General features: G+C 73.1%; 48 protein-coding genes and 1 pseudogene (2 of these 49 running past the window's edge). 27 read left to right on the top strand and 22 right to left on the bottom strand.

Annotated features, from left to right (window positions below; all coding sequences use genetic code 11):
* From ACZ6C6_RS12210 to ACZ6C6_RS12200, 3 genes are all read right to left on the bottom strand, one after another.
* Positions 1-1,399 carry the 5' portion of a SpoIIE family protein phosphatase gene (locus ACZ6C6_RS12210; RefSeq protein WP_469201740.1) on the bottom strand. The gene continues 494 nt to the left of window position 1, outside the view, so the window shows 1,399 of its 1,893 coding nt (coding positions 1-1,399); it begins with the start codon at positions 1,397-1,399; its stop codon lies off the left edge, out of view.
* Between the two features lie 385 nt (positions 1,400-1,784).
* Positions 1,785-2,492, bottom strand: coding sequence for a cytidylyl-2-hydroxypropylphosphonate hydrolase (gene fomD / locus ACZ6C6_RS12205; RefSeq protein WP_469201738.1), 708 nt, complete (start codon positions 2,490-2,492; stop codon positions 1,785-1,787).
* Between the two features lie 44 nt (positions 2,493-2,536).
* A complete protein-coding gene (locus ACZ6C6_RS12200; protein ID WP_469201736.1) occupies positions 2,537-3,940 on the bottom strand; it encodes a class II fumarate hydratase in 1,404 nt (467 codons plus the stop codon).
* Positions 3,941-4,054: 114 nt separating this feature from the next.
* Here ACZ6C6_RS12200 and ACZ6C6_RS12195 point away from each other — a divergent pair, with 114 nt between their 5' ends.
* The gene (locus tag ACZ6C6_RS12195; RefSeq protein WP_469201734.1) at positions 4,055-5,575 is read left to right on the top strand and encodes a ricin-type beta-trefoil lectin domain protein; all 1,521 of its coding nucleotides are present in this window, start codon (positions 4,055-4,057) and stop codon (positions 5,573-5,575) included.
* A gap of 71 nt (positions 5,576-5,646) precedes the next feature.
* On the opposite strand, the gene ACZ6C6_RS12190 is transcribed toward ACZ6C6_RS12195, so the two are convergent.
* On the bottom strand, positions 5,647-6,948 hold the full coding sequence (locus tag ACZ6C6_RS12190; RefSeq protein WP_469201732.1) for a M18 family aminopeptidase: 1,302 nt from the start codon (positions 6,946-6,948) through the stop codon (positions 5,647-5,649).
* A 399-nt stretch (positions 6,949-7,347) separates the two neighbouring features.
* Entirely contained in the window at positions 7,348-8,547 is a 1,200-nt protein-coding gene (locus tag ACZ6C6_RS12185) for an MFS transporter (protein ID WP_469201867.1), read from the bottom strand.
* A gap of 146 nt (positions 8,548-8,693) precedes the next feature.
* Between ACZ6C6_RS12185 and ACZ6C6_RS12180 the strand changes: the two genes are divergently transcribed.
* Positions 8,694-9,710 carry a LuxR C-terminal-related transcriptional regulator gene (locus ACZ6C6_RS12180; protein ID WP_469201730.1) on the top strand — a complete coding sequence of 339 codons (1,017 nt, stop codon included), beginning with the start codon at positions 8,694-8,696 and terminating at the stop codon, positions 9,708-9,710.
* A 45-nt stretch (positions 9,711-9,755) separates the two neighbouring features.
* Here the strand turns inward: ACZ6C6_RS12180 and ACZ6C6_RS12175 are convergent, their stop codons facing one another.
* Positions 9,756-11,432, bottom strand: a complete 1,677-nt coding sequence (locus ACZ6C6_RS12175) for a fumarate hydratase (RefSeq protein ID WP_469201728.1) — start codon at positions 11,430-11,432, stop codon at positions 9,756-9,758.
* A gap of 206 nt (positions 11,433-11,638) precedes the next feature.
* Here ACZ6C6_RS12175 and ACZ6C6_RS12170 point away from each other — a divergent pair, with 206 nt between their 5' ends.
* Positions 11,639-12,307, top strand: a complete 669-nt coding sequence (locus tag ACZ6C6_RS12170) for a DUF1707 SHOCT-like domain-containing protein (protein ID WP_469201726.1) — start codon at positions 11,639-11,641, stop codon at positions 12,305-12,307.
* Positions 12,308-12,449: 142 nt separating this feature from the next.
* Entirely contained in the window at positions 12,450-12,794 is a 345-nt protein-coding gene (locus ACZ6C6_RS12165) for a WhiB family transcriptional regulator (protein WP_018519019.1), read from the top strand.
* Between the two features lie 84 nt (positions 12,795-12,878).
* On the opposite strand, the gene glpX is transcribed toward ACZ6C6_RS12165, so the two are convergent.
* Entirely contained in the window at positions 12,879-13,910 is a 1,032-nt protein-coding gene (gene glpX / locus ACZ6C6_RS12160) for a class II fructose-bisphosphatase (RefSeq protein WP_469201724.1), read from the bottom strand.
* Positions 13,911-14,053: 143 nt separating this feature from the next.
* Here glpX and ACZ6C6_RS12155 point away from each other — a divergent pair, with 143 nt between their 5' ends.
* Positions 14,054-14,572 (top strand): DUF4245 domain-containing protein, encoded by a 519-nt coding sequence (locus ACZ6C6_RS12155; protein ID WP_469201722.1) that lies wholly within the window; start codon positions 14,054-14,056, stop codon positions 14,570-14,572.
* A 93-nt stretch (positions 14,573-14,665) separates the two neighbouring features.
* On the opposite strand, the gene ACZ6C6_RS12150 is transcribed toward ACZ6C6_RS12155, so the two are convergent.
* The 4 genes from ACZ6C6_RS12150 to ACZ6C6_RS12135 all read right to left on the bottom strand — a co-directional run bounded on the left by ACZ6C6_RS12150 (position 14,666) and on the right by ACZ6C6_RS12135 (position 18,324).
* The gene (locus ACZ6C6_RS12150) at positions 14,666-15,256 is read right to left on the bottom strand and encodes a malonic semialdehyde reductase (RefSeq protein WP_365678058.1); all 591 of its coding nucleotides are present in this window, start codon (positions 15,254-15,256) and stop codon (positions 14,666-14,668) included.
* 148 nt (positions 15,257-15,404) lie between these two features.
* A complete protein-coding gene (locus ACZ6C6_RS12145) occupies positions 15,405-15,641 on the bottom strand; it encodes an exodeoxyribonuclease VII small subunit (RefSeq protein ID WP_469201720.1) in 237 nt (78 codons plus the stop codon).
* Between the two features lie 51 nt (positions 15,642-15,692).
* A complete protein-coding gene (gene xseA / locus ACZ6C6_RS12140; protein ID WP_469201718.1) occupies positions 15,693-16,904 on the bottom strand; it encodes an exodeoxyribonuclease VII large subunit in 1,212 nt (403 codons plus the stop codon).
* 46 nt (positions 16,905-16,950) lie between these two features.
* Positions 16,951-18,324 carry an APC family permease gene (locus ACZ6C6_RS12135; RefSeq protein ID WP_469201716.1) on the bottom strand — a complete coding sequence of 458 codons (1,374 nt, stop codon included), beginning with the start codon at positions 18,322-18,324 and terminating at the stop codon, positions 16,951-16,953.
* Between the two features lie 74 nt (positions 18,325-18,398).
* Between ACZ6C6_RS12135 and ACZ6C6_RS12130 the strand changes: the two genes are divergently transcribed.
* Positions 18,399-19,388: a 4-hydroxy-3-methylbut-2-enyl diphosphate reductase gene (locus ACZ6C6_RS12130; RefSeq protein WP_469201714.1), complete on the top strand. Its 990-nt coding sequence runs from the start codon at positions 18,399-18,401 to the stop codon at positions 19,386-19,388.
* Between the two features lie 61 nt (positions 19,389-19,449).
* A complete protein-coding gene (gene ppgK / locus ACZ6C6_RS12125; RefSeq protein WP_469201712.1) occupies positions 19,450-20,196 on the top strand; it encodes a polyphosphate--glucose phosphotransferase in 747 nt (248 codons plus the stop codon).
* Between the two features lie 35 nt (positions 20,197-20,231).
* Here the strand turns inward: ppgK and ACZ6C6_RS12120 are convergent, their stop codons facing one another.
* Positions 20,232-20,756, bottom strand: a complete 525-nt coding sequence (locus ACZ6C6_RS12120) for a DUF6542 domain-containing protein (RefSeq protein ID WP_469201865.1) — start codon at positions 20,754-20,756, stop codon at positions 20,232-20,234.
* A gap of 453 nt (positions 20,757-21,209) precedes the next feature.
* On the opposite strand from ACZ6C6_RS12120, the gene ACZ6C6_RS12115 reads away from it, so the two are divergent.
* From ACZ6C6_RS12115 to ychF, 7 genes are all read left to right on the top strand, one after another.
* Positions 21,210-22,097 carry a helix-turn-helix domain-containing protein gene (locus ACZ6C6_RS12115; RefSeq protein WP_469201711.1) on the top strand — a complete coding sequence of 296 codons (888 nt, stop codon included), beginning with the start codon at positions 21,210-21,212 and terminating at the stop codon, positions 22,095-22,097.
* A gap of 152 nt (positions 22,098-22,249) precedes the next feature.
* Positions 22,250-23,113: an ABC transporter ATP-binding protein gene (locus tag ACZ6C6_RS12110; protein WP_469201708.1), complete on the top strand. Its 864-nt coding sequence runs from the start codon at positions 22,250-22,252 to the stop codon at positions 23,111-23,113.
* 78 nt (positions 23,114-23,191) lie between these two features.
* Positions 23,192-24,256, top strand: a complete 1,065-nt coding sequence (locus ACZ6C6_RS12105; protein WP_469201706.1) for an ABC transporter substrate-binding protein — start codon at positions 23,192-23,194, stop codon at positions 24,254-24,256.
* Entirely contained in the window at positions 24,253-26,349 is a 2,097-nt protein-coding gene (locus tag ACZ6C6_RS12100; protein WP_469201704.1) for an iron ABC transporter permease, read from the top strand. The genes ACZ6C6_RS12105 and ACZ6C6_RS12100 overlap by 4 nt, the downstream gene beginning before the upstream one ends.
* A 19-nt stretch (positions 26,350-26,368) precedes the next feature.
* Positions 26,369-27,445, top strand: coding sequence for a peptidase C39 family protein (locus ACZ6C6_RS12095; protein WP_469201702.1), 1,077 nt, complete (start codon positions 26,369-26,371; stop codon positions 27,443-27,445).
* Positions 27,446-27,513: 68 nt separating this feature from the next.
* On the top strand, positions 27,514-28,725 hold the full coding sequence (locus ACZ6C6_RS12090) for a GNAT family N-acetyltransferase (protein ID WP_469201700.1): 1,212 nt from the start codon (positions 27,514-27,516) through the stop codon (positions 28,723-28,725).
* A 119-nt stretch (positions 28,726-28,844) separates the two neighbouring features.
* Positions 28,845-29,933, top strand: a complete 1,089-nt coding sequence (gene ychF / locus ACZ6C6_RS12085) for a redox-regulated ATPase YchF (protein ID WP_469201698.1) — start codon at positions 28,845-28,847, stop codon at positions 29,931-29,933.
* A 93-nt stretch (positions 29,934-30,026) separates the two neighbouring features.
* Here ychF and ACZ6C6_RS12080 read toward each other — a convergent pair whose 3' ends face one another.
* The 3 genes from ACZ6C6_RS12080 to ACZ6C6_RS12070 all read right to left on the bottom strand — a co-directional run bounded on the left by ACZ6C6_RS12080 (position 30,027) and on the right by ACZ6C6_RS12070 (position 31,954).
* Entirely contained in the window at positions 30,027-30,536 is a 510-nt protein-coding gene (locus ACZ6C6_RS12080) for a nuclear transport factor 2 family protein (protein ID WP_469201696.1), read from the bottom strand.
* Positions 30,537-30,613: 77 nt separating this feature from the next.
* Entirely contained in the window at positions 30,614-31,312 is a 699-nt protein-coding gene (locus ACZ6C6_RS12075) for an ArsR/SmtB family transcription factor (protein ID WP_469201694.1), read from the bottom strand.
* Between the two features lie 57 nt (positions 31,313-31,369).
* Positions 31,370-31,954, bottom strand: coding sequence for a TetR/AcrR family transcriptional regulator (locus ACZ6C6_RS12070; RefSeq protein ID WP_469201692.1), 585 nt, complete (start codon positions 31,952-31,954; stop codon positions 31,370-31,372).
* 159 nt (positions 31,955-32,113) lie between these two features.
* On the opposite strand from ACZ6C6_RS12070, the gene ACZ6C6_RS12065 reads away from it, so the two are divergent.
* Positions 32,114-32,929, top strand: a complete 816-nt coding sequence (locus ACZ6C6_RS12065) for an SDR family NAD(P)-dependent oxidoreductase (protein WP_469201690.1) — start codon at positions 32,114-32,116, stop codon at positions 32,927-32,929.
* A gap of 55 nt (positions 32,930-32,984) precedes the next feature.
* Here ACZ6C6_RS12065 and ACZ6C6_RS12060 read toward each other — a convergent pair whose 3' ends face one another.
* The 3 genes from ACZ6C6_RS12060 to ACZ6C6_RS12050 form a co-directional block, all read right to left on the bottom strand.
* Positions 32,985-33,698, bottom strand: a complete 714-nt coding sequence (locus tag ACZ6C6_RS12060; protein ID WP_469201688.1) for a lytic polysaccharide monooxygenase — start codon at positions 33,696-33,698, stop codon at positions 32,985-32,987.
* Positions 33,699-33,948: 250 nt separating this feature from the next.
* Positions 33,949-36,792 carry an AAA family ATPase gene (locus tag ACZ6C6_RS12055; protein WP_469201686.1) on the bottom strand — a complete coding sequence of 948 codons (2,844 nt, stop codon included), beginning with the start codon at positions 36,790-36,792 and terminating at the stop codon, positions 33,949-33,951.
* A 183-nt stretch (positions 36,793-36,975) separates the two neighbouring features.
* Positions 36,976-39,156: a M4 family metallopeptidase gene (locus tag ACZ6C6_RS12050; RefSeq protein WP_469201684.1), complete on the bottom strand. Its 2,181-nt coding sequence runs from the start codon at positions 39,154-39,156 to the stop codon at positions 36,976-36,978.
* A gap of 329 nt (positions 39,157-39,485) precedes the next feature.
* Between ACZ6C6_RS12050 and ACZ6C6_RS12045 the strand changes: the two genes are divergently transcribed.
* Complete coding sequence (locus ACZ6C6_RS12045) at positions 39,486-39,812, top strand: hypothetical protein (RefSeq protein ID WP_469201682.1); 327 nt, start codon at positions 39,486-39,488, stop codon at positions 39,810-39,812.
* 56 nt (positions 39,813-39,868) lie between these two features.
* Here the strand turns inward: ACZ6C6_RS12045 and ACZ6C6_RS12040 are convergent, their stop codons facing one another.
* A complete protein-coding gene (locus ACZ6C6_RS12040; protein ID WP_469201680.1) occupies positions 39,869-41,239 on the bottom strand; it encodes a glycoside hydrolase family 18 protein in 1,371 nt (456 codons plus the stop codon).
* A gap of 202 nt (positions 41,240-41,441) precedes the next feature.
* On the opposite strand from ACZ6C6_RS12040, the gene ACZ6C6_RS12035 reads away from it, so the two are divergent.
* Positions 41,442-42,194: a GntR family transcriptional regulator gene (locus ACZ6C6_RS12035; protein ID WP_469201679.1), complete on the top strand. Its 753-nt coding sequence runs from the start codon at positions 41,442-41,444 to the stop codon at positions 42,192-42,194.
* 234 nt (positions 42,195-42,428) lie between these two features.
* Entirely contained in the window at positions 42,429-42,629 is a 201-nt protein-coding gene (locus ACZ6C6_RS12030; RefSeq protein WP_073964871.1) for an SPOR domain-containing protein, read from the top strand.
* 21 nt (positions 42,630-42,650) lie between these two features.
* On the opposite strand, the gene ACZ6C6_RS12025 is transcribed toward ACZ6C6_RS12030, so the two are convergent.
* A complete protein-coding gene (locus ACZ6C6_RS12025) occupies positions 42,651-43,961 on the bottom strand; it encodes an MATE family efflux transporter (RefSeq protein WP_469201677.1) in 1,311 nt (436 codons plus the stop codon).
* Positions 43,962-44,069: 108 nt separating this feature from the next.
* Between ACZ6C6_RS12025 and ACZ6C6_RS12020 the strand changes: the two are divergent.
* The 4 genes and pseudogenes from ACZ6C6_RS12020 to ACZ6C6_RS12005 all read left to right on the top strand — a co-directional run.
* Positions 44,070-44,588 (top strand): annotated as a pseudogene (locus ACZ6C6_RS12020) (PadR family transcriptional regulator); the annotation flags it as partial.
* Positions 44,589-44,603: 15 nt separating this feature from the next.
* Positions 44,604-44,999: an NUDIX hydrolase gene (locus tag ACZ6C6_RS12015; protein WP_469201863.1), complete on the top strand. Its 396-nt coding sequence runs from the start codon at positions 44,604-44,606 to the stop codon at positions 44,997-44,999.
* A 192-nt stretch (positions 45,000-45,191) separates the two neighbouring features.
* Positions 45,192-45,620, top strand: a complete 429-nt coding sequence (locus ACZ6C6_RS12010) for an ATP-binding protein (RefSeq protein WP_469201861.1) — start codon at positions 45,192-45,194, stop codon at positions 45,618-45,620.
* Between the two features lie 194 nt (positions 45,621-45,814).
* Positions 45,815-48,376, top strand: coding sequence for a SpoIIE family protein phosphatase (locus tag ACZ6C6_RS12005; RefSeq protein WP_469201860.1), 2,562 nt, complete (start codon positions 45,815-45,817; stop codon positions 48,374-48,376).
* Positions 48,377-48,395: 19 nt separating this feature from the next.
* Here the strand turns inward: ACZ6C6_RS12005 and ACZ6C6_RS12000 are convergent, their stop codons facing one another.
* Together ACZ6C6_RS12000 and ACZ6C6_RS11995 are read right to left on the bottom strand one after the other, a co-directional pair.
* Positions 48,396-49,109, bottom strand: a complete 714-nt coding sequence (locus tag ACZ6C6_RS12000) for a PspA/IM30 family protein (protein ID WP_469201675.1) — start codon at positions 49,107-49,109, stop codon at positions 48,396-48,398.
* A 133-nt stretch (positions 49,110-49,242) separates the two neighbouring features.
* A complete protein-coding gene (locus ACZ6C6_RS11995) occupies positions 49,243-51,384 on the bottom strand; it encodes a TPM domain-containing protein (RefSeq protein ID WP_469201857.1) in 2,142 nt (713 codons plus the stop codon).
* Positions 51,385-51,486: 102 nt separating this feature from the next.
* Between ACZ6C6_RS11995 and ACZ6C6_RS11990 the strand changes: the two genes are divergently transcribed.
* The 5 genes from ACZ6C6_RS11990 to ACZ6C6_RS11970 all read left to right on the top strand — a co-directional run.
* Positions 51,487-51,939 (top strand): MarR family winged helix-turn-helix transcriptional regulator, encoded by a 453-nt coding sequence (locus tag ACZ6C6_RS11990; RefSeq protein WP_469201673.1) that lies wholly within the window; start codon positions 51,487-51,489, stop codon positions 51,937-51,939.
* Positions 51,940-51,950: 11 nt separating this feature from the next.
* Positions 51,951-53,357 carry an MFS transporter gene (locus ACZ6C6_RS11985; protein WP_469201855.1) on the top strand — a complete coding sequence of 469 codons (1,407 nt, stop codon included), beginning with the start codon at positions 51,951-51,953 and terminating at the stop codon, positions 53,355-53,357.
* Between the two features lie 35 nt (positions 53,358-53,392).
* Entirely contained in the window at positions 53,393-53,944 is a 552-nt protein-coding gene (locus ACZ6C6_RS11980; protein ID WP_469201671.1) for an isochorismatase family protein, read from the top strand.
* 216 nt (positions 53,945-54,160) lie between these two features.
* A complete protein-coding gene (locus ACZ6C6_RS11975; RefSeq protein WP_469201669.1) occupies positions 54,161-56,509 on the top strand; it encodes an ABC transporter family substrate-binding protein in 2,349 nt (782 codons plus the stop codon).
* Positions 56,510-56,625: 116 nt separating this feature from the next.
* Positions 56,626-57,006, top strand: the 5' portion of a protein-coding gene (locus ACZ6C6_RS11970; protein WP_469201667.1) for a hypothetical protein. 294 nt of this gene lie beyond the right edge of the window; 381 of the gene's 675 nt are visible here — the first part of the coding sequence; it begins with the start codon at positions 56,626-56,628; its stop codon lies off the right edge, out of view.

Raw genomic sequence — 57,006 nt, 5'->3', positions numbered from 1 at the left:
CGGTCAGCCGGGCGGTCGCGGCGAGCCGTTCCCGCAGCATCTCGATGCCCGTCCACACGTCCCTCAGCCGCGACTCGACAAGGCCGTCGGTGTACAACAGCAGGGTCGCGCCGGCCGGTGCGTCCAGTTCGACGGCCTCGAAGTCCACTCCGCCCACGCCGATCGGCGCCCCCGGGGGCACCCGCAGGACCTCGGCGCGCCCGCCCAGGTGGAGCAGGACGGGCGGCGGGTGGCCCGCGTTGGCGACGGTGATGCGGTGCGCGACGGGGTCGTAGACCGCGTACAGGCAGGTCGCCATGCGGTCGCTGCCGAGGCGCTGCGCCTGCTCGTCCAGATGGTGCAGGACCTCCTGCGGGGGCAGGTCGAGCCCGGCCAGGGTCTGCGCGGTGGTCCGGAGCTGGCCCATGATCGCGGCGGACGTCATGGAGTGGCCCATGACGTCCCCGACGACCAGGGCGACCCGGCTGCCGGGCAGCGGGATCGCGTCGTACCAGTCGCCGCCGACCCGGGCCGTCTCGGCGGCCGGGAGGTAGCGCGAGGCGAGTTTCACGCCGGTCGGCTGGGGGAGCGAGTCGGGCAGCATGGTGCGCTGGAGCTCGTCGGCGATGTACGCCTCGCGCCCGTAGAGCACGGCCTTGTCGATGCCGAGGGCGGTGTGCGTGGCCAGCTGGGCGGCGACCAGGAGGTCGTTGGCCTCGAAGGCCGGGCGCTCGGCACCGCGCAGGAAGACCGCCGCCCCGATCACCCGCCGCCGGCCGCGCAGCGGGGCCAGGATCACCCGGTGGCCGGACGGGACCGAGCGGTCGGCGCCCAGCAGTTCGGGCAGCGCGACGCGGGCCGCCGCGGAGTCACCGAAGACCGGCCGCACCCCGCGCAGCACCTCGGCGAGAGCGCTCCCGGGACGGACCTCGCACAGCTCGGCGGCGGGCATCAGGTCGGCCTGCGGGTCGAGGGCGGGCAGCCGCAGCCGCTCCGTCTCCGACAGGCTCTCGGTCTCCTCGTCGGTCAGCCGCAGCCGGTCCGAACGGCGCAGCCGCAGCACGAACGGGTTGACCGGCCGCTCGTCGCCGACGGGCAGTGGGTCGCGGAGGTAGACGAGTATGGCGTCGGAGAACGTCGGCACGCTGGCCCGGCACAGCCCGAGCACGATCTCGTCCAGGTCGATGCCCCGGGCGATCCGCCGGGTCGCGGCCCCCACGAAGCGCAGCCGGTCGCCTTCGCGCCGTGTCGCCGCCTGGGGATCGGGGGCCGCGCCGGCGGGGCCCTTGGCGGGTGCCGGGATCGCCGTGGCGGCAGCGGCGGCCGCCACGGCGGCGTCCCGCTGCCGCGGCCGGGTGCGTTCCTGCGGCCGGGCGGCGAGAGGCTGCCGGCCTTCGTGGGAGGTGGGATGCTCCGTCACGCGTGGGATTCCGTCCGTCCGGGCCGGTTGTATGAGGCAATCACCTTGTGGGGCGCTACTGTGCCCCGGCAGGAGCGGCGATAACAACGGCTGACATCGCCTTCCCCGTCGTACGGGGCCGAAACGCGATGTCCGATCAGGATGCCGGTGACAACGTTTCCATGGGGGCGGCAGCGGCCGGCGGACACCTCTCCACCCCCTCGTAGTGGCTCATGCGATGCGGGCAACTCGTGCGACTCGTGACGCCGATGCGGCCCCTGAGGGCGCGGTCCGCGCGACGAGCCGATGACTCGCGGTCAGGTCCTGCACCCCGCCTGCCGGTTGGGGTCGGGCCACGCTCCTCGGGACGATCCTACGTTTGCCCCCCTGGGGTGCATCAAGGGTCTCACGACGGCATGGCGGAAGCCGTACGGTCCGAACCGTCCGGCCGGCGGTCCCAGTCGTCCGGGAGTTCGGGCACCCGCCACGCCGGATCGGGCCGCCAGTCCTCCCAGCCGTCCCGGAACGGCGCCCCCCAGGAGCGGATCAGCCCGACCGCCGCGCGCCCCGCCTCGCGCACCCGGCGCGCCGTGTCCGGCGTGATCAGGCCCACCCGCTGAGCCTGCTCGAACTCGTCCTCGTCGCGCCAGAGCCAGCTGCGGTCCGGGTAGACGGAGATGTCCAGGAAGTGGTCCTCGGAGTCGATGCCGCCGGCCCATCTGGTGCGCGGCTCCTCCAGGTTCACGTACCAGCTGCGGAACTGCCAGCCGCGCTCCCAGAACAGCCAGACGGACCAGGGGTCGCCGGGCCTTGCCAGCTTCAGGACGCCGTTGCCCAGCCAGAGCGAACGGGCCGTCGTGCGCGGGGCGGTGTACCGGGTGGCGAGCGGTTCGGCGTGCACGTCGGTGCCGTCGGCCAGGACCGGCTTGACGCACTCGGTGCCGGGCGCCACCCACACCGCGAGCAGGTCCTCGGTGTCCTGGACGACCGTGACCGGGCGGCAGATGTGGAACGCGTGAGCGGCGGAATCCGGCCGTTCGGGGCCGTTGCCGCGGTAGCGCCACAGAATCTGGTCACCCGGCGCCCAGCGCTCGGTCTCTCCGGTACCCGTCATGGAGAGATCCTACGGAGCGCGCCGCCCCGGGACGGCGGCGCCCGTCACGGGCGGGTCATGCGCAGCACGTCCAGGGCCTCGTCGAGCTGCTGTTCGGTCAGGTCTCCGCGCTCCACGTAGCCCGATTCGAGGACGACCTCACGGATCGTCCGGCGTTCCGCGAGCGATTTCTTGGCGACCTTGGCCGCTTCCTCGTAGCCGATGTACTTGTTCAGCGGGGTGACGACGGACGGCGAGGACTCGGCGTACTCCCTGGCCCGCCCGGCGTTCGCGGTGATGCCGTCCACCGTGCGGTCGGCGAGCAGCCGGGAGGCGTTGGTGAGCAGGCGTACGGACTCCAGCAGGTTCTTCCCGATCACCGGGAGCATGACGTTCAGCTCGAAGTTCCCGGCGGCGCCCGCGGCGGCGACCGTGGCGTCGTTCCCGGTCACCTGCGCGGCGACCATCAGGACCGCCTCGGGGATGACCGGGTTGACCTTGCCCGGCATGATCGAGGAGCCGGGCTGGAGGTCGGGCAGGGCGATCTCGGCGAGACCGGTGCGCGGCCCGGACGCCATCCAGCGCAGGTCGTTGCAGATCTTGGTGAGCGAGACGCCGATGGTGCGCAGCTGGCCCGAGGTCTCCACGAGGCCGTCCCGCGCGCCCTGCGCCTCGAAGTGGTCGCGGGCCTCGGTGAGCGGAAGGCCGGTGGCGCGGGCCACCTCGGCGATGACGGCGGCGGAGAAGCCGGGCGGGGTGTTGATGCCGGTGCCCACGGCCGTGCCGCCGAGGGGGAGTTCGGCGAGGCGGGGGAGCGAGGCGCGCAGCCGCTCGACACCGTGGCGGATCTGGGCGGCGTACCCCCCGAACTCCTGGCCGAGGGTGACGGGCGTGGCGTCCATGAGGTGGGTGCGCCCGGACTTCACGACCGTCGCGAACTCCTCCGCCTTGCGCTCCAGGGCGGCGGCCAGGTGGTCCAGGGCGGGGATCAGGCCGCCGGTGACCGCGGCGGTGGCGGCGATGTGGATCGAGGAGGGGAACACGTCGTTGGAGGACTGCGAGGCGTTGACGTGGTCGTTGGGGTGCACCGCGCGGCCCAGGCGCTCGCCGGCGAGGGTGGCCAGGACCTCGTTGGTGTTCATGTTCGAGGAGGTGCCCGAGCCGGTCTGGAAGACGTCGACCGGGAACTCCGCGTCCCAGCGGCCCTCCGCCACCTCGGCGGCCGCCTCCTGGATGGCCTCCGCGATGTCCGGGGCGAGGACCTTCAGCTCGGCGTTGACCTTGGCGGCGGCGGCCTTGATACGGGCCAGGGCCTCGATGTGGGCCCGCTCCAGGCGCTGGCCGGAGACCGGGAAGTTCTCCACGGCCCGCTGGGTCTGGGCGCGCCATTTCGCGGCGGCGGGGACCCTGACCTCGCCCATCGAGTCGTGCTCGACGCGGTAGCCCTCGGCCGTTCCCTGATCCGTCATCGTTCAACCTCTCTGAAGTCACCCAAAAAGATGAGCACTTGTCTTGTTCGATGTATTCCCAAGTCGCCTACCGACCAGTAAATACCGGGGGTAACCACAACCCGGGGAGGCGCAATGAGGCGCACCAGGCACAGACTCCGCTGTACCGTCGCGGCCGCCGCGGCCGTCGCGGCGGCGTTCGGCGGGATGACCGCGGCGACGGGTACCGCCGCCGCGTCCGGTACCACCAGTACCGCATCCACCCCCCTGTCACCCGAACTGGAGGCCATCCGCGCCGCCGAGGCCACCCGGCTGTACGGCGACCCGGCCGAGCGCCCGCCCGCCGAGCGGAAGACGGGTCTCATCTCGCTCGGCGACAGCGAGATCTCCGGCGAGGGCGTCGGCACGTACGAGGCGGGCACCAACGGCCCCGACAACTGGTGCCACCGCTCGCCCGACGCCGCCATCCACCGCACCGGGATCGCGGCCGACGTCACGTACAACGTCTCGTGCTCCGGCGCGTACACCGGAAACATCGTCATCGGCGGCTCCAAGCAGTACGCCGACGAGCTGGTGCAGAGCGACAACCTGGCCATCAAGGCGCGCAACACCCGCATCAAGATGATCGTGCTGGTCGCGGGCGCCAACGACGACCTCCAGTTCGGGCCGGTCATGACGGACTGCGTGGAGCGCTGGGTCCTCTTCCAGGGACCCTGCCAGTCCAAGTACGAGGGCGGCTGGCAGGCCCGCGTGGACGGGCTGGTCCCCAAGGTCGAGAAGACCGTGCGCGACCTGCGTACCGTGATGACCGGCGCCGGCTACGCGGACAGCGACTACAAGCTCGTCGTCATGGGCTACCCGAGCCCCATCGGCCCGGACTTCTACGACAACCCGAGCTTCCCCGGCAAGCTTCCCGGTGGCTGCGCGGGGTACGACTCCGACGCCGCCTGGGGCCGCAACACCGCCGTTCCCGCATTCGAGCGCGGCATGCGGAAGGCGGCGGCCGACACCGGCGCGGTCTACCTCGACAACTCGCGGCTCTTCCACGGCCACGAGGTGTGCAGCGAGTCCACCTGGGCGCGCGGCCTCTACATCGACCTGTCGCACTTCCCGCCGGACTCCAACTCGGTGCGCCAGTCCTTCCACCCCAACGCGGCCGGGCACGGCGCCTTCGCCTCCTGCCTGACCCAGATCTACAACTCCGGCCTGCGCGAGGCGAGCTGCGCCGACCCGGCGAGCACCGGACAGCCGGTCCTCCAGCCGGTCGCCTGGGACGACGTCTTCAAGCCGCTGCGCGGCGAGGCGGCCTCGGCCTGCCTGGACGCCCCCGCCTCCGTCACCCGCAACGACACCGGGGTCACGGGCTGGGAGTGCCACGGCGGCCGCAACCAGGGCTGGTGGTACGACTCCGGCACGCGGACCCTGCGCACCGAGCTGAGCCACGACCGCTGCCTGGACGTCCCCGGCGCCGACTACGAGGCAGGCGCCGCACTCATCCTCTACAACTGCTCGGGCGCCGCCAACCAGCGCTTCGTACGCCAGGCGGGCACCCTGCGCCCGGCCGCGGCCACGGGCCTGTGCGCGACCCTGGCGGGCGCCCACGACCCGCTGAGGCTGCAACCCTGCGACGGCACCGCGAAGCAGCGCTTCGCGTAACCCGCCGCGGACACCGGTACGGGGAGGGACCGCGACGGCCCCTCCCCGTACCAGGCGACACGTCCCGTGGATCAGGCGGACGTCACGAACGCCGCCAGGATCGACGCCAGATAGCCAGGGTCGCGCGCCCCGCACAGCTCACGGGCCGAGTGCATCGAGAGCCCCGGCACCCCCACGTCGACCGTCGGCACACCCAGCCGGGCCGCCGTGAGCGGACCGATCGACGTGCCGCACGGCATCGCGTTGTTGGAGACGAACGGCTGCCACGGCGCGCCCGACCGCTCGCAGGCCGACGCGAACAGGGCGAACCCGGTCGAGTCGGTGGCGTACCGCTGGTTGACGTTGACCTTGACCGTCGGGCCGCCGTTGGGGAGCGGCTGATGGCCCGGGTCGTGGCGCTCCGCGTAGTTCGGATGCACCGCGTGCGCCATGTCGGCGGACACGCAGTACGCCCCGGCCAGCGCCCGCGACCAGTCCTCCGCGCTGCCGCCCCGGGCCGACACCGAACGGCTCAGCACCCGCTCCAGCATCGGGCTCTGCGCCCCCGTGTCCGAGCCGCTGCCGACCTCCTCGTGGTCGAAGGCCGCGAGCACCGGGATGTACGCGGGCGGCTCGGCGGCCGTCGCCGCGGCCGTAAGGGCGGTCACTCCCGCGTGCACCGACACCAGGTTGTCCAGCCGCGACGACACCAGGAACTCCCGCTCCGCGCCCAGCCGGCCGGGCGGCTGCACGTCGTGCAGCATCAGGTCCCAGCCCAGCACCTCGTCCGGCTCCGCCTCGGCCGCCGCCGCGACCCGGCGCAGCAGCGCGCCCTCGTCGGCCGCGCCGAGCGACCAGACGGGCGCGATGTGGCGCTGCCGGTCCAGGGCGAGCCCTTCGTTGACCGTGCGGTCCAGATGGATCGCCAGCTGCGGGACCCTCAGCAGCGGCTCGTCGATCTGCACCAGCCGGGACTCGGTCCCGCCGCCCGGTGCGCGCAGCGCGAGCCGCCCGGAGATGCCCAGGTCGCGGTCGAGCCAGGTGTTGAGCGGCACCCCGCCGTAGATCTCCACCGCGACCTGCCGCCAGCCCGCCGAACTCGTGTCGGGCGTCGGCTTGATCCGCAGGTTCGGCGAGTCGGTGTGCGTGCCGATGATCCGGAACGGGGTGTGGGCGGGCAGCGACTCGGGAACGAACCAGGCGATCAGCGCGCCCCCGTTGACGACGAAGGCGCCGCCCGTGGTGCCCGTCCAGTCGTCGGTTCCGCGCAGTTCACGAAAGCCCGCCTTCTCCAGCCGCTGGGCCGCGCTCGCCACGGCGTGGTACGGGGAGGGGCTGGCGGCGATGAAGGTGAGCAGGTCGTCGGCATGGCTGCGGTGGGGGACCGGCATCATGCGGTGTCCGCCTTTCCGGAGTGGTGAGGGTGGCGCTGCCGCCCGGGGTTCGGACGGGGTCGGCAGGGGCGAGGACGGCGGCGGGCCCGTGGGGTGGCCCGCGTCCGGCGGTGGCACCGGGCCGGCCGCCCGGCGGTGCGGAGTTCTCCGGCAACGCCGGACAACCCACCGCATTCGCGTGGGGCCCCGCAAGCCCGGCGGGCGGCCCGGTGCGCGAAAGCGGCGGTGCGCCGCGGAGTGCCGCGGAGGGCGGACGGGCGGGCGGGGCCCCGCTCCGGTCCGTGCCGGGTCCCCGCGGCTCCGGCCGGCACGGGTGCGCGGGCGGCGCCGCGGTCGCGCGAGATTGGCTGATTTCCGATGTACGTGTAGGGGCCCCGTTTCGCCCCCGGTGCCGCCCCGTCACGGCGCCGACGCGGTCGCCCGCGCCCGCCGCGTTCCCGCCGTGCGCACCAGGAACACCACCGCGACGGCGAGGGCCGCGCCGTGCGACCAGCCGACGACCGCGAGCGGGCTGAAGTGTTCGAGGGCCGCCGCCACAGCGATCATCCCGGCCCCGAAGCCCAGGTTCTCCACCGTCGCGGACAGCCCGAAGGCGTGCGCCCGGGGCCCGGCCGGCAGGGTCTGGAGGTGCGAGGTGTACGCGACCTCCGTCAGGCCGTCCGCCGCGCCCGCCACCAGCGCGATCCCGGCCGTGGCCGCCGCCGGGAACCCGGCGAACGCCAGGATGAACGCCGCCGACATCACACAGGTCCCGTAGCCGAAGCCCGCCGCGCCCACGGACCGGCCGGTGCGGCGCGCGTACCGCTGGATCACCTGCTGCGCCACGATGTTCCCGACCGCCCACAGGCACCAGAACGCGCTGACGAACAGCGCCGGGTGCGCGTCGTCCAGCGCGGCGGAGTGCACGGGCAGCGCCGCGTTGTGCGACGAGGAGCCGAGCGCGTCCACCCCGCGCAGCCCCACCATCAGCCCGAGACCGGGCACCGCGGCCAGCGCGGCGAACGCGACCGGGCTCCGCCGCCGGGGGCGGTCCTCCTTCGCGGGCACCGCCTCGGCGCGCCCCTTCCCGCTTCCCGCGACCGGCAGCAGCGCCACCGTCAGCGCGCAGACGGCGAAGGTGCACAGGTCCACCACGAACGCGGCGGTGTACCCCACCAGCGACACGACCACACCCGCCGAGGCGAAGCCCGCCACCATCGCCAGCGAACGCCCCGTCACGGACAGCGAGTTCGCCCAGGACCGCCGCTCCTCGCCCACCATCTCCGGCACGGAGCTCCGCAGAGCCACCATGAACAGCGTCCCGCAGGCCCCGACGACCACGGAGACGGCGAACAGCGCGGCCGTACGCAGGCCGTCCGGCGCGAGAATCAGCGGGACCATCACGGCGCCCTGCGCGATATTCGTCCAGAGCATCACGCTCTTCGCCGTGCATCGCGCGAGCAGCCCGCCCGCGATCAGCCCGGCGAGAAATCCGGCGCCCAGCCGCAGGGCCATGAACAGCCCCATCGCGAGCGCCCGCCCCGTCGTCTCGTAGACGAAGAGATTGAGCGCCACCATATTGAGGAACGTGCCGTACGAAGAGACCGCGTATCCGGCCACCAGAAAACGGAACACGCGCTCACCGCGCGGCGGTACGGGCGGCTCGCCGACGGGAGAGGGGCTGCTGGAGGACACCCCGACATCGTGGGCCAGAGCACGCAACCGGGGCCCGTTCCCCCGTATGCACAAAGGTAATCTGCATCCTTGTGAAGGACGATCAATCCCGCCCAACGGCATGTGATTGCCGCGAACCGGCACCGGACGGTGCCGGCCGGCCGGGAGATCCACCGCAACAGCCGTGCGAGCGAGCCCTCGCCGCGTACCGGCGCGCACTGGTGGCGGGCAGCCTGCCCCGCGAGGAGGTGTCCGGCTGCCTGACCGCCCTTCACCTGATGGTCCCGGACCGCGCGTCACCCGGCTCGATGGTCCCCGTACCGCCGGAGACCGCCTCCTACGCCGCGCTCGCGCCGCTGGAGGAGGCCGTGCTCGAACGGCGCCGCGCCCTGCGGGCCACCCGCGCCACCCTCGCCGCCTTCGAGACCCTGTACGCCGACGTGCACCGGCTCGAACAGCCCGCGCTCACCCGGCTCTCCGGGGAAGCCGTCATCAGCCGGGCCCTGGAGGCCGGGGTGGCCGGCTGCCGCGAGGAGATCCGCACCGCGCAGCCCGGCGGCGGCCGCCCCGAGCAGGCGCTCCGGGAGGCGCTCGTCCGCGACCTGGGGAACCTGCGGCGCGGCATCCGCCAGCGGACCGTATACCAGCACACCGTCCGCTCGGACCGGGCCACCCTCGCCTACATCGAGCAGGTGAGCGCGGCCGGGGCCGAGATCAGGACGCTCGCCGAGGTGGTGGACCGGGTGATCGTCGTGGACCTCGACCTCGCCTTCGTGCCGTTCTCCGACGAACCGCACGAGGCGCTGTGCGTACGCCACCCGGCGCTGGTGCGCTTCCTGGCCCGCGACTTCGACGAGGCGTGGGCGCGCGCCGTCCCCGTACGGCCGGAACGGGCGCCGCTGCGCACCCCCGTCGTCACCTCGGACCTGCAACGGGCCATCCTGCAGGCCGTGGTGAACGGCGAGACGGACGCCGCCATAGCCCGCCGGATCGGGATGAGCAGGCGCAGCGTCGCCGAGCACATGCGCAAGGTCTCCGAGCAGCTGGGCAGCACCAGCCGCGCCCAGCTCGGCTATCTCGTCGCCACCTCGGGGCTGCTCGACGGGTAGGCCCGACCGCCGCCGGAAGGGCACGCCCCTCCGGCGGCGCGTGGCTCAGCCCAGGCCCGGGCCGCGCACCGGGATGCTGGTGAACGTGGGCGCCGGGGCGGGCTCGGTGAAGAAGTCGTTGCCCTTGTCGTCCACGACGACGAACGCGGGGAAGTCCTCCACCTCGATCCGCCAGACCGCCTCCATGCCCAGCTCCTCGTACTCGACGACCTCGACCTTCTTGATGCAGTCCTGCGCGAGCCGGGCCGCGGGGCCGCCGATCGAGCCGAGGTAGAAGCCGCCGTGCTCGCCGCACGCGTCGGTGACCTGCTTCGAGCGGTTGCCCTTCGCCAGCATCACCTTGGAGCCGCCCGCCGCCTGGAACTGCGCGACGTAGCTGTCCATGCGGCCGGCCGTCGTCGGGCCGAAGGAGCCGGAGGCGTATCCCTCGGGGGTCTTCGCCGGACCCGCGTAGTACACCGGGTGGTCCTTCAGGTACTGCGGCATCTCCTCGCCCGCGTCCAGGCGCTCCTTGATCTTGGCGTGCGCGATGTCGCGCGCCACGACCAGCGGGCCGGTCAGCGAGAGCCGGGTCTTGACCGGGTACTTGGTCAGCTCCGCGAGGATCTCGTCCATCGGCCGGTTCAGGTCGATGCGGACGACGTCGCCCTCGGTGTCGAGGTGCTCGTCGGTGGTGTCCGGCAGGAAGCGGGCCGGGTCCGTCTCCAGCTGCTCCAGGAAGACGCCCTCGGCGGTGATCTTCGCGGTGGCCTGGCGGTCCGCCGAGCAGGACACGGCGATGGCGACGGGCAGCGAGGCGCCGTGCCGGGGGAGGCGCACCACGCGTACGTCGTGGCAGAAGTACTTGCCGCCGAACTGCGCGCCGATGCCGATCTTCTGCGTCAGCTCGAAGACCTTCTCCTCCAGCTCCTTGTCGCGGAAGCCGTGCCCGGTCGGGGAGCCCTCGGCGGGCAGCTCGTCCAGGTAGTGCGCGGAGGCGTACTTCGCGGTCTTCAGCGCGAACTCGGCGGACGTACCGCCGACGACGATCGCCAGGTGGTACGGCGGGCAGGCCGCGGTGCCCAGCGAACGGATCTTCTCCTCCAGGAACTTCATCATGGACGCCTCGTTGAGGACGGCCTTGGTCTCCTGGAAGAGGAACGACTTGTTGGCCGAGCCCCCGCCCTTGGCCATGAAGAGGAACTTGTACGCGCCGCCGTCGGTGGCGTACAGCTCGATCTGCGCGGGGAGGTTGGAGCCGGTGTTCTTCTCCTCCCACATGTTCAGCGGGGCCATCTGCGAGTAGCGCAGGTTGAGCTTGGTGTACGCGTCGAAGATGCCGCGCGACAGGGCCTCCTCGTCACCGCCCTCGGTCAGCACGTTCTGCCCGCGCTTGCCCATGACGATCGCGGTGCCGGTGTCCTGGCACATCGGCAGGACGCCCGCGGCGGCGATGTTCGCGTTCTTCAGCAGGTCGAGCGCGACGAACTTGTCGTTGGACGACGCCTCCGGGTCGTCCACGATCCGCCGCAGCTGCGCCAGGTGCGCGGGCCGCAGGTAGTGCGAGATGTCGTGCATGGCCTCGGCGGCCAGGGTGCGCAGCGCCTCCGGATCGACCTTGAGGAACGTACGCCCGTCGGCCTCGAAGGTGGACACACCCTCGGCCGTGACCAGGCGGTACGGCGTGGTGTCCTCTCCCAGAGGGAGCAGATCGGAGTACGCAAACTCTGGCATTACGGCCATTCCTCACTCGGCAGACAGCGGCTGGCCACCCTTGGACAGCGCACCCACCAGGGTAGGACGCGCCGGGACCGGCGGGCTTGTGAGGTAGGGCTCACCGCCCGTGCCGCACCGGGGCCGTCCCGGGGCCGTCCCGGGGTGTCGCTCTCGCGACCCGCCGCCTCGCCCCACCCCTGTCGCGATCTATCGCGTTTCGGTACGCTGGGGCGGTGGACCTCGACAAGCAGCCCCAGCAGCCCGCCGCACCGGCGGACACCGACGCCATCCGTGCCTCCGACGCGGACCGCGACCGGATCGCGGACATCCTGCGCGAGGCGCTGGCAGAGGGCCGGCTGACCGCCGACGAGCACGCGGAGCGGGTCGACTCCGTCTACCGCGCCAAGACCGTCGGCGAGCTCGAACCGCTCGTACGGGACCTGCCGTCGCCCGGCGGGGCACCCAGGGCCGCCGCCGGCACGCCTTACATGTACGGCTCCGAGCCGGCCCCCGGCCCCGCCGACAATCTGGTGGCGATCTTCAGCAGCTCGACCCGCAGGGGCCGTTGGCGGGTGGGTCCCCGTACGAACGCGTTCTCGCTGTTCGGCAGTGTGGAAATCGATCTGACGGAGGCGCTTTTCGGTCAGCGTCTCACCGTCATCAACGCGACATCCGTCTTCGGAAGTGTGGAGATCCGGGTCCCCGAGAACATCTCGATGCGCGGCAGCGGCACGGGTATTTTCGGCAGTTTCGAAGTCCGCACGCTGGAATCCGCCGATCCCGAGGCGCCCGTGGTCGTCGTCAACGGATATTCGGTGTTCGGCAGCGTCGAGGCGAAGCCGAAACGCGGCAAGTTCATCGCGGATCTCCAGGACCGGCTGCGTAAGCACCTCGGCCACTGAGCCGTTTCCATCCGGCCGAAAAGCGACTCGACCGCAATTGCGCGGTACGGACCTGAGTGCCACTCAGTGCATAGGCACGCGCACAGCGGGTAGGGACTGCTGCATCGTCTCTCGCTCGCGAAGCCGTCGTCAGGAGTGGACCGTGCTGCAACTGCCGCATCAGCCCCTGCAGGTCGCCGCCGTGCCCCCGCAGCGGGTCCCCGCTCGGGAGGACCAGGCAGGCCCCTGGCATTCGGAGGCGGTGTGCCGCCGGGACGAGGCCGGGCTGTTCTTCGCCCCGTCGAAGGAGCCGACCGCCGCCCGCCTCTCGCGCGAGGAGTCCGCGAAGCGGGTCTGCGCGCGCTGTCCCGTGATGGTGGAGTGCCGCGAGCACGCCCTGATGCAGCCCGAGCCGTACGGGGTGTGGGGCGGCCTCACGGCCGCCGAGCGCCGCGTGGCGCTGGCCCGCCGCAGGCGGCGTGACGTGGAGCTGAAGGCCGCGGGCTGACCGGGCCGCCGGTTCCGTACCCGTACGTACGAAGAGGCGCCCCCACCGCACATGGGGGGCGCCTCTTCCGCCGGGTGCGCGGTGCTACTTCGCGCGGTCGAAGTCGACGGCGCTGTAGGCGCGCAGCTTCGACAGCCGATGGGTGGAGCTGATCGTCCGGATGGTGCCGGACTTGGACCGCATGACGATGGACTCCGTGGTCGCCGTCTCCGAGCGGTAGCGCACCCCGCGCATCAGCTCGCCGTCGGTGATCCCGGTCGCCACGAAGAACACGTTGTCCCCGCTGACCAGGTCGTCCGTGGACAGCACGCGGTCCAGGTCGTGCCCGGCGTCCAGGGCGCGCTGCCGCTCCGCCTCGTCCTTCGGCCAGAGCTTGCCCTGGATGACACCGCCGAGGCACTTTATGGCGCAGGCCGAGATGATGCCCTCGGGCGTGCCGCCGATGCCCATGAGCAGGTCCACGCCGGTGCCCTCGCGGGCGGCCATGATCGATCCGGCCACGTCGCCGTCGGAGATGAACTTGATGCGGGCTCCGGTCTCCCGGATCTCCTTGACGATGCCCTCGTGGCGCGGGCGGTCGAGCACGACGACGGTGACGTCCTCGGGCGTGGAGTTCTTCGCCCGGGCGACGCGGCGGATGTTCGCCGAGACGGGGGCGTTGATGTCCACGAAGTCGGCCGCCTCCGGGCCGGTGACCAGCTTGTCCATGTAGAAGACGGCGGACGGGTCGAACATCGCGCCCCGGTCCGCGGCGGCCAGTACGGCGATCGCGTTCGGCATGCCCTTGGCGTTGAGGGTGGTGCCGTCGATCGGGTCGACGGCGATGTCCACCTCGGGCCCGGTGCCGTCCCCGATGTGCTCGCCGTTGAACAGCATGGGCGCTTCGTCCTTCTCGCCCTCACCGATGACGACGACGCCGTTCATGGACACGGTGGAGACGAGGGTCCGCATGGCGTTCACGGCGGCGCCGTCGGCCCCGATCTTGTCCCCGCGGCCGACCCAGCGCCCGGCGGCCATCGCGGCGGCCTCGGTGACCCTGACCAGCTCCAGGGCGAGGTTGCGGTCGGGGGCCTCCGGGGAGACCTCCAGCTGGGACGGCAGATGATGCTCGGACATCGGAGCGCACCTTTCTGTACGGCGACGACCGGATGAGGGTGATCTGACTCTATCGCCAGGCCGATAAAATGAGCAGACCGGGTCACGTTTGAGCGGGGTGGCCCCCGGTTCGGCCGCACGGGTGCTGATGCGACGATGGGGGTGTGGCAAGCAAGCAAGGCAAGCAGACCGTCCGGGACATGATCCTGTCGCTGTTGGCGATCGCCGCCGTGGCGGGTGTCGTCTACATCTTCATCCCGCACGACGACAAGGCCGATCCGGTCAAGGCGGTCGACTACCGCGTCGAGCTCCTGACCGCGCGGCGTGCCGCCCCGTACCCGGTGGCGGCCCCCGACGGGCTGCCCGCGGGCTGGAAGCCCACCTCGGTCACGTACCAGCGGGACAAGGGCAACAGCTGGCACCTGGGCTTCCTCGACCCCGACGGCAAGTACGTCGCGGTGGAGCAGTCCACGGCCCCGGCGAAGTCCTACATCACCCAGGTGAGCCAGGAGGCCAGGGACACCGGGCGCACCCAGGAGGTCGCCGGGCAGACCTGGCAGCGCTGGGAGGGCCCGAAGTACGACGCGCTGGTACGCGAGGAGAAGGGCGCCACGACGGTGGTGACCGGCTCGGCCGGGGCGGAGCGGCTGGCGGAGATGGCGGCGGCGCTGAAGACGTCCTGACCGCCCGTACGGCGTACGGACACGGGGAAGGCCCCGGAGCACTCGCTGCTCCGGGGCCTTCCCCGTGTCCGGCCGTTCGGAAACGGCGGTGGCTCAGACGGTCTTGACGACCTCGTCGAACGCCAGGCGCGGCAGGCGCGGGAACCAGGCGTCCTCGCCCGGCTTGCCGATGTTGACGACCATCAGCACGTTGTGGTCGCCGTCCAGGAACTCCTTCTCGATGCCCGCGGCGTCGTAACCGGTCATCGGGCCCGCGGCCAGGCCGGCGGCGCGGACGCCGATGATGAAGTACGCGGCCTGCAGGGCGGCGTTCAGCGAGGCGGCGGACTCGCGGACCGGGCGCTCCGAGAAGAACATGTCCTTGGCCTGCGGGAAGTGCGGCAGCAGGGCCGGCAGCTCCTCGTGGAACTCGTTGTCCGCGGCCAGGATCGCGACCAGCGGCGCGGTCGAGGTCTTCGGCTGGTTGCCCTCGGCCATGTGCTGGACGAGACGCGCGCGGGCCTCGTCGGAACGCACCAGCACGACGCGCAGCGGCGACTGGTTGAAGGCGGTCGGGCCGTACTTGACCAGGTCGTAGATGGCCTGGACCTGCTCGTCCGTCACCGGCTCGTCGGTGAACGTGTTGGCGGTGCGGGCCTCGCGGAAGAGGAGGTCCTGGGCGGCGGGGTCAAGAACGAGGGACATCGTGCGTATTACCTTCCGGACGTACACGGGGGGATCGGGTCACGGACACGGAGGATCCGGCCACGACGATCACCGTACGGGGAAAGTGCATTAACTTTCAACTAAACCGGGAGTGGGCTGACTCACGCCGGAGAACCGGAATAAGCCGTCACCCCTCGTCCTCCGCCGGGCCCGCGAGCGCCGCGTCCAGCCGGGCGCGGGCACCTTCCAGCCAGTGCCGGCACACCTTCGCCAGCTCCTCGCCGCGCTCCCAGAGCGCGAGGGAGTCCTCCAGCGAGGTCCCGCCCGCCTCAAGGCGGCGCACCACCTCGATCAGCTCGTCGCGTGCCTGCTCGTAGCCCAGCGGGCTCGTCGCTGCGGCGGCCGTCGTCCCGTCGTCCGTCATGTCATCCACCCTATGTGTCCTGCTTCCGTGTCGGTCCCGGCCCCGGGACCGCTACTCCGCGACCCGCACCGCGAACTCGCCCCCCGACACCCGGGCCCGCAGCGGCTCCCCGGCCGCGCCCGCCTCCGCGGGCTCCCGCACCACGTGCCCGTCGGCGCGCTGGAGCACCGCGTAACCGCGCTCCAACGTCGCGGCCGGAGACAGCGCGAGGACCCGGGCCCGGGTGTGGGCCAGCTCCGAATCGGCCCGGTCCAGCAGATGGCCCAGCACCCGGCGGGCGCGCCCGGCCAGCGCGTCGACGTCCGCCTCGCGCTCGTCCACCATCCGCTGCGGGTGCTCCATGCAGGGCCGCCCCAGCGCGTGGGCCAGGCCCCGCTCCTCCCGGTCGAGCAGCCCCCGCACCGTCCGCAGGGCCCGGTCCCGCAGCTGCCGCACCCGGTCCAGCTCCTCGCCCACGTCCGGCACGACCTTCTTCGCCGCGTCCGTGGGCGTCGACGCCCGCACGTCCGCGACGAGGTCGAGCAGCGGGGAGTCCGGCTCGTGCCCGATCGCCGAGACCACCGGCGTACGACAGGCCGCGACCGTGCGGATCAGCTCCTCGTCCGAGAACGGCAGCAGGTCCTCGACGCTGCCGCCGCCGCGCGCCACGACGATCACGTCCACCTCCGGGATGCCGTCCAGCTCCTTGACCGCCTGCACGACCTGGCTGACCGCGTGCACCCCCTGCACGGCGGTGTTGCGGACCTCGAAGCGGACCGCGGGCCAGCGGCGGCGGGCGTTCTCCAGGACATCCCGCTCGGCCGCCGAGGCCCGGCCGCAGACCAGGCCGATCAGCTGCGGCAGGAAGGGCAGCGGCCTCTTCCGGTCCAGGGCGAAAAGACCCTCCGAGGCCAGGGACTTCTTCAGCTGTTCGAGGCGCACCAGCAGCTCGCCGATGCCGACCGGCCGTATCTCCGTCGCCCGCAGCGACAGCTGCCCCCGGGGCGCGTACCACTCCGGCTTGGCGAGGACGACGACCCGCGCGCCCTCCGAGACGACGTCGGCGATCCGGTCGAAGACCTGCCGGAAGCACGTCACACTCACCGAGATGTCGTGCGACGGGTCGCGCAGCGTCAGGAACACCACCCCGGCGCCGGGCCGCCGCGACAACTGCGTGATCTGGCCCTCGACCCAGACCGAACCGAGCCGGTCGATCCAGCCGCCGATGAGCCGCGACACGTCACCGACGGGCAGCGGCGCTTCCGGGGAAGTGTTCAGAGCCATGCGAGCGAGCGTAACGGCCGCGACCGACAAGAGGGCCCGTCACGCCTTACGCGGTCACGCCCCGCCGCCCCCGCTGCACCAGCACCACCACAAGACCCACGACCAGCCAGCAGGCGCCCACCACCTGCGCGCTCCCCGTCGCCTCCACGATCACCGCGATCAGCACCCCGGCCCCCACCACCGGCACCACCAGATGCCGCCACCAGCTCGGCTCCCCCTCCATCCGCCGCACCACGAACCAGCCGACCACCGACGCGTGCAGCAGCACGAACGCCGTCAGCGCCCCGATGTCCACGACCGAGACCAGATGGTCGAGCCCGTCGTCGCGCCGCGCCGCCCACACCGCCGCCACCAGCGTCACGACAGCCGCGAGCAGGATCGCCACCCGGGGCACCCCCGAACGCGGATCGACCCGCGACAGCAGCCCCGGCAGCCGCCGCTCCCGGGCCATCGCGAACAGCAGCCGCCCCGCCGCCGCCTGACCCGCCAGCGCCGCGAACGCCGCCCCGACCGCCTTGCTCACCGCCACCAGATCGTGCAGCCAGGTCCCCACCGCCGCGTCCACCGTGTCGTAGAACGCCGAGCCCTGCGCCCCCGGATCGGCGGTCAGCTCCGCCGAGGTCATCGGCTCCAGCAGAGCGGCCAGATACGCCTGCGCCACGAACAGCGCCCCCGCGAGCACCAGGCAGAACAGCACCGCCCGCGCCACCTGCGCCGAGCCGCCCGTCACCTCCTCGGCGAACGAGGCGATGGCGTCGAACCCGAGATACGAGAGCACCGCCACGGACACCGCACCCAGCACCGCCGACGTCGAGAACCCGGAATCCCCGGTGAGCGGCGACAGCCAGCCGCGCTGCGCCCCGTCCCGTACGAGCACCACCACGGCGGACACCACGAACACCAGCAGCACCACGATCTCCATCGCCAGCACCGCGAAACCGACCCGGGCGGCGGCCCGCACGCCCCACAGGTTGAGCAGCGTCGTCAGAACCACCGCGAGCGCGGTCCACACCCACCGCGAAACCCCCGGGACCAGCGAGTTCATCGCGATCCCGGAGAAGAGGTACGCCACGGCCGGGATCAGCAGGTAGTCCAGCATCGCCATCCACCCCGCGATGAACCCAGGCCCCTCGCCGAGCCCCTTGCGGGCGTACGCGAACACCGACCCGGCCATCGGGGCGACCCGCACCATCTGCGCGTAACTGAACGCGGTGAACGCCATCACGACGGTCGCGGCGACGTACACCAGCGCGACCGCCCCGTCCGACTTCGCGTCCAGCGTCCCGAACACGCCGACGGGGGCCATCGGGGCGATGAAGAGCAGCCCGTAGACCACCAGGTCCCGGAAGCCCAGAGTCCGCCGCAGACGCGCCGTCTCCGTTGAACCGTCGCTGCCGGAAGCCGTACCGCTGTCGGCCATGAGCCCTCCATTGGTCGAGTCAAGACCAGTCTCCCGACCTGCTGCCCCCCGCGCCCGTCCGGTACGGCCTTACGATGGGACGCATGACTGCTACGACCCCCCGACGCGTCCTCCTCGCCGCTCCCCGTGGCTACTGCGCGGGCGTGGACCGTGCCGTGATCGCCGTGGAGAAGGCCCTGGAGCAGTACGGCTCCCCGGTCTACGTGCGCCACGAGATCGTCCACAACAAGTACGTCGTACAGACCCTGGAGAAGAAGGGCGCGATCTTCGTCGAGGAGACGGCGGAGGTCCCCGAGGGATCGATCGTGATGTTCTCGGCGCACGGCGTCGCCCCGACGGTGCACCAGGAGGCGGCCGAGCGGAAGCTCGCCACGATCGACGCGACCTGCCCGTTGGTCACCAAGGTCCACAAGGAGGCCGTGCGCTTCGCGCAGGAGGACTTCGACATCCTCCTCATCGGCCACGAGGGCCACGAGGAGGTCATCGGAACCTCCGGCGAGGCCCCCGACCACATCACCCTGGTCGACGGCCCCGAGGACGTCGCGAACGTCGAGGTGCGGGACCCCTCGAAGGTCGTCTGGCTCTCCCAGACCACCCTCTCCGTGGACGAGACGATGGAGACGGTCGGCGCCCTCAAGGACAAGTTCCCGCTGCTGATCTCGCCGCCGAGCGACGACATCTGCTACGCCACGCAGAACCGCCAGACCGCGGTGAAGCAGATGGGCGCCGACGCGGACCTGGTGATCGTCGTCGGTTCGAAGAACTCCTCCAACTCGGTCCGCCTGGTCGAGGTCGCCCTCGGCGCGGGCGCGGGCGCCTCCCACCTGGTCGACGGCGCCGACGAGATCGAGGAGGCGTGGCTGGACGGTGTCTCCACCGTCGGCGTCACGTCCGGTGCCTCCGTGCCCGAGGTGCTGGTCGACGGCGTGCTGGCGTGGCTGGCCGAGCGGGGTTTCGAGGACGTCGAGATCGTGAAGGCCGCCGAGGAGTCGATCGTCTTCTCGCTGCCGAAGGAACTGCGCCGCGATCTGCGCGCGGAGGCGGCGGCCCTGAAGGGCGAGTAGCCGGGGCCCGCGGGTGCCGTTCCGGGAGTGATCGCGCGCCGGTGCCCGTACCGTGGATCACATGGAGATCTTCGGCGTGGACATCGGCGGATCCGGGATCAAGGGCGCTCCCGTGGACCTGGACCGCGGAGACCTGGCGCGGGAGCGCCACAAAGTACTGACACCGCACCCGGCGACGCCCAAGGACGTGGCCGGGTGCGTGGCCGAGGTCGTCGGCCACTTCGACTGGAAGGGCCCGGTGGGGATCACCTTCCCGGGCGTCGTCACGGGCGGCCTCACCCGCACCGCGGCCAACGTCGACAAGGGCTGGATCGACCAGGACGCACGTCAGCTGCTGGGCGACAGGCTGGGCCTCCCGGTCACCGTGCTCAACGACGCGGACGCGGCGGGCATCGCCGAGATGACGTTCGGCGCGGGACGGGGCCGCAAGGGCACGGTGATCATGCTGACCTTCGGTACGGGCATCGGCAGCGCGCTCTTCATCGACGGCCGACTCGTCCCCAACACCGAGCTCGGCCACCTGGAGCTCAACGGCCACGACGCGGAGAAGCACGCCTCCACGAAGGCCAAGGAGGACGAGGACCTGGGCTGGCACCACTGGGCCCGCCGGGTCCAGAAGTACCTGGCCCACGTGGAGATGCTGTTCTCGCCCGAACTGTTCATCATCGGCGGCGGAATCAGCCGTAAAGCCGATAAATTCCTGCCGCTGATCGAACACGTACGGGCGGAAATGGTCCCGGCCGAGCTGCAGAACAACGCGGGGATCGTCGGCGCGGCGATGGCCGCGAAGGCGGACGCCTCGGGCTGACGGCCCGGCGTTCCGCGTCCGGCGCGGAGCGCGGTTCAGCGCTGGGAGGGCCGGCGGGGCGCCTGCCCCGCCGCCCGGCCCGCCGGCGCCGCCGGGGCGGCCGGCCGTGCGGTGTGCGCGGCCAGCATCAGGCGCCGCTGCCGGGCCCGCATCAGCCGCACCTTGCGCACGGAGGCGATGAGGCCCGCGACGAGGGTGCCGCCGTAGAGCCACCCGGCGTGCACGGCGAGGGCGGTGACGACGGCCATGGTCCGGCCGCCGAGGCCCCCGCCGCCGCCGGCGATGGGGGCGATGCCGAGCGCGAAGGCGATGGGCACGCTGATGGGCGCGGTCACCAGGTCCGCCGGCCGCACCCAGAGCGCCGTGAGCGCGCTGACCGGCAGGAACAGTACGCCGAACACGACGGCCGACTCGTCGAACAGCAGCCAGTCCACGCAGCCGATCAGGAACATCGCGGCGGCCGCGAAGAGCCCGGCGCCGATCCCGGTGAGCCGGGGATTGGGCAGCCGGCGCAGGGCGCCCGCGGCGGGCGGGACGGGCTGCCCGGCGGGCGCGCTCATCACGCGGTAACCGAGGGCCCCCGTGCCGTCGGCCTTCCCGGCTCCCTTGGCCGCTCCCAGCGGGGACAGCGGGGTCTGCCGGGTCTGCCTGCGCTGCGGGGGACGTGTCCTGTGCTGCTCCACCGGGACAACGTAGGTCGCCGGGAGGCCGGAATCAGGTGCGGGACACGCCCTTTGGCCGACCTTGGCGATGAGTTCGATGCCACACGGCGCAACGGGAACCGGGTCGGGGGGCGGCTTAGGGTCTGTCGTTTGGGCCAGGCCGGATCAGGGAGCGGGCTCTGGTGCCGTGCATCGCAAGGCGGAGGATTGAGGCAGACGGGGTCTCCCCTGTTCGAGCGCAGCCGAGAACTTGGGGAAGGAGCGTTGGTGATCGACGACAACGCCGCGAGGTGCGGTGCCAGAGCCCGCGAGCCCGGCATGACCCAAACGACAGACCCTAAACTCGTCCGTATGGTCCGGTCGTCCCGCGGTGAGATGAGCCCGGGGCTGTGGCGGCGCGAGGCGGGCACGGTGCTGCGCCCGGCCGGGGCGCTTCCCGAGCGGGTGCCGGACTCCGGCGCTGTCGTCGCCGAGTTCCGGATCGTCCCCGCCCCCACGGAGTGGGCCCGGCACGCGCACCGGCTGCACGAACTCGTCTGGGTGCGCGGCGGGACGCTGACGTCCCGGGTGGGCGACCGGGTCTTCACCGTCTTCGAGGGGCACGGGCTCTGGATGCCCGCCGGAGTGGTGCACGCGGGCCGGGCGACGGAGGGCGCCCGCTTCCACAGCGCCTTCTTCGCCCCGGACCGCACCCCGTTCGCTTTCGGGGAGCCGAAGGCCATCGCGATGACCCCGCTGCTCGTATCGCTGCTGACCCACCTGTCGCGCACGGACCTCGCCGAGGCGGCCCGGCTGCGGGCGGAGGCCGTCGTGTTCGACGTGATCGAGCCCTCGGAGCACCAGCTGGCGCTGCGGCTGCCCGGCGACGCGCGCATCGACGCCATCGCCGGGGCCCTGCTGGACGACCCCGCCGACAGCCGCTCACTGGAGGAGTGGGCACGGCTGCTGGGGACCAGCGACCGCACGATCACCCGCGCCTTCCGCCGGTCGACCGGGCTCTCCTTCGCGCAGTGGCGGCAGATGCTGCGGGTGCACCGGGCGCTGATGCTCCTGTCCGACGGCGCCGACGTGACGTCCGTATCCGAGCTCCTCGGCTACGCGCAGCCCAGCTCCTTCATCGCCGCCTTCCGGCGCGTCATGGGAACCACGCCCGGCGCGTTCTCCGGGGCGGTGGACGCGGCCTCCGAGGGTGTCCGGAATCCCGTATCGGGTGGCGAGAACCCCGGATTGTCCGCCTGACAAGCGGAATATAGTCTTCTTCGAGTTAGGTAACCCTTAGTTGTTGCTCGCCGTGCTCAGTGCTGCCCGCGTACGGCAGGGCCTGCGGCCCGGCCCGTAAGGCCGAGCGGGTGTGCCCCACACCGCGCCCCTCCGATCACCCGGACCTCGTCATGCTCACAAGCCCCTTCCGCCGTGCCGGAAGACCCACCGACGGCCCCGCCGCACCGGCGTCCGCGCTCCACGGGCGCGACCTGGTGCTGCGCTACGGCGGCGAACCGGTCGTCCACGGTGTCTCGGTCACCCTGGAGCCCGGCCGCGCGACCGCCCTCGTGGGGCCGAACGGCAGCGGCAAGTCCACACTGCTGCGCGCGCTCTCCCGGCTGCACCGGGTGGACGGCGGCCGGGTCACCCTCGGCGCCGCCGACGGAGCGGCCGAGCGCGACGCGGCGTTGCTGAGTCCCCGCGGTTTCGCCCGCGAGGTCACCCTGTTCTCCCAGTCGCGGCCCGCCCCGCAGGGGCTGACGGTCGCGGAGGTCGTGGCATTCGGGCGCCACCCGTACCGGCGCGGCTTCGCCGGACCGACCCCCGGGGACGGTGCCGCCGTCGACCGCGCCATGGGCGTCACCGGCGTCCGGGACATGGCGGACCGGCAGGTCGGGGAGCTCTCCGGCGGCGAGATGCAGCGCGTCTGGCTCGCCGCCTGCCTCGCCCAGGACACCGGCGTCGTGCTGCTGGACGAACCGACCAACCACCTGGACCTGCGCTACCAGTTCGAGACGCTCGACCTGGTGCGGGACCTCGTGGAGCGGCACGGCCTCGCCGTAGGCGTCGTCCTCCACGACCTCGACCAGGCGTCCCGGGTCGCCGACACGCTCGTCCTCATGCACGCCGGCCGAATCCACGCGGCGGGCGCGCCCGCCGACGTGCTCACCGCCGAGAACATCGGCCTGGTCTACGACATCCGCGTCGACGTCGCCCTCGACCCGCGTACGGGCCGGCTGCGCATCGACCCCCTCGGGCGCCACCTCACCTGACGAGGCCGCCACCCCTTTCCGGAGCAGCCGTGCCGCGCTCCGACGCATCGTTCGAAAATTTGAGAAAGAGGACCCTCCATGAACCGCGTCAGCCGCCTGACGGCCGCAGCCTCGACCGGGCTCGCCCTTTTCGCCCTCGCCTCCTGCGGCACGACCGACGCCGACGACGTCACGGCCAAGAGCAGCGCCAAGGCCGCCCCCGCGTCGAAGAGCTGCGCCGACGACACCACCACCACGTCGACCGGGCCGGTCTCCCTCACGGACGGCGTCGGCCGGCAGGTGAAGCTCGACAAGCCCGCCCAGCGCATCGCGGTCCTGGAGTGGCAGCAGGTCGAGGACGCGCTGACCCTGTGCGTCACCCCGGCCGCCGTCTCCGACGCCAAGGGCTACAGCACCTGGGTCAGCGCGGAGAAGCTGCCCGACGGGGTGACCGACATCGGCACCCGTGAGGAGCCCGACCTCGACACCCTGTACGCGGCCGAGCCCGATCTCATCGTCGTGGAGGCGTTCGACGCCAAGGACGAGATGATCAAGAAGCTGGAGAAGCGGGGCGTCCCCGTGCTGGCCACGCGCGGCGCGAACCCGAAGGACCCCATCGGGAACATGCGCCAGGTCTTCAGCATGATCGGCGAGGCCACGGGCCGCACCGAGCGAGCCGACCAGGTCCTCAAGGAGTTCGACGCCCACCTCGCGAAGGCCAAGCAGCAGGTCACCGACGCCGACCTGCCGACCAGGGACTTCGTGTTCTTCGACGGCTGGCTGGAGGGCAACAACCTCACCGTCCGCCCCTACAGCGACGGCGCCCTCTTCACCGAGCTGGGCAAGGAACTCGGCCTGAAGCCCGCGTGGACCAGCAGCGTCAACAAGGAGCACGGCGACGGAGGCGTCGACCCCGCCTACGGCCTCGCCCAGACGGACGTCGAGGGACTCGTCGCGGTGGGCGACGCCAACCTCTTCTACGCCAACGACGAGGGCGCCGGAGGCTACGTCGCCGCGCTCCGGAAGAACCCGATCTGGAAGAAGCTCCCGGCCGTCGAGGAAGGCCGCGCCCACGCCTTCCCGGCGCGGGTGTGGGGCGCGGGCGGCCCCCGCTCCAACGAGCAGGCGATCGACGCCTACGTCGACGTACTCGACAAGAAGTGAGCGCCGTACGCACAGCGGAGGCCCCGCCGCGTCCACCCCGGGAACGCGGCGGGGCCCCCGCCGGGGCGGCCGTCCTCGCCGTCCTCCTCACCGCCACCGTGCTGGTCGGCCTGTGGCACCTGACCCAGGGCACATCGGGCGTCGGCGTCGGCGACCTGCTGCGCCACCTCACCGGGCAGCGGGACGACGCCGAGGGCGCGCCGGTCGGCGAGATCCTCACCGGCTCCCGGCTGCCGCGCCTCTTCGCGGGCGTCGCGGTGGGCTTCGCCCTCGGCTGCGCCGGCACGCTGCTCCAGTCCGTCACGCACAACGCGCTGGCCTCGCCCGACACCCTCGCGGTCTCGGCCGGGTCCTACTTCGCCGTCTCGCTCGTCGCCGCCTTCGGCCTCTCCGTACCGCTGTGGGCCTCGGGCGTCGTCGCCTTCGCCGGCGGCCTGGTCGCGGCGGCGCTCGTCCTGCTCCTCGCGGGCCGGGCAGCGGGCACCGCGGGCACCCGCCTCATCCTCGCCGGATCGGCGATGGCGATGGCCCTGGACTCCGCGACCGGGATGCTCCTCATCCTGTTCAAGCAGAACACCACCGGCCTCTACGCCTGGGGCAGCGGCTCGCTCTCGCAGCTCGACATCGACGCGTCGCTGCGCGCCATCCCCCTCGTCGTCCTGGTGCTCTGCGCCGCCCTCGCGCTGTCCCGGCGGCTGGACGTGATGAACCTGGGCGACGACACCGCGGCCACCCTCGGCGTGCCGATCCGGAGTACCCGGATCCTCGCCGTGGTCTGCGCGGTCCTCCTGACCAGCACCTCCGTCACCCTGGCGGGCCCGATGGCGTTCGTCGGCCTCGGCGCCCCCGTCCTGGCCCGCCTCATCGCCGGGCGGGTCCGCGCGCTGCGCCGGCACCTGCTCCTGATCCCCGCGGCCGGCCTGCTCGGCGCGCTGCTCATCCTGCTCGCGGACGCGGTCCTGCGCGCCGTGCAGGGGGCGGACGGGGCGGCCTCCATCCCTACCGGGGTGCCGACCGCGCTGCTCGGCTCCGTCGTGATCGTGGTCCTCGCGCTGCGGCTGCGCGACACGGGCCGGGCCCAGCAGCCGCCACGGGCCCGGGTCGCCGCACGCTCCCGGCGCGCCCACCTCCTCGTCGTGACCGGCGCGGCGGCCCTGCTGGCCGTGGCCGCCCTCGTCGGGACCCTGGCGGGGAGCCTCTGGCTGAAGACCGGGGACATCGCCCTCTGGATCCAGGGCACCGCCCCCGGCCTGATCGGGGCAGCCCTGGACGACCGGGTGCCCCGGGTCACCGCCGCGATACTCGCCGGCATGGCGCTCGGACTCGCCGGAAGCGTGGTGCAGGGCACCGTACGCAACCCGCTCGCCGAGCCGGGCATCCTCGGCATCACGGCGGGCGCCGGCCTTGGGGCCGCGGGCGTCGTCACCTCGGGGCTCGGCGGCGGACAGGCGGTGCTCGTCCCGGTCGCCGTCGCGGCCGGGCTCGCCACCTTCGCCGTGATCGCCCTGCTGGCCTGGCGCGGCGGCTTCCTGCCCGACCGGTTCGTCCTGATCGGCATCGGCATGGGGTACGGCCTCAGCGCCGTGACCACGTTCCTGCTGCTGCGCGCCGACCCGTACAACACGCCCCGCATCTTCACCTGGCTCTCCGGCACGACCTACGGCCGTACGTTCTCCGACACCGTCCCGGTCGCCGTGGCCCTGGCCCTCGCCCTCCCCGTCCTGCTGTCCATGCGCGAACGGCTCGACCTGCTCGCCGTCGACGAGGACACCCCGCGCATCGTCGGCGTCAGGGTCGAGCGCACCCGCTTCACGGCCCTGGCGATCGCCGCCGTGCTCGCCGCGCTCAGCGTGCTCGCCATCGGCGTCGTCGGCTTCGTGGGGCTCGTCGCCCCGCACCTCGCCCGTTCCCTGGTGGGCGCCCGGCAGGCCCGGACGATCCCGGTCGCGATGCTGCTCGGCGGGGTGCTCGTGTGCGTGGCGGACGCGCTCGGGCGCACCGTCGCGGCCCCCTCCCAGATCCCGGCGGGGCTGATGATCGCGCTGGTGGGCGCGCCGTACTTCGTGTGGGTGCTGAGGCAGTCCCGCGCATGACTCTCCCTGGAGCACTCGAATGCCGTCGTCCCCGCAAGAAGGGCCCGTACCGTCCGTGAACAGCACCGTCAGGCCGTACGAGCCCGGCACCGCACCGGCCCCGCCGGTGCCCCCGGAGACGGCCGAGCGCTGGGGCGCGGTCGACCGCTCCACCCACGCCCCGCACATCGTGGCCGTCCGAGGCGACGGCGGGGACCGGGCGGGCGCCGCGCTCGTGACCGCCCGCCCGGGCACGGCGTATCTGAAGATCGTGGACGCCGTCGGTGACGTACCGGCCGTCATCGAGGCCGTCGCCGCCCACGCGCGCGACCGGGGCCTCGTACAGCTGAAGTGGGAGGGCTGGACGGTCGCGCCGGAGGAGGCCGCCGCCGCGGGCTTCACCGCCCTGGACCCGCCGCTCGCGCAGTCGGAGGGCGCGGCGGGACCGGACGCCGGTTACGTCCGCTGGCTGAACGACGACGCGGTGACCGCGCCCCCGTACTACGGGCAGACCACCCACTTCAGCTGCGGCGCCGTCACCGCCCTCGTCGCGCAGGTGCACGCGGGCGTCCTGCCGCGCGAGGCGCTGGACCGCACGGCGGAACTGACGCTGTGGCGGGACGCGACCAACTTCATGGCCTGCGAACCCGTCGGCCTGGGCGTGGCCCTGCGCCGGGCACGTCCGTCGGCCGGGGTGACGGTCCACCTCGACACGGACCGGCCCGTCCTGCTCGGCCACCTCGGCCCGGGCGACCGGGAGTGGCGCGCGCTGCTCCAGCGGGCGTCCCGCACGGAGGCCGGGCGCGTCGGCGTCCCGGTCGACCCGGACCACTTCCCGCTGAGCGCGGTCCGGGAGGCGATCGGCAGGCGGGAGCACGTGCTCCTGCTGCTCTCGCTCGCCGCGATGCAGGGGTTCGAGGTGCCGCACTGGGTCCTCTGCCACGGCGTCGTGCCCGGTGCGGTGGTGATCGATGACCCGTGGGCCCACGGCGCGTCCGGGGACACCTGGGTCGACGCCCACCTGCTGCCGGTGCCGGACGCGTCGCTGGACGTGATGTCGAGGATGGCGCCGGGGGACTTCCGCGGGGCCGTGACCCTGCGCACCGCCCACGAGTAATCCGGTGCGCCCGGCACGGGGCCACCCCTACGCTGGGCCCCTTTCGAACCCGAGGAGAAGCGGCAGTGATGGAGATCCGTCCCACGACCGACGAGGACTTCGAGGTCTTCGTCGAAACCGTCCACACGGCCTTCGGACAGTTCCCGGAGACCCCGGTCGCGGACGGCGGACGCTGGTGGTCGGCGCTGGAGATGGACCGCGGCCTGTTCGCCGTGGCCCCGGACGGGAAGCCCGTGGGCACCGCCGCCGCATACTCCTTCGAGCTCACCCTGCCCGGCGGAAGGCCCGTCCCGGCCGCCGGAGTGACCGCCGTGGGCGTCCTGCCCTCGCACCGGCGACGCGGCGCGCTCAGCGCGATGATGCGCCACCAGCTCGCCGATGTGCGGGCACGGGGCGAGTTCCTGTCGGTGCTGCTGGCGTCGGAGGCGCGGATCTACGGCCGCTTCGGGTACGGCCCGGCGACGTCGACGGCGCGGCTGACGGTGGCGCGGCACCGGGCGGAGTGGGCGGAGGCGCGGAGCGGGGCGGCCGACCACGGCACCGGTTCCGTCGAGGTCCTGCGCCGCGCCGACTGCGGCGAGATCCTCGAAGCGGTCTACGACCGGTACCGCCGCGCGCAGCCCGGCGCGCTGTCCCGGCCGCACCGCTGGTGGGAGCTGGGCGCGGGCCAGCCGCCGGTCTCCCGGGCCCCCCGCTACGTGGCCGTCCACCGGGACGCCGACGGTGCCCCGGACGGGTACGCCAGCTACTCGACCGAGTCCGGCACCCTGACGGTGGACGAGACCATCGCCCTCGGCGACGCGGCCTTCACCGCCCTGGCCCGGTACGCCCTCGGGCACGACCTGGTCTCCCAGGTCGTGTTCCGGCACGTCCCGCCGGACCACCCGCTGCGCCGGCAGCTCGCGGACGTCCGGGCCGGCGAGGTCGGCGGCCACACCGACTGGCTCTGGGTGCGCCTGCTCGACGTACCGCGTGCGCTGACGGCGCGCGGCTGGTTCACGGACGGGGAGCTCGTGCTGGACGTCGCGGACCCGTTCCTGGGCGAGCACGGCCGCTACCTGCTCACCGTCCGCGACGGCAGGGCGGAGTGCGTGGCCACGGACCGGCGGCCCGACCTGTCCCTGGACGTACGGGACCTGGGCTCGGTCTACCTCGGCGACACCCGCCCGAGCACCCTCGTACGGGCCGGACACATCCGGGCCCACGACCCGGCCGCCGCCGCCCGCGCGGACGCGCTGTTCGCGAGCGACCTTCCCCCGCACTGCCTGCACTGGTTCTGACCAAGGAGAGCTACTCGCCGCGGTCCCTGTACCGTGATACGCGCACGTGGACGACGGCGCGCCTGAGACGCCGTCGCGGCCGACCCCACCCTTCTTGATCCTGAGCGGACGTTTTTGGCATGAGTACTAGTATCGGAATCGTCGGACTGCCGAATGTCGGCAAGTCGACCCTCTTCAACGCCCTGACCAAGAACGACGTGCTGGCGGCCAACTACCCGTTCGCCACGATCGAGCCGAACGTCGGCGTGGTCGGCGTCCCGGACCGCCGTCTGGACGCCCTGGCGAAGATCTTCGGTTCGCAGAAGATCCTGCCGGCGACGGTGGACTTCGTGGACATCGCGGGGATCGTGCGGGGCGCGAGCGAGGGCGAGGGCCTGGGCAACAAGTTCCTCGCGAACATCCGCGAGTCGGACGCGATCTGCCAGGTCATCCGCGCGTTCAAGGACGAGAACGTCGTCCACGTCGACGGCAAGGTCTCGCCCAAGGACGACATCGAGACGATCAACACGGAGCTGATCCTCGCGGACCTCCAGTCGGTCGAGAAGGCGATCCCGCGCCTCCAGAAGGAGTCCCGCCTCCAGAAGGAGAAGGTCGCGGTGCTCGCGGCGGTCGAGGAGGCGCAGAAGATCCTCGAAGCCGGCGACACCCTCTTCCACGCGGGCATCACGGCCTCCACCGAGAAGGGCCGCCTGCTCCACGAGCTCCACCTCCTCACCACCAAGCCCTTCATCTACGTGTTCAACGTGGACGAGGACGAGCTGGTGGACGAGGACTTCAAGAACGAACAGCGCGCCTTGGTCGCCCCCGCCGAGGCGATCTTCCTGAACGCCAAGATCGAGTCCGAGCTGATCGAGCTGGACGACGAGGAGGCCCTGGAACTCCTGCAGTCCATGGGCCAGGAAGAACCCGGCCTCGCCACCCTCGGCCGCGTCGGCTTCGACACCCTGGGCCTCCAGACGTACCTCACGGCAGGCCCCAAGGAGACCCGCGCCTGGACGATCAAGAAGGGCGCCACGGCCCCCGAGGCGGCCGGTGTCATCCACACCGACTTCCAGAAGGGCTTCATCAAGGCGGAGATCATCTCCTTCGAGGACCTGATGGAAACCGGCTCGGTCGCCGAGGCCCGCGCAGCGGGCAAGGCCCGCATGGAGGGCAAGGAGTACGTGATGCAGGACGGGGACGTGGTGGAGTTCCGGTTCAACGTGTGAGCCGGAGTCACGTGGCAGGCATGCCGTGCGAAGGGGTCGACTCCGGTGGGGGCGGCCCCTTCGGGCGTTCCGGGGCGGTCAGGAACGGCTTGTTTACTCGGCGTGAGGGGCCGGGTCCCGCATCAGTGGGCTGAGGGCGCCCTCGTGGAAGCCTTCCGCCATCTCGGGCCAGCCGAGGCAGTAGCGGGACCGGATCTCGCGGCGGGCGAGGCGCCAGACGCCGTCCTCCTTGGCGTAGTCGTCGTAGTAGCGCACCGCGGCCAGGACGCAGGTGCCGTCGCGGCCGTGTTCGGCGTGTGCGCTGACGACGCCGGTCGCCCGTTCGTCGTCGATGATCGTGATCACGTGGGAGTGCCGGTAGTGGAACGTGAACTCGTTCTTCGGCAGTTGGGCGCGGTAGAAGGCATCCAGCTGCTCGCGGCCGGTGACCTCCCCGCCCTTGAACTTCAGGCGGCCGTTCCGGGTGAAGCAGGAAGTGATGCCGGGCCAGTCGCGGTCGTCGAGCAGATGGCCGTAGCGGTCGGCCAGGTCGGTGAGATCGGCGCGGATCTGCAGGCGGTTCACTCGCTCGGCCAGTGAGAGCGCATCGTCGTGTTCGGGCATGGCGCCACGCTAGGACCGGAACGGTTAACCGCCGGTTGAAGTGTCCGTGGGCCGACGCGCGCCCGTCCGCTGGGCATTCACCCCTTGCCGCAGGCGTGCAACCGGAAGTGTTCGAGCAGCACTTCGCGGCCGTGATCGCTCACCGAGATGACGCGGCTGGTCTCGCTCGTGTGCAGCCAGCCCCGGCGGAAGAACTCCGACGCGAGGGTGGCGCCGAGACTCCCGCCGAGGTGGTGGTCCTGCTCGCTCCAGTCGGCGCAGGCGCGGGTCAGCGGGCGTCGCTGCCGGGCCAGTTCGCCGACGTCGATCTCCAGGCGGCCGAAGGCCCGTGTCCCGCGAGGGGTGACGTGCAGGACGGGCCCGCGGCATTCGAGGAAACGGCCGTCCAGGAGTCCTCTCGTCAACGTCACGCCTGTTCGGCCGCCGATGTGGTCGTGGCACATCCGCCCGCGTCGCAGCGCGGCGTTCTCGGACGCCTCGCGGTACGAGCGGGCGGGCACGCGGGGTGCGACGAGCAGCAGCGCCTCGATGGCGTCGGCTACGGCCTGGCCGCTGAGCCGGTAGAAGCGCTGACGTCCGAGCGGCTGCACCGCCAGCAGACCGCCGGCCGTCAGCTTCCGCAGATGCGCGCTCGCGAGCGGGGCCGAGACCTTCGCCCGCTCGGCCAGGGCCGAGGCCGCCATCGGGCCGCCGTCCAGCAGGGCCAGCAGGATCTTCGCGCGCGTGCGGTCGCCGATCAGTGCGGCGACGGCAGCCAGGTCCGGGGAGCCGGTCACCTCGTGAAGGTACCGAGCCCAGGGCCGCATGGGCCACCCGTCGGCACTCCGGCCCCCTCAGCCCCGTCCCCCCGCCCCGTGCAGGAACGTCTCCACCACCCGTGCCGCCAGCGCGTCCGGGTCCGTCACCGGGTCGTTCGGGTTGTCGTGCAACGTCTCGCCGAGCAGGGCGTAGTAGACGCGCTGCAGCCAGGGGAGGTCGGCCGTGGGGGCGATGAGGCGGTCCTCGCGGGCGCGGGCCAGGACCGTGAGGCAGTGCTCGGTCATCGTCTCGTGGAGGGCGGCCGCCTCCGTGCCGGGGGTGGCGGGGAGGCTCAGCGCGAACGTCCAGGCGCCCTTGACCTCCAGGACGTTGGCGGTGATGCGGTGCAGGGCCACCAGGGGCGGGGCGGTCCCGGGGCGGCCGTCGTCCACCGCCTGGGCGAGCTGGCGGGCCGCCGACAGGGCCAGGGCGTCGATCAGTGCCTGGCGGTGCGCGAAGCGGCGGTGGATCGTCGTGCGGGACACGCCCGCCTCGGCCGCGATCTGCTCCATCGAGGCGCCGGGGTCCTTGGAGAGCAGGCGTTCCGCCGCTTCGAGGATCAGGCGCACGCTGCGCTCCGCGTCGGCCCGCAGCGGCCGTGCCGTTGTCTCGCCGGCCATCGTCGACTCCTCGCTCGCTCCGCCACTTGAACGCCTTAAACGTAACACCGGTGCGCCATCTTACGAGTATGTGGGACATAGGTGTTGCAGATGGCTCGGTAATGGGTACTCTGATGTTGCAGGTGTTCGGCCCAGCCAGCCTTCTCCAGGGAGACCTCCATGTCCGCAACCGCTCTTGTCACCGGTGCCTCCTCCGGGCTCGGCGCGGAATTCGCCGCCCAGCTCGCCGCCCGTGGGCACGACCTCGTACTGGTCGCCCGTTCCGAGGGACGGCTCACCGCTCTCGCCGCGCGGCTGGAGGCCGAGCACGGCGTACGCGCCCACGTCCTCGTCCAGGACCTCGCCGAGCCCGGCGCCGCCCGCGCCGTCGCCACCCGGCTCGACGAGCGCGGGCTGAGCATCGACCTGCTGGTCAACAACGCGGGGTTCGGGACCTGCGGCCGCTTCGAGGACATCGACGCGGAGCGCGACCACGACCAGCTGATGGTCAACGTCGTCGCGCTCGTCGGCCTCACCCACGCCCTGCTCCCCGGCATGCTGGAGCGCGGCACCGGCGCCGTCGTCAACGTCGCCTCCACCGCGGCCTTCACGCCGGCCCCGTACTTCGCGGTCTACAGCTCGGCCAAGGCGTTCGTGCTGAACTTCGGGCTCTCGCTGCGCCAGGAGTGCCGCGGCCGCGGCGTGCGCGTGCTCACCCTGTGCCCCGGGCCCGTCGACACGCCGTTCTTCGAGGCCATCGGGACGCGCGAGGCGGCCGTCAACGGGTCGATGAGCACGCCGGAGCCGGTCGTGCGTGCCGCGCTGGCCGCCCTCGACCGCGACCGCGCCTATGTCACCCCGGGATTCGGCAACGCCCTGTCCGCGCATCTGCTGCCGCGCCGCCCGCGCACCCTGGTCGCCGCGATGGCCGAGCGCGTCACGCGCAAGGTCCTGGCCTCCGCGGGCAGCGCGCGGACCGAGTCGTACGCGGCATGAGCCCGGCTCCGTACCTCCCTCTCCGCGGGGCCCCGGCCCCGCGGAGAGGTATGCGTCAGCAGGCGCCGAGGTCCTCCCAGACGCCCCACTCGCCGGTCGTGCCGGGCTGGTCGCCCTGCACCCACCACTTGGCGCGCCAGGTGTGCCCGTTGTACGAGACGGTGTCACCGCCGTTGTACACGCGGCCCGCCTCCCACGCCGAGGCGGCGCAGTCGCCCGGGTCCCCGCCGTCACCGTCGCCGGGAGTGCCGCCCCCGCCGATCTGGAGGTCGATGCAGGCGTAGAACGCGTTGGCGGTGTCCGCGATGTTCCAGACGGCCAGCACCTTCTGACGGCCGGAGTAGCCGCTGAGGTTCACGTGGTGGGTCTTGGTGGCGCCGGGCTGGGCGCCGTTGTCGTTGAACTCCGCGATCTTCGAGCCGCCGATGTAGTACTGCCAGGTGCTCGTGGCGTGGCGGGCCGTCAGCGTCCAGGAGAAGTCCGCGGAGCTGCCGACCGGGGTGGCCTTCCAGCCCTTGCTGTCGTTGTCCAGCTCGGCGAACTGCGCGTTGCCTCCGCTGCAACTCCGCAGGCCCTTGGGGCCCTCGACGCTCTGCGGCTCGTACTTGATCTGGCCGCAGTCGACCACGCCCGACGCGCACTGCGCCTGGCGGCTCGGCGGCGAGGAGACGTAGCCGTGCGCACTGGCCGTGGTGGCGGGCAGGACCACCGCGAGCAGGGGGGCGACTCCCGCACCGAGCACGAGGGCCAGTTTTCGCTTCGCGTTCATGCCAACTCCTTCGCTGGGGACTGCCGCGGGGTGACGGCAGCGGTCGGACATGCCCGCACCGGGCAGCGGCCTTGTCAGGGGGTACCGGCGCGGTGGGGGCAGGGGTACGGCCGGTGGCGAGGGGGCGCCGCCCGCAGCCCCGCGCACGCCGAAGTCCGCCCAGGGCGACCACGGCTCACCTTAGGTCTAGACCATACTCATGGGCGTGTGCGCGTCAATAGGGCCTGCACGTTAGGATCTTGACGGAACGTCACATGCCGGTGCCGGTCATTACGATCCGGGCGATCTCCACCCGGGACTTCGCACCCAGCTTGCGATAGGACCGGGTGAGCGCCGCCTCCACGGTCTTCACGCTGAGCGTCAGGCCCGCCGCGATCTCCCGGTTCGTCGCCCCCTGCGCCACCCGCGTCACCACACTGCGCTCCGTCGAGCTCAGCCGCTCCGGCCACGCCTGGTCGTCCAGACGCGGCAGCGGCGCCTCCTCGGCCCGGTCCCGCTCCGCCCGTACCCCCGCGACCCAGGCCCGCGCCCCCGCCGCCGTGAACACGCGGAGCGCCTGCGTGAACGCGGCATGGGCGGCGCCCTCGTCGCCGAGGCGGCGGCGGACCCGGCCCAGCGCCACCCGGGTCCGCGCCTCCTCCAGGACGTACCCGGCGGCCCGCACGCGCACCGCCGCCTCCTCGTAACCCACCGCCGCCGCCCCCAGCCGCCCGCGCTCCTCGCACACCGCCGATGCCGCCCGGTCCAGGGTCGCGAGGACGCCGGTGCGGCCGAGCCGGGCCGCCTGCGCGCGGGCCCGGTTGAGCACCGACTCCGCCTCGTCCACCGCCCCGGAGCGGGCCAGCGCCTCCGCGAGATCGGCGTGCCAGCGGCGAGCCGCCGGGTCGCCCTGCCCCTGACCGCTCTCCAGCTCCGCCGTACGGCGCAGAAGAACGGCCGCACGCCCGAACTCGCCGCCGAACAGCCTGATCCGGCCCTCCGCGTGCAGCGCCCTCGGCAGGAAGAGCCGGTCGTCGTCGTCCTCGCTGTGGCGCCGCGCCGCCTCCGCCGCCGCCAGGGCCTGGCTCAGGCTGCCGCCCGCGGTCTCGGCCAGCGCCACCGCGTACCAGGCGGGCCCCTGGCTCAGCCCCGCCCGCTCCGCGATCCGCAGGCTCTGCCGGGCCATCGACAGCGCCTGGCGGCAGCGCCCGCGCTGGATCTCCAGCTGGGCGAGACCGATCAGGCACTGGCTCAGGCAGTCCGCCGAGCCCCGCTGCCGCAGCGTGTACACCAGGGTCCGCAGCTCCGCCCGCGCCTCGTCCAGCTGGTCGTGCGCCAGATGGAAGCGGTGCTTCAGATAGATCGGCCCGTTGTGGTGGCTCATCGCGTACGCGTCGTGCGGCGCGGCCAGGGCCGCGGCGAGCGTCGACTCCGCGTCGGGCCGCCCGAGGAACAGCTCCAGGGACGCCTGCTGGGTCAGTGCGAGGACCTCGGTGCGCCGGTCGCCCGCCCGCGCGGCGAGCCCGGCGGCGCGCGCGGCGTGATCGCGGGCCCGCTCGGCCGAGCCGCCCACCATCCACGCGTGCCAGCTCATCCGGTAGTGCAGCGGCGCCAGCAGCCCGGGGGCGTCGCCCGCGTCGCGCACCGCCTCCGGCAACACGTCCGCGATCTCCGACATCGCCTGGCCCGAGGCGTCCACGACGGCCGTCCAGGCGCGCACCCGGTCGGCGGGCCGGACCGCGTCGCCCAGCACCTCGTACGCCAGCTCCCGCGCGAAGTCCAGGTCGCCCGCGTCCAGCGCGTCCTCGGCGGCGGTCAGCCGGCGGGCCGTTCCGGTCTCCGCCGCGTCGGCCGGGGTGTGGCGCGCCGCGAGCCGCCCGAGCCGGGCCGCGGTGCCCGGCGCGCCCCGGCGCCTGGCCGCCGACGCCGCCTCCACCAGCCGGTCCGCGACCGCCGGGTCGGGGCCCGCCGTCAGCCGGGCGAGGTGGTGGGCGCGCTCCACCGGGTCGTCGGCCGCCTCGGCGAGGGCGCGGTGCGCGTCCATCCGCAGCGCGTACGGGGCCCGCGCCTCCAGCACCATCGGCGTGAGCGGGTCGGCGAACCGCAGCGCGCCCCGGTCCGGCGGGGCCAGCAGCCCGTGCCGCACGCAGGTGTCGACGTCCGCCGCGGCCTGCCGGCAGCCCGCCCGGCGCAGCAGCTCCACCGTCGGCCGGGCCGCCGCGCTCGCGGTCAGCAGCAGCTGCCGGGCCCGCGCGGGCAGGGCCTCCACCCGGTCCAGCACCGGCCGGCTCAGCGTCGCGGGGACCGGCAGCGGCTCCCAGGCGTCGGGGAGCGGCACCCCGGCGGCGGCCGACTCGTGCAGGCCTGAGGCCAGTTCCAGGGCGGTACGGGGATTGCCGGACGCGGCCTCGTGGAGGCGGGCGACGAGCTGCCGGGGCCAGCCGGGCCCGCCGTGCAGGCCGTGCGCGTCGAGCACCTCCGCGATCTCGCGCACCGTCAGGGGCGGCAGCGGCAGCGTGCGTACCGGCTGCGGGCACAGCTCGCGCGCCGCCGAGGCGTCCGGGCCGGTGTGCGGCGAGGTGCGCAGGGTGGCGAGCACGGCGTGGTGCGGGCCGGTGCGCCGGGCCAGGAACAGCAGGACCCGGGCCGTGGGCTCGTCCAGCCACTGCACGTCGTCCACGACGAGCAGCAGCGGGCCCGCGGTGGCGAGCGCGGCGAGCACCTTGCGTACGGCGACCCGCAGGACCAGCGCGTCCCGGCCGCCCGTGGGGTCGGTGCCGATGGGCGGTGTCCCGCGCAGGAGGGCGCCTTCGAGTACGGCCCGCTCATGGGCGGCCAGCGGGGCCAGGGCCTCGTCGCCGGCCGGGCCCAGCAGGTCGATCAGCCCGAGGAACGGGCTGTCCCGGTCGGCCGGGGACGGGGAGGAGCGCAGGATCCGGTGGCCGCGCGCCGCCAAGCCGTCCGCGATCCGGGCCGCCGCCGTGCTCCTGCCGATGCCCGCCGGGCCGCTGAGGAGGACGGAGCCGCCGGCCTCCAGCTGGGCGCGGGCCGCCTCGCGCAGCGCGGCGCGGGTGCGGCCGGGGACGGCGGAACGGTCGTGTCCGGTGCGGGTCATCGGGGCCCCTTCGCGCGCAGCCTTGTACCCCGCCGCCCGTGCGACGGGGCCCGCCCATGACCAGGCCCGAATGTAGGACCGGGCGGGGGAGAGGTCAACGGGGCCTCGTCGCACCCGTGTCGACCGGCCGCGGCGCGTGCGGCGCGCGCCGTGGCCGGTGGCCCCCGTCAGGTGGTCACGGGGTCAGCAGGCGCCCCCGTCCGTCCACACGGCCCAGGAGCCCGGGGCACCCGGCTCCGCACCGGTGGAGTACCACTGCGAGGTGTAGGTGTGGCCGTTGTACGCGACCTGGTCGCCCGGGGCGTACGGGGTGGTGGCGTTCCAGGCCGGCAGGTCGCCGCAGCCCTCGGGCGGGTTGCCGTCGCCGTTGACGGTCCAGGTGAAGGCGGCGGTGCCACTGGCCCCGGCGGTGTTCTTCGCGGTGACGGTCACCGATGAGGTGCCCTCGGTGGTCGGGGTGCCGGTGATGCGGCCGGTCGAGGAGTTGACCGACAGTCCGGCGGGCAGGCCGGTCGCGCTGTAGGTGAGCGCCGAACCGCCCGGGTCGCTCGCCTGGATCTGGAGCGAGACGGCGGTGCCCACGGCGGTGGTCTGGTTGCCGGGGTTGGTCACCGAGGGCGCGCCGGGCTGGCTGTCGCAGGTGCCGGGGACCGGGTCGGCGCCGGTGACGCTGACCGCCGCCCAGGCGGCGTCGACGGTGTTGTACTCGGTGCAGTGGGCGCCGTAGAGGTCGGCTGCCGCCTTCAGCGAGTCGATGCGCGCCTGGTGGTAGTTCTCCCGGCTGTTGGCGTACGTGGCGAGCGCCTTGTACCAGATCTTGCCGGCCTTGTCGTTGCCGATGCCGGTGACCGTGGAGTTGTTGCAGGTCGGGCTGTTCCCGTAGCCGTGGTTGCCGCTGCCGACGGCGGCCAGGAAGAACCAGTGGTTGAGCGGGCCCATCGAGTAGTGCGGGTCCAGGCTGCCGTTGTTGCTGTTCCAGCAGTCGGGCGAGGAGCCGTCCAGCGAGGGCTGGTTCATCCAGCGCAGCGGCTGGTTGTCGCCGCTGATGTTGATCAGCTCGCCCATGGTGTAGTCGGGCTGGTCGACGGGGTTGTTCGCGTAGAACTCCACCAGCGTGCCGAAGATGTCGCTGGTGCCCTCGTTCATGCCGCCGGTCTCGCCGGTCTCGTCCCAGCCGGTGAGCGCGCCGCTCACGCCGTGCGCCATCTCGTGCCCGGCGACGTCGAGTTCGACCAGGGGGCGCTGGTTGCCCTGGCCGTCGCCGTACGTCATCTGGCTGCCGTCCCAGAAGGCGTTCACGTACGCGTTGCCGTAGTGGGTCCGCGAGGGCACGCCCCGGCCGTCCCCGAAGATGCCGTTGCGGCCGTGGGCCGTCTTGAAGTAGTCGAACGTCTTCGCCGCCCCGTAGTGCGCGTCGACGCCGGCCGACGCCGGATCGCCGGGGGAGCCGTTGCCGAAAGTGCCGGTGGAGTTGGTGAACAGCGAACCTGTGCCGCTGGTGGCGTGGTTGAGGTTGGTCGTGTAGCCGTTGCCGTGCGAGGGGTCCTGGAGGCTGTACCCGCTGCCGGACTGGGTGGCGTCCAGCGACACCTGGCCGCTGTAGATCGAACGGCCGGTGACCGCGGTGGCGGCGGCGGACGGCGCGGGCGCGGCGGAGCCGGCGGCCTCACCGGTACGGGCCCGGGCGGCCTCGCCCGCGGGTGCGAAGGTGCTCACCTCGTCCCGGGTGCGCAGGACCTCGCCGGAGTGCGCGTCCACCAGGACGTGCAGGCGGCTGGGCGTCCGGTCCGGCCGGAACCCGCTGACCACGGTCTCCCAGACCAGGGCGGATGCGGTGCCGTCCAGCTGTACGGCGAGGTGCGGCTTCGAGACCGTGCCGGGCGAGCCCCGGAACGCCTTCTCCGACAGCTTCGCGGCACGCGACGCGGTGAGCCCGGGGTCGGTGGACAGGGCGGGCGCGGCCTCGGCGGCGCTGGTCAGCGACTCGTAGCCGCCGTCGCTCTTCAGGTGGACGACGACATCGCCGCCGTACGCCGGCAGGCCCTTGTACGTGCGGTCGAAGCGCACGGAGGCGGAGCCGTCGCGGTCGACGACCAGGTTCCGGACCGTGAAGGCGTCCGATGCGCCGCGGTGCGCGGCCCGCCCGTGCGCCGACAGGGCCTTCTTCGCGTCCGCCTCGACGTCGCGCCGGACGGCGGCCGTCGGATTCGTCGTGTACGGGGCCGGGGCGAAGGCGTGGGGCCCGGCGGTGGGGGAGGGGGTAGGCGGTGCCGGGGCCGCCGACGCGCCGGGGAGGGCGATGGCGGAGGCGCACGCACAGGCCAGAGTGGCCGTCAGAAGCCTCGTGGCTCTTCGTATGTACATAGGAACGGGGGTGTCCTTTCACCTCGTACAGGCGGAATCCGGCCACCGTCCCGTGGGGTGGTGGGGGCGGTGCCGACGCACGAGTGTGGGGAGCCGTCCGGCGGGGCTGCCAGGCACCCGGCGAATGCCTAGGGGTTTCCCTATGCGGGCCCTCGGCCCCCGATTGGACTGGACCAAATCTGGGCAACGCTCTTGTCAGTGTGGCCGGATGTGTGCAGGATTCTTCACGCGATCTCCCGATGTGTCAGGAAACCTGCACATGCGGGGAGTTGGGCGGATCGCGGCGAGTTCCACAGCACTGGACCCACCCACTGGACCCAAGGAGTCACATGTTCGGGAAGCGCAGTGTCATAGGTACCGCGGCCCTCGCCATGACCGCGGTCGGCGCGATGCTGACGGCGGCCCCCTCCGCCCAGGCGGCGCCGACCGGCTGCACCCTCTCCTACGGGGGCGGCGCCGGCAGCACGATTTCCAGCCTCTGCACGGGCGGCACCGGCCACCACCGCGTCCACGCGGTGCTCAACGCCCTGGACCCGCGCCTTCCGCAGCGGATCGTCCTCGGTGACTGGGCCCCGGTCGGCCAGGCGTCCGTCGCCATCAACCCGTGGGGCTCGGGCTACATCCAGTCCGTCTGGACGGAGACCGTCGACTGGTGACCGTACGCACGACCGAGGGGCGGCTGCGTACCGGCAGCCGCCCCTCGGGGTGTTCCTCAGGGCGAGAGCCCCCGGTCGACGGCCGTGATCAGCTCGCCGTCCTCCGTGTCGCCGTCCAGCGACCAGAACATCGCGCCGCCGAGCCGGTGGTCGCGGATGTACGCGGCCTTGGTGCGCAGCACCTGGGGGTCGTCGTACGTCCACAGCGTGGTGCCGTCGAAGAGCCAGGCGCTGCCGTCGCGGACGTTCCGGTGCACCTTGTACGTACCGGATTCGGCCAGCTTCCGGAGGGCCTTGTAGTCCTCGTAACCGGCCGCCCAGGTCGCCGGGGCGGGGCCGGCCGCCGGCTGGCCGAGGCCGTCGCCGCCGCCGGTCACCCCCGTCCAGCCCTGGCCGTAGAAGGGCATGCCCATGACGAGCTTGCGCGCCGGGGCGCCCCGCTTCAGCCAGTCCCGCACGGTCCGGTCGACGCTGTAGTCGCCCTTCGCGTACAGCGCGGACTGCTGGGCCGTGTTCGCCTCGCCGGAGACGTGGAAGTCGTAGCCCTGGAGGTTCACGAAGTCGAAGTCGCGCATGATGCGCGGCACGTCGAAGCCCGCGTCGATCTTCTCGGGGGACGCCGGGACGAACGCCGAGAGGTCGTAGTGCTTGGGCTTCGCGCCGTGGTGGCGGCCCTTCCGGGCCTGCGCGGTCTTCTTCGCGTACGCGTCGAGCTGGGTGCGGAACTCGTGGACCAGGGCGGTGAAGTTCCGCTTGTCCTCCGGGCGGTACACCGTGTCGGTGTCACCGGCGGATCCAGGCCATTCCCAGTCGATGTCGATGCCGTCGAAGAGCCCGGCCGCCGCGCCCTCGCCGCCGCGCGTCCCGTCCACCGGCAGGTTGCCCTTGATGTACAGGTCGATGCAGGAGGCGACGAGCGCCTTGCGGGACGCGGCGGTGCGGGCCGCGTCGGAGAAGTGCGTCGACCAGCTCCAGCCGCCGAGCGAGATCATCACCTTCAGGCCGGGGTGCTCGGCCTTGAGCTCCCGCAGCTGGTTGAAGTTGCCCGCCAGCTTCTGGTCGTCGGTGTCGGCGACGCCGTCCACGGAGCCGGCCGCGTCGAGCGGACGGACGTAGTCCGCCCAGGCGTCGGCCTCGCCGGGCACATTGCCCGTGAAGCACTTGCCGTCCGCGCTGACGTTGCCGAACGAGTAGTTGATGTGGGTGAGTCTGGCCGCGGTGCCGCTCGTCTCCAGGTCCTTGACCTGGAAGTCGCGCCCGTAGACGCCCCATTGGGTGAAGTAGCCGACGCGCTTGTAGTCGGCGGCGGGGCCGTGGTGGCCGTGGCTCCCGTGCCCGGACGAGGCGTTGGCGGTGGGGGAGAAGGAGGCCGCGAGCGTGAAGGCGCAGGCGGCGATGGCGAGTGAAGACAGGGTTCTTCGACGCATGAGGCCAGAAGTTATTGGTCTGGACCAAACGCGGTCAAGGGTTTGGCAAAGGCGGTTCAAAGGGGTTCTGGCCGACGCCTGGCGGACTATGCGCAGGCCCGCCCAATGCCATCACTTCGAGTGAAACCCTGGCCTGCGCTTGCGGTCCGGAACCCACGGTTGCGACGCTGTCGCAGTCCGTCAACCTCTTGGGGAGTGGCCTGTGGCTTTCGGTGAGCAGCCCGCCTATCTGCGCGTGGCGAGCGATCTGAGAGAGAAGATCGTCAACGGTTCGCTGCCGCCGCATACGCGCCTGCCGTCCCAGGCGCGCATCCGCGAGGAGTACGGGGTCTCGGACACCGTCGCCCTGGAGGCGCGCAAGGTCCTGATGGCGGAGGGCCTGGTCGAGGGCCGCTCCGGCTCGGGGACGTATGTGCGCGAGCGGCCGGTGCCCCGCATGGTCGAGCGCTCCGGCTTCCGGCCCGAGGCGGGTGCGGGCCCGTTCCGTCAGGAGCAGGCGGCGGACGGTGCGCGCGGGACCTGGGAGTCGCGCAGCGAGCAGGAGGGCGCGAGCCCCGAGATCGCCGCCCGCCTCGCGATCGAGCCGGGCGACCGCGTCATGCGCACGCATTACGTGTTCCGGGAGGCGGGTGAGCCCGTGATGCTCTCCACCTCCTGGGAGCCCCTGGCCATCACGGGGCGCACGCCGGTCATGCTGCCCGAGGAGGGCCCGCTGGGCGGCTGCGGGGTGGTCGAGCGGATGGCCGCCATCGACGTGATCGTGGACAACGTCGCCGAGCAGGTGGGCGCGCGCCCGGGGCTTGCGGAGGAGCTCCTGGCGCTGGGCGGGGTCCCCGGGCATGTGGTGATGGTGGTCGAGCGGACCTTCTACGCCTCCGGGCGGCCCGTCGAGACCGCCGACGTGGTGGTGCCGGCCGACCGCTACCGGGTGGGGTACCGGCTCCCCGTGAGGTGACCGGCGGGCGGGGCCGGCTCACGTCTGATCGTCTTGTTCCGTTCCCTGCAACGCCCTGGGGGCGCATTCGCGAGAATGCGCCCCCAGGGCGTTGGTCCGTTCCTGGCCGGATCGGTACCTCTTTGTGTAAAGACGTATCCGTTGCGTGAAGGTCAGGCGTAGGCTCAGGCATATGCGTACCGGGGTTTCCTGGAGTTCCTTAGAAGCGTGCACATCGTTCAGGGGAGGGGCGCGATGCTCGGGAGAAACACGATGAGTGACAGCGGTGCCGTGCTTTCCTGGCTGGTGATACGGCAGGACGACAACGGCAACCGCTACCGCGTCGGCAGGTACGCCACGCAGGGCGAGGCCCAGCGGGCGGCCGACAAGCTGCAGGACCGGGGGCACAAGCAGCTGTACTGGGTGGAGCGGGTCGGGCAGGCTGCCCAGTCGTAGTGGGCCGTGGGGCGCACGGGGCTAACGCGCCGTGCGCCGGTACAGGGGAGCGATGGCGGCGCACTGCACCGCCATCGAGAGGCCCATGGCCAGGCAGATGCCCGGCAGCCCCCACCCCGACATGCCGTACGCCAGCGCGAGTTGGACCGCGACCCCGCAGGCGGTGACGCGGGCGAGGGCCGGACTCGCACCGCTGCCCTCGAAGACGCCGCCGAGCGCGATGAAGCAGGCGAGCAGCAGCAGATACGGTCCCACGCAGCGCAGATAGAGCGCCCCGGCCCCGGCCACCGCTCCCTCGCTGCCGAAGGCCCGCATGATCCAGGGCGCGCCCGCGAGGAGCACGGCCGCGGCCGTGAGGCCCAGCGCCGAGGCCACCAGCAGCGCCTGCCGCCCGATGGCCCGCCGCGCGTCGCGCCCGGCGCCGAGCAGATGGGCGGTACGGATGGCGGCGGCCTGGCGCACCGCGTAGAAGGCCATCGTCGCGACGTACATCGCCTTCGTCGCGATCCCGTACGCGGCGACCTCGGTCACCCCGATCCGGGCGACGACGGCGACGAGCGCGAGCGCTCCCGCCATCCGCGCGACGAAGTCGGCCGACATGGGCAGGCCCGTGGCGGCGGTCCCGCGCGCGTCGGCGGCCAGGCCCCCGCGCACCCGGCCCGCACAGGCCGGGGCGGCGGCCCGCCGCAGCACGCCGTTACGGCGCAGCGCCACGAGGCCGCAGACGAGTGCGGCGGTCCGGCCCAGCACCGTGGCGATCGCCGCGCCGCGCACCCCGAGCCCGAACCCCAGGATGAGCAGCGGGTCCAGACCGAGGATCAGGCCGTTCGCGAGGACCGCGAGCCTCATCGGGGTGCGGGTGTCACCCGTGCCCTTCAGGATGCCGTCGACCACATTGGTCGCGAAGAACACCGCGATGCCCGGCAGCGCGATCGCGAAGTAGCCGGTGGCCAGGGCCGCCGCGCCGCCGTCACCGCTCCCCAGGACGAGCCGCGCCAGCGGTGCGCGGCAGAGGTAACCACCCACCGCGACCACCGGCGTGACCAGCGCCCACAGCGCCCAGCCGCCGCGCACCGCCGAGCGCAGCGCCGCCGGATCGTTTGCGCCCCTGGCCCGCGCGACGAGCACCGTCGTACCGGAGCCCGCCACCAGGATGACGCCGAGCAGGAGGTTCTCGACATTGGTCGCGGCGGCCACCGCCGCCACCGCCGCCCCGCCCAGCCGGGCCACCCAGACCATGTTGATGATCCCGGCCGTGACCCCCGCGAGGAGCTCGAAGTAGACCGGATACGCGAGTACCACCAGCGTGCGCCGGTGCTCCGTCGCCTCCATGACCGCCCCCTCTTTCCGCTGTACCTCGAATCGAGGTACAGCGGAAAGAGATAACATGAGGGCGCCGGACGGGCAAGCGGATGACGGACGCGGTGAGGAGCTCGACGCGTGCTGGAACTGTCGATTCTGGGATTCCTCTTCGAGGAGCCCCTGCACGGATACGAGCTGAAGGCCCGTATCCAGGCCCTCAGCGGCCACATCCGCCCGGTCAGCGACGGGGCGCTCTATCCGGCCATTTCCCGGCTGGTGAAGGCGGGCCTGGTCGAGCAGCGCACCGAGCCCGGCACCGGAGCCGCGCCCCGCCGGGTCCTCTCCCTCACCGAGGCCGGACGCGACGAGCTGCACGCCCGGCTCGGTCACCCGAAGGAGGCCGAGATCACCGATGGGCAGCGCTTCTTCACGCTGCTCGCGTTCCTGCACCACCTCCCGGACCGGGCCGGGCAGGCGGCGGTCCTGCGCAGGCGGCAGGCGTTCCTCGACGAGCCGACGAGCTTCTTCTACCGGGACGGCGAGCCGGTGCGGGCCGAGCGGGCGCCCACGATCTTCCGGCAGGGCATGCTGCGCATCGCCCGCGCCACGGGCGCCGAGGAGAAGAAGTGGCTGGCCGAGGCGATCGGCGAACTGGAGGGCGGCGATGCGCCGGTGCTGATCGACACGGTGGCGTGGGTGCGGATCGAGGGGGGCCTCATCCTGTGCGCCCGCCCGCGCGGAAAGGACGTCTTCTACATCCCGGGCGGCAAACGGGAGGGCGCCGAGAGCGACCTCGACACCCTCGTGCGCGAGATCGAGGAGGAGCTGACGGTCCGTATCGACGCCGGGTCCGCCGTGCACGTGGGGACGTACGAGGCCGGCGGGCCCGGCCTGCCGGACGGTGCGGTGGTCCGGATGGCCTGCTACACCGCCGGGTTCAGCGGCGAGCTGCGAGCCAGCAGCGAGATCGAGGACGTGGCGTGGTTCTCGTACGCCGACCGCGACCGCGTACCGCCCGTCGACCAGCTGCTGTTCGACGATCTCCGGGCGTCGGGCGACCTGGCCTGAGGCCGGCGCGCGGATCATGGCGCGGCGCGCGGCGCCCCGAGTGTGCGCCCCCGTTTCCCGGGCACTCGTACGTGCGCGCCGCCGTACACCCGTACGCCCCGCGTGTCGAGCCCGGTGGTATTCGCCCGTCAATATCGGGTATGTGCTGTTTCGCCCCGCGCAGACAGGGCGTCACCGTTGCCGGCTCTGGGAGTGATCGGCGTGACCGATACCGAAGGCGATCGAGCCGAGTGGAGCTTTCCGGCTGTTCCCGGCGCCGTGCGCACCGCCCGGCACGCCGTCCAGGACACCCTGCGCGGCTGGGGGCTCGACGCCGCCGTCGGTGACGAGGCGATGCTGCTGGTCAGTGAGCTGGTGACCAACTCCATGCGCTACACGCCCGGCCCCATCGGGGTGCGGCTGCTGCGCCCCCACCAGGACGGGGACCACGCCACCGCCGGGCAGGGGCTGCTGGTGGAAGTCTCGGATCCCCTCCCCGAGCCACCCACCGAACGCAGGGCGGGACCCGACGACGAGAGCGGCCGGGGACTGCAGCTCGTGGCCTGTGCGGCCCGGCGCTGGGGGACCCGGCGGGGAAAGAGCGGCAAGACGGTGTGGTTCGAGCTGGCTCTGCCTGGTTAGGAGTGAGGTGGGACGCACAGCGATCACCGGAGGTCGGGGCCGAACCTGGCTGAAATGGACTGAGACCGTGCTGTGATCGTGAACGCCGTGCCGGACGGGGCCGTAGTGCTGAATACTGCGGGCATGACCGGTCCGGTGTGTGAGCTGGAGGGGACGGTCGCGTGAGCGAGATACCTGGGACATCGGGCGACGTCGTGTGGCAGAGCAGTCCGCCCGGCTCGATCTACGACTACATCAGAGTCGCCTCCTTCTCGATCGGGCCCGACGGCCTGATCGAGCAGTGGAGCCGCCGGGCCGCCGGTCTCTTCGGCGTGGCCGCCCACGAGGCCGTGGGCAAGGACCCGGTCGAGGCGTTCCTGCCGGGCGAGGTCCGCCGCGAGGGGCACCGCCGGGTCGGCGAAGTGCTCGACGGCAAGGAGTGGACGGGACTCGTCCCCTTCCGGATGCCCGGCGAGGGCGGGGCGCACGGGCTCGCCGAGATCTACGTGATGCCCAGCGAGACGGCCACCGGCGAACGGGCGGCGGTCTGCATCGTCGTGGACGTCCGCGCCCTGCGCCGCATCGAGACGGACCTCGCCGCCTCGCAGGCGATTTTCGGCCAATCTCCCTTCGGCTTCGTCCTGTTCGGCACCGACCTCACCGTCGTCCGGGCCAACGAGCGCTTCGCCACCGTCTTCGGCGGCCGCGCCGACGACCACCGGGGCCGCACCGTCGGCGACTACCTCACCGGCGCCGAGGCCGACCGGCTGACCGCCACGCTCGAACGGGTCCTGGAGACCGGAAACTCCGTCACCGACCTCCAACTCGTCGGAACGGCCCCCGGTGACACCGAGCGACGCCACTGGTCGATGAACCTCTACCGGGTGCACAGCGGATCGGGCCGCCCCATCGGCATCGCCGGACTCGCCACCGACGTGACCCGGCGTCACACCGCCGCCCGCGAGGCCGCCAGCGCCCGCCGCAACCTCGCCCTGCTCAACGAGGCGAGCGCCCGCATCGGCAACTCCCTGGACCTGGAGACCACCGCCCGCGAACTCCTCGACGTCGCCGTCCCGGTCTTCTGCGACCTGGCCTCCGTCGACCTCTACCAGGCCCTGCTCACCGGGGACGAGGCGGCGCCCGGCGGCTGGAGCCCGCTCAGCCGGGAGCCGGTCGGGGGCTCCGCCGAACTGCGCCGCGTCGCCTTCGCCAGCGCGGTGTCCGACGCCCTGCCCCACCCGGTCCCCGGCGCCTCCGACTCCGGCCCGCCGGGCGCTGCTGCACCCCCGGCCCTCGGCGCCGTCCACCGCTATCCCTTCGGCTCGCCGTGCGCCGTCGCGCTGCGCACCGGCCGCATCGAGGACGTGCCGGGCGACGACCGGGGCTTCGTGCAGTCCACGCTGGCCGTGCCGATGGTCGCCCACGACACCGTGGTGGGCCTCGTCCGCTTCTCCCGTACGAAGGGCAGCGAGCCGTTCGACGCCCGGGACCGGGCCCTCGCGACCGAGCTGGCCGCCCGCGCCGCCGTCTGTATCGACAACGCCCGCCTCTACCGCCGCGAGCACGAACGCGCCCTGATCCTCCAGCGCAGCCTGCTGCCGCCCGGTGACCCGGAGGCCGCCGGGCTCGACATCGCCTGCCGCTACCTCCCGGGCAACACCGCCAACGAGGTCGGCGGCGACTGGTTCGACGTGATCGAGCTGCCCGGACACCGCACCGCCCTCGTCGTCGGCGACGTGATGGGGCGTGGCCTGCGCGCCGCCGTGGCCATGGGCGAACTGCGCACCGCCGTACGCACCCTGGCCCTGCTCGACCTGGAACCGGCCGAGGTGCTGTCCGCGCTCGACGAGGTCGCCCGGGGCCTCGGCGCCCCCGGTGCCGCCTCCGCCTCCGGCGGCGGGGGAGCCCAGTGGCCCGCCCGCGCCGCGCACAAGTCCCGTGAGGCCGACCTCTCCGAGGTGTACCTCGCGACCTGCGTCTACGCGGTCTACGACCCGGTCACCCGGCGCTGCACCTTCGCCAACGCGGGCCACCTGCCGCCCGCCGTGGTCGAGCCGGGCGAGGCCGCGCTGCTCCTCGACGTACCGCCGGGGATGCCGCTGGGCGTCGGCGGCGAACCGTTCGAGGAGGTCGAGGTCGAGCTGAAGGAGGGCGCGCTCCTCGCCCTCTACACCGACGGCCTGGTCGAGTCCCGCGACCACCCGCTGGACGAGGGCCTGGCCGCCCTCCGCAAGGCCCTGGTGGAACCGGCCCAGCCGCTGGAGGACGTCTGCGACCGGGTCCTCGGCTCGCTGCACACCCGGCACGGCGAGGACGACATCGCGCTCCTGATGGCCCGCATCCAGGGCCTGCCCACCGAGGCCGTCGGCGACTGGCGGCTGCCCCGCGAACCCCGCTCGGTCGGCCGTGCCCGCGAACTGGCCCGGGGCCAGCTCACCAGCTGGGGCCTCGACGACCTGATCGACACCACGGAACTGCTGGTCAGCGAGCTCGTCACCAACGCCCTGCGCTACGGCGAGGGCGAGATCCGGCTCCGCCTGCTGCGCGACCGCACCCTCGTCTGCGAGGTGTGGGACGCCGGTCTCGTCCAGCCGAGGCGCCGGCGCGCCCGGGACACGGACGAGGGCGGCCGGGGCCTCCAGCTGGTGGGGCTCCTCAGCGCGGCCTGGGGCGCGCGGCGGACCCCGCGCGGCAAGACCGTCTGGTTCGAACTGCCGCTGCCCGACGGCCGGCCGGCCGCCGAACGCTCGGTGGAGGAACTGCTCAGCATGTTCTGAGCGGCGGCCGGGGCGCGGCTCACTTCGTGGTCTTCAGGGCGGCGAGCCGGGCCTCCACCTCGGCGCTGTCGCCCAGTGCGTCCAGCTCCTCGAACTGAACGTCCAGCGAGGAGGCCGCCAGCTCCTGATTGCCGAGGGCCCGCGCCTCCTCGCGCCGCACCTTGTCCTCGAACCGGCTCAGCTCGCTGGTCGGGTCCAGGACGTCGATGTCCTTCACCGCGTCCGTCATCCGGTTCTGCGCCTCCGCCGACCTGGCGCGCGCCACCAGCTCGTCCCGCTTGGCCTTCAGCTCCGAGAGCTTCGCCTTCATCCGGTCCAGGCCCGTCCTGAGCTTGTCGACCACCTCGGTCTGCGCGGCGATGGTCGGCTCGGCGGTCCTGGCCTCCTTCTCCGACTGGAGCTGCCGGCCCAGCGCGACCTTGGCCAGGTTGTCGAACTTGTCCGCCTCGGGGCCCGAGCCGCCCGCCCGCAGCTCATCGGCCTTGCGGCTCGCGGCGAGCGCCTTGCCGCCCCACTCCCGCGCCGCCTCGACGTCCTCCTGGTGGTCCTGCTCCATCAGACGGAGGTTGCCGATGGTGGCGGCCACCGCCTGCTCCGCCTCGGAGATGTTGGCGGTGTAGTCGCGGATCAGCTGGTCCAGCATCTTCTGCGGATCCTCGGCCTGGTCGAGCAGGGCGTTGATGTTGGCCTTCGCCAGCTGGGTGACACGGCCGAGGACGGTCTGCTTGCTCATGGGGCCTCTCCTGTCGGGTGGTGCTGCTCGTGGGGTCACGCATCGGCTGTACGGGAAGCTCCGCGCCGGACGGAAAGCTCTGCGCTGTACGGGAAGCGCGCCGCTGTACGGGAAGCTCTGGAAGCTCGCCGCGTCAGAAGCGCCCGCCGCCGCCCCGGCGGCCCCGCGTCCCGCCGCCGCCGAAGCTGCCGGGCCCGCCGCCTCCGAAGCCCCCGCCTCCGCCGAATCCGCCCCCGAAGCCACCGCGCCCGCCGCCCCCGCCCATCAGGCCGCCGAGGAGGATCCCGCCGAGCACCGCGCCGCCCATGCCCCCGCCTCCGCCCGCCATGCCGCCGGGGCCGCCGCGCCCGCCGTATCCGTACCCGCGTACGTCCTGCTCGGCCAGGCCGCGCGCCTCGACGGCCAGCGCGTCCGCGCGGTTCGCCTCGGCCAGGGCGGACTGTGGGTCGCCGGTGCCCGCCAGTGCGGCGGCCCGCTCCAGTCGGCGCTGCGCCTCCGCGAGCCGGGTCCGGGCGGTGCTGCCGACCGCGCCCCGGTGCGTCGTGACGAAGTCCGCGGCCGCCGCCACCGAGGAGCGTGCGGTCAGCAGCGCGCCGTCGAGCAGCGAGCGTGCCCGGGTGTCGCCCCGTTCCCGTTCCCGCGCCCCGGCCAGCGCCTCGTCCAGCGCCCGGTCCGCCTCCTCCACCCGGCGCAGCGCGTCGATCGGGTCGTACCGGCCGCCCCGCTCCTCGCGCACCTCGCCGGCCACCGCACGGGCGCGGGCGATCCGGCCGCTCAGGTCGGCGGTGGAGGCCCCCTGCGCCGTGCCGTCGAGCAGCCCTCCCGCGTCCGCGAGGTCGGTGTCCAGCTCGGTGAGCGCGGCGGTCAGCCGGTCAGCCGCCTCGTCCAGCTCGCGGGCCCGCCGCTCCACGCCGTCGACGAGGGTGGCCGCCTGGTCGAGCGCGCCCTCGGCGGCCCGGACGTAGACGGCCGCCGCCGCGTGGTCGCCGCCGTCCACCGCCTGCCGGGCCCGGTCGAGGGACGAGGTCGCGAAGGCGAGCCGGTCCTCGGCCTGGTCGGCGTCACCGGCCACGGGGGCCGATGCCCGGTCCGCGTACCGCTCGCGCATCGAGGCGAGCGCGGACCCGGCGGCCGGGACGCGGCCGGTCAGCTCGTGGAGCGCGGTCTCGGCGGCGGCCACGGCCTGCGGCGCCCCGCGCTCCAGCTCGCGCAGTCGGTCGAAGTCCTCGGAGACCGCGTCGAGGCGGCCGTCGGCGTCGGCGCAGCGGCTGATGATCTCGTCCAGCATCCGCCGGCGCGTCGCGTCGTCCTCCGGGAACGCGTCGTCCAGCTGCTGGCGCAGCCGGAACGCGGTGGTCAGCTCGCCCTTGGCGTACGCCACCGCCTCGGCGAACGGCGCGGCGGCCTCCTCCCCGAACTGGGCGGTGGCGAACCCCAGCTCCTCCTCGCTCGTGCGGACCGCGTCGTCGGTGGCGACCAGCGTCTCCTCGGCCTTCGCGTCGAGCTCCGGCAGCGGGGTGGGCGGGGGCGTGCCGCCGGCCCAGCCGGTCGTGCCGGGTGTCGTACGGGTGGTGGCGCGCCGCTTGCGCCGCAGGAACGCGTACGCGGCGACGGCCGCGACCGCGCAGAGCAGGACGACCGGCAGGAGGAGGTCTCCGGTGCTGGTGCCGCCCGAGCCGGAGCCCGGGTCGGAGGGGCCGGGGGTGATCGCGGGGGTGGGTACGGGCTCGCCGGACAGGACGGCGCCGTAGCCGTCGGCTGCGCCGGTCGCGGCGCCCGCCCAGTCGTTCTCCTTCAGCGCCGGTTCGATCGCGGTGTTCGCCACCTCCCGGAGCTGGGTGTCCGTGAGGGGGGCGTCCTGGTCGACTGAGTAGGCGTACTGCCGGGCGTGGGTGGCGACGGCGAGCAGGACGTCGTCGCGGCCGAGACCGTTGCGGTCGGCGGTCGCGTCGGCCCAGTCCTGCGGGGAGCGCCCGGAGAAGTCGCGTACGTACACCACGAAGAGCTGGAGGCGGTGCTCGGCATAGAGCCGGTCGAGGGCCGTGACCACCTGGGGGCGGCGACCGCCGAGGGCCCCCACCCTGTCGGTGATCTGCCCGTCGCGGGACAGCGTGACCGGGTCGTCGGCGCGGGCGGCCGGGGCGGGGGCCAGGGCCAGCCAGCACACCGTCAGGAGGACGGCGAGCAGGGCCCGGCCCGGTATGAGGATCCGGGTTCGGCTCTCGGGCGGCGTCACGTTTGTGAGGCTATGTCCCTCTCCGGGGCGCCGCGACATGAAGCGTTCCGGCTGCGGGGCGGCACAGGGAGGCTCGACCGGCAGGGCGCAGAACAACAGGCTGCCTTGCAAGGTGACCTGCCGTTCTCGTACGGTGGATGTATGACGCAATCATCTGGGGCGACCCCCGACCCCACGGCCGAAGAGGTGGCGAACCAGTTGGCCTCCGTGGTCGGCCGGCTGTTGCGGCGGCTGCGTTCCTCCTCGTCGGAGTCGCTGCTGACCCCGACCCAGCGCTCGGTGCTGGCCCGGCTGGACGACGGGGGCGCCGCGACCACCGCGGACCTGGCCCGCGCCGAGTTCGTACGCCCGCAGTCCATGCGGCTGACCCTGGGCGCGTTGGAGGCGCAGGGGCTGGTCGAGCGCGCGCCGGACCCGGCCGACGGGCGGAAGTCCGTCATGTCGGTCACCGATGCCGGGCGTACGACGCTCGCCGAGGTCCGGGCCGCCAAGCGGAACTGGCTGGCCGAGGCCGTCGCCGCCGAGCTGGACGGGCACGAGCGGCGGACGGTCGCCGAGGCCGTGGCCCTCATCGAACGCCTGGTCGGTTCGTGACGGCTCGCGAGGTGCTGCCCGGGGCGGTACGCGCGGCGGCCCGCCCGGACCGGACGGCGGACGATCCCGGCTTCAGCGCCCGGCTCACCGCGCCGCTGCTGCTCGGCTCGCTGCTCAACCCGCTGAACACCACCATGATCTCCACCGCGCTGGTGGCGATCGGGCACCACTTCTCCGTCGGCGCCGCCGACACCGCCTGGCTGATCTCCGTCCTCTACCTCGCCAGCGCCGTCGCCCAGCCCGTCCTGGGCCGGCTCGCCGATGTCCTCGGGCCGCGCCGCGTCTTCCTCGCCGGCCTCGTCGTGGTCGTCGCCTCCGGCCTGGTCGGCACCTTCGCACAGGGCTTCGGCCAGCTGATCGTCTCGCGGCTGCTGCTCGGCATCGGTACGTCGGCGGCCTACCCGGCCGCCATGGCGGTGCTGCGCGACGAGTCGGCCCGGATCGGGCGGCCGACCCCACGCCCGGTGCTGGCCCGGCTCTCCTTCGCCGCGCTCGGCAGTGCGGCGGTCGGGCCGACCCTCGGCGGGCTGCTGGTCATGACGGCCGGCTGGCGCGGGATCTTCGCCGTCAACGTGCCCGTGGCGCTGATCGCACTCGGCGCGGCCCTGCTCTGGATCCCCGCCGACCCGCCCCGCGCCCGCGCGGCCGGCGGCCCGGCGCCCCGGCTGGGGCTCGATCCGCTCGGCATCGGCCTGTTCGCGACCGCGCTCACCGTCCTGGTCTTCTTTCTGCTCGACCTCGCGCACCCGATGTGGTGGCTGCTCGCGCCGTTCGCCGCGCTGACCGCCGCCCTGGTGTGGTGGCAGCTGCGGGCCCCCGCCCCCTTCATCGACCTGCGGATGCTCGCGGGCAACGGGGCGCTCTCGCGTACGTACCTCCGGCACGGCGTCAGCTACCTGCTGATCTACTGCGTGATGTACGGATACACGCAGTGGCTGGAGGAGGCCCGGGGCTACTCCTCCGGGCACACCGGACTCCTCATGCTGCCGATGTCCGTCGCCGCGCTGGTGTGCTCGCTGCTCGGCGCCCGCACGAAGGGCATCCGGGGCCCGCTCGTCCTGGCCTGCCTCCTGCTCACCGCCGGAGCCGGAATGCTCTTCCTGCTCTCCGGCGACGCACCGGTCGCCGTCCTGCTGCTCGCCGGTGCCTGCTTCGGCGTCCCGCAGGGGCTCATCGGCACCAGCAACCAGGCGGCCGTGCAGGCGTACGCGCCGCCCGCCTCCGTCGGCTCGGCCGCCGGCCTCCAGCGCACCGCCCAGTACATCGGGGCGATCACCGCCTCCAGCCTCATCGCCCTGGCCTACGGACAGTCGGCCGGCGACCGGGGGCTGCACCTGATGGCCGCCGTCGCCGCCGTCCTGGGCGTCCTGCTCATCGTCCTCACCGTCACCGACCGCGCCCTGCGCGGGCGCACCTGATCCCCCTCAAGCACCACCGCACAAGGAGCACCACCATGACCGCCACCGTCCTCGACCCCCGCACCGCGCTGATCGTCGTAGACCTCCAGAAGGGCATCACCGCCCTGCCCACCGCCCACCCCGCCTCCGACGTCATCGCCAACGCCGCGACCCTCGCCGACGCCTTCCGGGCCAAGGGCCTGCCCGTGGTCCTGGTCCGTGTCACCGGCGGCGCCCCCGGTCGCACCGAGGGCCCGGCGCGGTCCGGGCAGCCCGCCGCCGACTGGGCCGAGATCGTCCCCGAGATGGGCCCGCGCGAGGGCGACATCATCGTCACCAAGCAGCAGTGGGGCGCCTTCTACGGCACCGACCTCGACCTCCAGCTGCGCCGCCGGGGCGTCACCCAGGTCGTGGTGGCCGGCATCGCGACCAGCATCGGCGTCGAGTCCACCGCCCGCTCCGCGCACGAGCACGGCTACCACGTCACCCTCGCCACGGACGCGATGACCGACATGAGCGGCGAGGCCCACGACAACAGCCTCCAGCGGATCTTCCCGCGCCTCGGCGAGACCGGCACGACCGACGAGATCGTCAAGCTCCTCGGCTGACCGGAACCGCACCGGAGCGCCGCCGCCCACCCGGGCCGCGGCGCTCCGCCGTACGGGTGGGCTTCGGGGCGTACGCGCCGTGTCGGCACGGCGTTCCCGCGCGAGGGCGTTTTCAGTGGAGGGGCGGAACCAGTGTGATCAACTGCAAATGCCACCAAAAACGCTCAATCAGGCCCATTCCCGGTGCGGGCCGGGCCGTCCCCGGAGGTATCAGCCATGTCCCACGTCGGCGTCCCGCGCGGGACGGCCCGAAAGAGGCGCATCCCCGCCCTCCTCACCGCAGGCGTCCTCACCCTGCCCGTGCTGGCCGGATGCAGTTCGGGCGGCGAGGAGAACGCGCACGTAGCCGCCGCACCGCAGGACGTGGCCCGCGCCGCCCGCGCCCAGGTCGCCGACGGGGGCAAGGTCACCTGGGCGATCGACGCGCTGCCCGCCACCTTCAACGCCTTCCAGGCGGACGCCGACAGCGCCACCACGCGCATCACCGGCGCCCTGCTGCCGACGCTCTTCCCGCTCGACGCCCAGGGCCGGCCGCAGCTCAACCCGGACTACCTCGAATCCGCGAAGGTGACCGAGACCGAGCCCCGCCAGGTCGTCGTCTACCGGCTCAACCAGCAGGCCGTCTGGAGCGACGGCCGGGGGATCGGCGCCCCGGACTTCGTCGCCCAGTGGCGGGCGCTCAGCGGCAAGGACTCCGCGTTCTGGACCGCCCGCAACGCCGGGTACGAACGCATCGAGAAGATCGAGCGGGGCCACGACGACCTGGAGGTCAAGGTCACCTTCGCCAAGCCGTACGCGGACTGGCGCTCGCTGTTCTCGCCGCTCTACCCGAAGCAGGTGACGGGCTCCCCGGACGCCTTCAACGACGGCGCGCGCACCACGCTCAAGGAGACGGCCGGACCGTTCCGGCTCCGCGAGGTGGACAAGAAGACCGGCTCCGTCACGCTGACCCGCGACCCGCGCTGGTGGGGCGCCCGCGCCAAGCTGGACTCGCTGGTCTTCAAGGCCGTCAAGCCCGAGGACCGCACCGACGCGCTGGCCGAGGGCGCCGTCGACATCGCCGACATCGACTCCACCACCGCCCACCGCGTCGCCCAGGCGGCCCGCGAGGGCGCGGCCGGCGCACCGCCCGCCCACGGCCCCGGCGCCGCGCAGAGCCCGGCGGACGCCCTGCGCTCCTGGGCCGTGGCGCACGGCACCGACGAGGAGGCGGCCGAGGAGGAGCAGGAGGCGCGGGACGACAAGGCCAGGGCCGCCGACGCGTACGCCACCGAGCAGAGCGGGCTGCGCGCCTACGTGGTCCGCAAGTCCCTGGAGCCCGCCTACACCCAGCTCGCGCTGAACGGCGAGAACGGACCGCTCGCCGACGACCGGGTACGCCGGGCCGTGGCCCGCGCCCTGGACCGCCAGGAGCTGGCCGACACCGTGCTCAAGCCGCTCGGACTGCCCGCGCGGCCACTCGGCAGCCATCTCGCCGTCGCCGGGCAGCCCGCGTACCGGGACGGCAGCGACGCGCTCGGCAAGCAGGACACCGAGCAGGCGCAGGCGCTGCTCGCCGACGCGGGCTGGACGCGCGAGGGCGCGCTGAGCCGGAGCGACGGCACCAAGGCCGGCAGCGAGGGCGAGAGGAAGAAGGACGCCGACACGAAGGCCGACGAGAAGAAGGCCGACGAGAAGAAGGGCAGCGCCGGCAAGGACGCGGACGACGGCAAGGGGGACCGTGCCGCGGGCGAGCCCGCGGCCGACGACGGCCTCTACATCGTCGGCGACGACAAGCCCGGCGCCCCCGGCACCCACGTCCTCGCCCCGGCCCCCGACGCCGCCGAGCAGAGCGTCGCCCTGCTGCGCCAGGCCGGGTACCTCGGCTCCACCGGTACCTCGGAGGACGCCCGGGACGCGATCCGGGCCCAGGACCGGCAGCCCGGAGGCGCCGCCGGGGCCTACGCACCGGCGGGGACCGCCGCGCCGGCCAAGGCGGCCGACACCGCGCGCGGTCCGCTCGGCAAGAACGGCAAGCCGCTGAGCCTGCGCTTCGTCCTGCCGTCCGGGCCCGGCTCGGCAGGCCTGCGCAGCGTCGGCGAGAAGATCGCCGCGATGCTCGACACGATCGGCATCCGCACCGAGATCACCAAGGTCTCCGACGACAGCTACTTCCGCGACCACGTGGCCTCCGGCGACTACGACATGGCCCTGTACTCCTGGCCCGCCACCGCCTACCCCGCCACCGACGACCGCCCGATCTTCGCCAAGCCGCTGCCCGCGTCCGACGGCTCGCTGCTCGTGGAGCAGAACTACACCCGCGTCGGCACGGACCACATCGACCAGCTCTTCGACCAGGCGGCCTCGGAGCTGGACGAGAAGGCCGCCCAGGACCTCATGCGTAAGGCGGACGCCCGCATCTGGGCCGCCGCCGGATCGATTCCCCTCTTCCAGCGCCCCCAGCTCGTCGCCACCGGCAGGCAACTCGTGAACGTCGGCGCCTTCGGCCTCGGGGTCCCGCACTACCAGGACATCGGCTACAAGGCCCCGCAGGCCGCGGGCGCTCCGGCCCAGAAGAAGAAGTAGGGGACATCCGCACCTCTGGACTTGCTCAAGTCACTTGTCCGTGAAGTCCGTTACGGCAACCGTGGTCCCGACCACCGGTGAATTCCACCGGAAGAACGGACTACGGGGGCAGGGCCATGATGCGGACACGAGCGGTCACCACGGCTGCGGTCCTGACGGCGGCGGGCCTCCTCGTCGGGGGCTGCACCTCGACGCCGGGCGACCGGGGCGCCGACGACCCGGCCCCGGCCCGGTCGCCGGCGGCGACGGCCGACGACGCCGTCGCCCGGGAGCCGCAGGCGTGCCGGGGCGGTACGTACACCTGGTTCAACCTGCGCCAGAACTGGGTGATCAACGGGGTCGCCGAGGCGCAGACCCTGACCGGGCCCGCCGGCCTGACGAAACCGATCCGGCGGCTGCGCACGGACCCGGCCTCCGTGGTGACCGAGGGCGCGGACCTGGACCCGGACCTCGTCCTCCACGCCCTCGGGACGAAGCTCGGACTGGTGCCCGCGGAC

The sequence above is a fragment of the Streptomyces sp. NPDC041814 genome (genome assembly GCF_055590565.1).
The sequence above is the reverse complement of the archived record's forward strand: the minus strand, read 5'-3'. Positions and strand labels throughout refer to the sequence as shown.

Coding starts and splice junctions, on each gene's coding strand:
- ACZ6C6_RS12040 (WP_469201680.1), bottom strand. CDS start 41,239: ATGCGTCGAAGAACCCTGTCTTCACTCGCCATCGCCGCCTGCGCCTTC.
- ACZ6C6_RS12135 (WP_469201716.1), bottom strand. CDS start 18,324: ATGGCCGACAGCGGTACGGCTTCCGGCAGCGACGGTTCAACGGAGACG.
- ACZ6C6_RS12045 (WP_469201682.1), top strand. CDS start 39,486: ATGTTCGGGAAGCGCAGTGTCATAGGTACCGCGGCCCTCGCCATGACC.
- ACZ6C6_RS12080 (WP_469201696.1), bottom strand. CDS start 30,536: ATGCCCGAACACGACGATGCGCTCTCACTGGCCGAGCGAGTGAACCGC.
- ACZ6C6_RS12065 (WP_469201690.1), top strand. CDS start 32,114: ATGTCCGCAACCGCTCTTGTCACCGGTGCCTCCTCCGGGCTCGGCGCG.
- ACZ6C6_RS12130 (WP_469201714.1), top strand. CDS start 18,399: ATGGGACGCATGACTGCTACGACCCCCCGACGCGTCCTCCTCGCCGCT.
- ACZ6C6_RS12115 (WP_469201711.1), top strand. CDS start 21,210: ATGGTCCGGTCGTCCCGCGGTGAGATGAGCCCGGGGCTGTGGCGGCGC.
- ACZ6C6_RS12150 (WP_365678058.1), bottom strand. CDS start 15,256: ATGTCCCTCGTTCTTGACCCCGCCGCCCAGGACCTCCTCTTCCGCGAG.
- ACZ6C6_RS12195 (WP_469201734.1), top strand. CDS start 4,055: ATGAGGCGCACCAGGCACAGACTCCGCTGTACCGTCGCGGCCGCCGCG.
- ACZ6C6_RS12050 (WP_469201684.1), bottom strand. CDS start 39,156: ATGTACATACGAAGAGCCACGAGGCTTCTGACGGCCACTCTGGCCTGT.
- ACZ6C6_RS12070 (WP_469201692.1), bottom strand. CDS start 31,954: ATGGCCGGCGAGACAACGGCACGGCCGCTGCGGGCCGACGCGGAGCGC.
- ACZ6C6_RS12090 (WP_469201700.1), top strand. CDS start 27,514: ATGGAGATCCGTCCCACGACCGACGAGGACTTCGAGGTCTTCGTCGAA.
- ACZ6C6_RS12000 (WP_469201675.1), bottom strand. CDS start 49,109: ATGAGCAAGCAGACCGTCCTCGGCCGTGTCACCCAGCTGGCGAAGGCC.
- ACZ6C6_RS11995 (WP_469201857.1), bottom strand. CDS start 51,384: ATGTCGCGGCGCCCCGGAGAGGGACATAGCCTCACAAACGTGACGCCG.
- ychF (WP_469201698.1), top strand. CDS start 28,845: ATGAGTACTAGTATCGGAATCGTCGGACTGCCGAATGTCGGCAAGTCG.
- ACZ6C6_RS12025 (WP_469201677.1), bottom strand. CDS start 43,961: ATGGAGGCGACGGAGCACCGGCGCACGCTGGTGGTACTCGCGTATCCG.
- ACZ6C6_RS11990 (WP_469201673.1), top strand. CDS start 51,487: ATGACGCAATCATCTGGGGCGACCCCCGACCCCACGGCCGAAGAGGTG.
- ACZ6C6_RS12120 (WP_469201865.1), bottom strand. CDS start 20,756: ATGAGCGCGCCCGCCGGGCAGCCCGTCCCGCCCGCCGCGGGCGCCCTG.
- ACZ6C6_RS12145 (WP_469201720.1), bottom strand. CDS start 15,641: ATGACGGACGACGGGACGACGGCCGCCGCAGCGACGAGCCCGCTGGGC.
- ACZ6C6_RS12200 (WP_469201736.1), bottom strand. CDS start 3,940: ATGACGGATCAGGGAACGGCCGAGGGCTACCGCGTCGAGCACGACTCG.
- ACZ6C6_RS11975 (WP_469201669.1), top strand. CDS start 54,161: ATGTCCCACGTCGGCGTCCCGCGCGGGACGGCCCGAAAGAGGCGCATC.
- xseA (WP_469201718.1), bottom strand. CDS start 16,904: ATGGCTCTGAACACTTCCCCGGAAGCGCCGCTGCCCGTCGGTGACGTG.
- ACZ6C6_RS12105 (WP_469201706.1), top strand. CDS start 23,192: ATGAACCGCGTCAGCCGCCTGACGGCCGCAGCCTCGACCGGGCTCGCC.
- ppgK (WP_469201712.1), top strand. CDS start 19,450: ATGGAGATCTTCGGCGTGGACATCGGCGGATCCGGGATCAAGGGCGCT.
- ACZ6C6_RS12030 (WP_073964871.1), top strand. CDS start 42,429: ATGCTCGGGAGAAACACGATGAGTGACAGCGGTGCCGTGCTTTCCTGG.
- ACZ6C6_RS12095 (WP_469201702.1), top strand. CDS start 26,369: ATGCCGTCGTCCCCGCAAGAAGGGCCCGTACCGTCCGTGAACAGCACC.
- ACZ6C6_RS12175 (WP_469201728.1), bottom strand. CDS start 11,432: ATGGCCGTAATGCCAGAGTTTGCGTACTCCGATCTGCTCCCTCTGGGA.
- ACZ6C6_RS12190 (WP_469201732.1), bottom strand. CDS start 6,948: ATGATGCCGGTCCCCCACCGCAGCCATGCCGACGACCTGCTCACCTTC.
- ACZ6C6_RS12110 (WP_469201708.1), top strand. CDS start 22,250: ATGCTCACAAGCCCCTTCCGCCGTGCCGGAAGACCCACCGACGGCCCC.
- ACZ6C6_RS12055 (WP_469201686.1), bottom strand. CDS start 36,792: ATGACCCGCACCGGACACGACCGTTCCGCCGTCCCCGGCCGCACCCGC.
- ACZ6C6_RS11980 (WP_469201671.1), top strand. CDS start 53,393: ATGACCGCCACCGTCCTCGACCCCCGCACCGCGCTGATCGTCGTAGAC.
- fomD (WP_469201738.1), bottom strand. CDS start 2,492: ATGACGGGTACCGGAGAGACCGAGCGCTGGGCGCCGGGTGACCAGATT.
- glpX (WP_469201724.1), bottom strand. CDS start 13,910: ATGTCCGAGCATCATCTGCCGTCCCAGCTGGAGGTCTCCCCGGAGGCC.
- ACZ6C6_RS12060 (WP_469201688.1), bottom strand. CDS start 33,698: ATGAACGCGAAGCGAAAACTGGCCCTCGTGCTCGGTGCGGGAGTCGCC.